This window comes from Guptibacillus hwajinpoensis, assembly GCF_020171785.1.
In the GTDB taxonomy this organism is placed as follows: domain Bacteria; phylum Bacillota; class Bacilli; order Bacillales; family Guptibacillaceae; genus Guptibacillus; species Guptibacillus sedimenti.
In genome coordinates, this window is sequence record NZ_JAIVAE010000002.1 from 230,686 (window position 1) to 286,205 (window position 55,520).

Genomic DNA, 55,520 nt, shown 5'->3' on the forward strand with positions numbered 1-55,520 from the left:
GTATCAAGAGATTCACACATATAAGGATAAACAGCTTTATGGTGAATCGTATCAGCCGGTAGAAGAAGTGTTGAGTCTTAAAGAAGAGAAGGAACTTATCGAAGAATAAGAGTACTGTTTTCGATCAGGAGGGAAACTTCTTATGAAGAATCGGGAGAAGAAAAAGCAAAAGAAGCGCGAATGGTTGAAGGATTTATTGAAAAGACGTTGGAAAACCTGGAAACCGCAGTCTTCGAAAGAGCCCGCCTCAAATACGAGAACATCTGCTTAATGCTAGCGATTATAAAAACCGAAAGCCTATGATGGCTTTCGGTTTTTTTTATTGATTCATTTCAATTTTCTTCTCTTGTCGTTTTTGGCGACGAAGGTCAATTAGGTAATACACTACTGGAATAAAGACTAGCGTAATAAAAGTGGCAACACTTAGCCCAAATACAATGACAATCGCCATAGGCTGTTGAATTTCAGTTCCTTCTCCAAACCCAAGCGATAGTGGTACAAGACCAAGGATCGTTGTTAAGGCCGTCATGAGGATTGGTCTTAAACGAGTAGGTCCAGCTTCTAAAATCGCTTCTCGAGTGTTCATTCCTGTCTCACGTAGCTTATTAATATAATCTACAAGGACAATTGCGTTATTTACAACGATCCCAGTTAAGATAAGCATTCCGACGAGCGATCCTACGCCAAGAGGCTGGAAGGAGATAAGCAGCCCAAAAATAATACCGATGGCGGTTAATGGGACAGAGAACATGATGATAAAGGGATAGAGAAAGGATTCAAATTGTCCAGCCATCACCATATACACTAGAACAATAGCAAGAGCGAGTGCTCCAGATAATTTAAAGAAAGCATCATTCATTTGTTCATCTTGACCACCAAACGTGATTTTATAAGAATTACCTGGTAGCGGAACGTCTTTAACAAGCTTCTCGCGAATTTCGTCGGTTACTGTTCCGAGGTCTCTACCTAACAAACTGGCTGTAATTTCAACTTGTCTTAGTCGATCAGTACGTGTAATTTCTGAAGGACCTAAACCTCGCTCGATTTCAGCGACAGCGGAAAGAGGAACTTTTTCACCGGTTTGTGTTTCGATAAGTAGACTCGAAAGTGATTCTAATGAATCTGTATATTTATCTTCGACTGCAAGGCGAATGTCCAGTTGGTTTCCGTCTCGAGCAAGATTACTCGCAACAAGTCCGTTCGTTGCATTTGAAATAGCGGTAGAAATTTGAGAACTTCCGATTCCATAACTAGCTGCCTTCTCGCGATCAATGAGGATTTGAACTTCAGGATTGTTGGATTCAATACTAGAAGTTGGTTCTCTTACGCCATCAACCTCTGAAATGCTTTCCATCACATCATCTGATAGCTCTTTAAGAACATCGAGATCTGACCCAATAATATTAATCGAAATCGGATCGGCACTAAATCCAGAGTCACTTGCAGAAACAGATATATCAGCATTTGGAATATCTTTCAGTTTCTTCCTTATATCCTCTGCTACTTCTAAATCAGATTGCTCACGCTCATTAATAGGCACGAGCAGTACGCTATAAGTAGCTCGATTCGTCTGGCTCCCTGCACCAATGCTAAAGTTGTCAGAACCTCCCGCCGTTAAATAAGAAAGGTCAACTTCAGGAATGGAATTTAATACGTCATCAATTTCCTCAGTAACGTTCTCGGTTGCATCTAACGAACTTCCTGCAGGCAAATTAGCTGATATATTTACGAAGCTTTGGTCCTGTGCCGGCAGAAACTCCGTACCAATAAAAGGGGTTCCTGCTGCAGAAATGGCTAATAGCAAGACGGTGAAACCGACCGTCTTTTTAGGATGAGATAAGGTTTTATCTAACGCCCGTCTGTACCAATTGTTTACACGATCGAATTTTAGTTGGAAAATGGATTTTGATTCATTTCGATTCATTAATAGTGATGAAAGCAAAGGTACAATAATCAGAGCTGTAAACAACGATGCCAATAAAGAGAATGTTACAGCAAGCGCCAGTGGTTTAAAGAGCTGAGCGGCAAGACCAGTAACGAACACGATTGGCAGGAACACAACGACGGTTGTGAGTGTAGATGCAATAATAGCGCTACCTACTTCTTTTGTTCCTTCTACAGCTGCTTCTTTCAGTGATTTTCCTTCTTGTCTTAACCGGTAGATATTCTCGAGAATAACGATCGAGTTATCGACCATCATTCCAACGCCGAGCGCCAGGCCTCCCAATGTAAGAAGGTTAATGGTTTGGCCGGAAAAGTACATTAAAATAAATGCCCCTACGATCGAGATTGGAATGGATAGACCAATAATCAACGTGCTGCGAATGTTTCGTAAAAACAAATAAAGCACTGCAGCTGCTAAGAGGCTTCCAATGATAATGTTCCATACAACTGCACGAATGGATTGATTAATAAATTTAGCTTGATCAAACACCGTTTTAATTTCCATATTTTCTGGAAGAGAAGGCTGGATTTCCTCAAGCTTTTCATTAACTTGTTTTACGACTTGAACCGTATTTGCACCTGATTGCTTTTGAATTGAAAAGCCAATCGCTGGTTCACCGTTTAGGAAACTTTCTTGAACAGCAGGTTTCATCATCTCTTCAATTTCAACGAGCTGGTTAAGCTTTACCGTACCATTTTCTGTTGGAACGGATAGATTTTTTAAGTCATCTACAGATTTAAATTCACCAGTCACTCGGAGCGGTAAGTTCTTATTTTCGGTTTCGATGGACCCGCTCGGTAGGTTAAGATTTTCTGAGCCAATGAGCTGCTGCAAATTTGTTAGTGTAACCCCATATTGGCTAAGTTTATCAGGATCAGCCGTTAGTCGTATTTCTTTTTCAAGCTGTCCTTCAATGGTAACGGCAGCAACTCCAGGGACGGAGTCAAGTGATGGTTTAATTTGATCTTCAATCACCTTTTTAACAGCGGTAAGGTCCTCTTCTGAGCCGGCAACACCAAGCTGCATAATCGGGATGTCACTTGGATTAAATCGCAATACTTTTGGGATTGGAACTTCAGATGGAAGAGAATCTCTCACGGCATCAATTTGTTCTCGCATATTAAGGGTTGCAAAATCCATGTCCGTACCCCATTCAAAAGAAACGAGGATTAACGCTCCGCCATTTTGTGAGACGGAAGAAATGCTTTCGACATTTGGAAGAGTCCCCATAACATTTTCAAGAGGGGATGCGAGTAAATTCTCAACCTCTTCAGGTCCAGCTCCTTCATAAGTAACGGTAACCGCAGCAACAGGAAACGTTAAATCTGGAAAAAGGTCGACCGGCATGTTTCGAAGTGAAACGGTTCCGATGATGAGAATGAAAATAATGACCATCCCCATGGCAATGGGGCGAAACACGGAAAGCTTAGCAATATTCATATGGACTCAACTCACTTCTGTACCTGGATTTCGGATGCTTCATTTAAGCGGTCTTTTCCTTTTGTAATCACTTGATCGCCTTTTGAAAGGCCGCTTGTAATCTGGATGGTTTTATCAGTTTCTGCACCAAGTTCAACATTGACTTGTTTTACTTTCTTCCCTTGTGGTACGTACACAAATGTTTCTTCTTCACCATAGATGATCGATTCTTTTGGCACAACGACGGCATTCTCAATGAGGTCAGTCTGAATGGTAGCAGTAGCTTTCATGCCGCCTCTGATTTTTAAATCTTTATTCTCAAGAGGAATTTCGATTAGAAACGAGCCTGTTTGTTCATTTGCGGTTGGAGGAATGGTATTTAATTTTCCATCAAATGTGCCGTCTACTCCATCGAATGTAATCGCTACATTTTGATCCTTTTTTAATTGCGATATTTGAAAGCTATTCACCTGAAATGTTGCTTTAATTGGATTTAAATTAACGACAACGGCAAGAGGCGTACTTGGAACGGCCGCTGCATTTTCTTCGGCATTAATTTGAGAAACAATGCCATTAATAGGTGATTCAATTGTTGTCGCGTTTAAGACATCCTGTGCTTGATTCAAACTTGCTTTTGTTTCGGATAGCTGTGTTTCTAATTGTGTGACATTACCCGCAGACATTGAAGGTACCTGTGCAGCTGCTTGTGATAGCTGTGCTTGCTTGATTGTCACTTCAAGACTTTCTTTTAAAACATCTGCTGCTGTTACTTCTTCAGAATCCAACTCACTTAGAAGTTCTTTAGAGCGCTCGAGAGAATGATTTAATTCTGATTGAAGATCTTTCAGTTCCTGAGCACTTTTCTCAGCTTGTCCAGAAAGCTCCTTGGCTTGATTAACAGCCTTCTCGAGTTCGTTCACCGCATTAGTAAGTTGAGTAACATTTTCTCTTGCAGTTGAATCATCTAGTGCAGCAATTAAATCTCCCTTTTCAACTGTGCTTCCAACCGTCACGTTTATCTCCGTCACTTTAAGTGGAGAAGGTGCAGCGAGAGGGATGGTTACTCCGGGGGTAGCTTGACCGGATAATTCAAGATCATTTGAAATATCTTTTTGATCAACGGATGCTACTTCTACCGGTATTGGTTCATTTGCAGTTTCTTGATTTGTAATCTCTTCCGTTGTACAAGCGCTTGCAAAGACAAGCATACTAGCAAGGAAAACGGCCTTTTTCATATTATTCACCTCTGAATTAGTGTATCTCTTACGAATCGTATCATGTGAAGCAAACTTTTTTTATCTGAAATTCAAACATTTTTATAACAATACAGGTTTGGATAGTTGGCGATGGGGAATATAGGAGTTAGACTTAACATTAAACAATTGTATAGCTATTGTATAGCTTTTATGTAATTTTTGTCATCCCCTATTTATTTGATAGGAATTGTAGTATAATACAAATTGTGAAAAGATAATTTTTCTAATGTGGATTTGACGTTTACTTATAGAAAGGAGCAATTCCTTATGGTAACACTCTATACATCTCCAAGCTGCACATCTTGCCGAAAAGCAAAAGCGTGGTTGCAAGAGCATGATATTCCGTTTACAGAACGAAATATTTTTTCCGAGCCTCTAACAATCGAAGAAGTGAAAGAAATTCTACGGATGACGGAAGACGGAACAGATGAAATTATATCAACTCGCTCTAAAACATTCCAGGAATTGAACTTAAATCTTGATACGGTTTCATTACAGGAATTGTTTGAACTGATTAGCGAGCATCCCGGATTGCTTCGCCGTCCAATTATTTTGGACGAAAAACGACTTCAGGTTGGATATAACGAAGATGAAATTCGTCGTTTCCTACCTAGAAAAGTTCGTACGTTTCAACTTCAAGAGGCACAGCGTCTCGTTAATTAATAAAAAACTTCTACAGCATTGCCTGTAGAAGTTTTTTTGTTGGAAAAGTTATTTATTGGATGTAAATGATATTCCCTTTTAGTTTCTTTACGAACCACCCTCCAACAATAACGAAAAGAAGGAAGGCAACTTGAGTCGCAATTTCTAAGGAAGGGTAAGTATAGAAAAACGTTTTTAATTCAGCTGCGCTTGTTAACATTTTGGCAGATGTAAAAGCTAAAATGCCAGCACCGATGTAAATTAAAATCGGAAAATGATCAAGGGCATGCATGATCATGCGACTCCCCCATACGATAATAGGGATAGAGATCACTAATCCGAAAACCACAAGCGGTAATTTTCCTTCAGAAGCGCCTGCTATTGCAAGTACATTATCGAGCCCCATGATTAAATCAGCCACGACAATTGTTCGGATCGCTCCCCAGAAAGAGAAAGTTGAATGAATGTTTTCACTGCTGTCACTATCAATCACAAGTTTAAAGGAAATGTAGAGAAGAAAGAGGCTACCGACAATTAATAAGAAAGGGAGCATTAATAAATAGACAGCCACTATTGTTAGTGCTATTCTAAGTCCAACAGCAATAGCTGTACCCATCATAATGGCTTTACTTCGATGAGAGGGAGGGAGATTACGACAGGCGAGTGCAATGACAACTGCGTTATCTCCACCAAGTACGATATCAATTCCGATAATGAAAAAAACCTGAGTAATGGTTTCTAAGTTAAACAAGGAATCCACTCCCGAGTAGCGAATTTTTTAATCTCATGACAGGAGCACTTTTGGGCAAGCTATACACATAAATAAATATATCGTGTATATGGTGTAATATGAGTGAAAAAATCAAACGATTTTTTATTTCCATTCTTTGATGGTTTATCATAGAATGGTATTACAAGAGAAAAAGTGGTTAAACTCAAGCCACTTAAGGGAAAGAGGAAATTAGGAGTATCCCAGAGGGAATAGCCTTCCGGTTAACTAAACAGGAGGGAGAGAGTGCACATGGAAATCGAACGCGTCAACGCGAATACATTGAAATTCTTTATTACGTATAGAGACATTGAAAATAGAGGATTCGATCGAGAAGAAATTTGGTACGACAGAGAAAGAGGAGAAGAATTGTTCTGGGAGATGATGGATGAAGCTCATCAAAGAGAACAGTTTTCACTCGAGGGCCCTCTCTGGATTCAGGTTCAAGCTCTTGAAAAAGGACTTGAGATCATTGTCACTCGTGCTCAAATGTCAAACGACGGATCAAAACTTGAATTACCGATTTCTGAGGAAAAGCAGCTTGATCTTCCACTTGATGAAAACATGGATAAAATTCTTGATGATAAATTTGCCCTTCAGAATAATTATGAGCCAGAAGACGAGCCTGAACCTCTTGAAGGAGAAGAGCTTTCCTTTATGATCGCGTTTAGAGATTTTGAAGATGTCATTTCATTATCGCACGGATTTGATCCTGTTGGAGTTGAAAATGGTCTATACCATTATGAGGATCGTTACTATCTCCACGTTGTCTTTGATGATACATTGATAGAAGAAGATCAAGACAACCGCTTAAGTCAGCTGTTGGAATATGGATATGAGACAGAATTGACGATACACCGCATACAGGAATACGGTAAGGAGATTCTCTCTGAGGAAGCTCTAGAACAACTCCGCGGACACTTCCCACTCTTATAAAATGATGCCGATTTCCAATGGGAATCGGCCTTTTTATATGTAATATCCAAAATCCAGTTGCAAAACGAAGAAGGACTATGGATCTTAGAAGCGAATAGAGGTTAAGGAACAATTGAAAGAGAGGTGTTGTGATGTTAACAGCTCAAACAATGAATGGAAATTTGCTCAATCTTGCAGATCGGCAATATCGTCTAGATGAACTTATCCAATTAAGACGTTCCACTTCCTATTTTTGTCCAGGATGTCGACAACCTGTCGTCATGAAACTAGGCGAGAAGAGGACCTGGCATTTTGCTCATTATGGAGCTCACACATGTGAAACCCAGTGGGAACGGGAGTCAAACGAGCATCTCACCGGAAAGCTTCAGCTCTATGAATGGTTGAAAAAAGATTATTCTAATGTGGAAGTGGAGTATTTTCTAACCAAAACAAATCAGCGCCCCGATTTATTTCTTCCTCATTCGCAAACCGCAATAGAATATCAATGCTCTTCTATTGATGACAAACTTCTTACAAAACGAACGCTTTCTTATGAATCAGCAAATATCCATGTTCAATGGATATTAAGTGCAAAGCGGCTAAAAAGGTCATACCAATCCATTTATACGATGTCTTCAATGGATTGGGCAGCAGCTTCCCACCATCACCGTTTCCCAACCATTTATTATTATTGTCCCGTCGAACGAAAATTCGCGACTGTCCTTCTTCATCATAGCTTAACTCCCACCAAATTTATTTGTTCCACATTGTATACCTCTGCATTACAAACATCATACACCCCCCTTTTTACAAAACTTCCTGATTGTAAAGAACAGCTACATTCCTATTCCATTTGGCTTAAGCAAAAGAAGATTTGGCGCCAAAATCCCCATGGTGAAAGGTCATATGCCTTTTTTTATCTGCGTAAACGTTTATATGCTGGTGGTCATTCAATTCGGTTTTTCCCTTCAGAAGCCGGCATTCCCTCTGAGGATAATTACTGGATTGAAACACCTGCCTATTTGTGGCAGACGTGGATTCTCCTTTGCTATCTTCCTACTGTTCATTTCCACAGTGGTTTTACATTTCAGTCATTGTTTCATGCATTTGCACAAGTAATTTCTTCTGGCTTGATTCTACCGAGATATTGTCCAGCTCATATTGACGGTATCCGTGCGGCTTTAAAAGGGTATGTAAAGCAATTAGTTCGGTTAAAAGTGTTAAAAGAATGGGATAATGAACGATATGAAAAGCTTTATCAACCGACGATTCATAAACAGGTAGAACAGTGCTTTCATTTTGACAACTTGATGCATAAGAAGCTTATTTAGCTTGCAAGGTTTGTCGAGCGAAATTGTAAGCATCATTAAGAGAATATGGTACGATAATGAATGTGAGGAAATTATTTGATGGAGGTGTCGATTCATGGAAGAGAAAAAAGTAAATACACTACCTAAAAGAGATGAAATTCCAGTTGAAGATACGTGGGAATTAGAAGCGATCTATGAAAACGATCAGAAGTGGGAAGAGGAATTTAATGAAATAAAGGCACTTCTTCCAGAAATGAAGGAATATAAGGGAAAGCTTGCGGACTCGGCTGATAAGCTATATAACGCACTGCAAAAACAAGATGAAATTACGATTAAACTTGGTAAGCTTTATACATACGCTCATATGCGCTATGACCAGGATACAACGAATTCGCATTATCAAGGGCTTAATGACCGAGCGGCTAATCTTGCCACACAAGTTAGCAGTGAATTAGCGTTTGTTGTACCAGAAATTTTAAGCGTACCTGAAGAGACGATTAAGCAATATTTGAGTGACAAGAAAGAATTAACGCTCTATGAGCACGCCCTTGATGAAATTAACAGAGAGCGGCCACACGTTCTTTCAAAGGAAGAAGAAGCGATCCTAGCAGGTGTGAGCGACGTTACAAGCAGTTCTAGCAATACGTTTGGTATGCTAAACAATGCAGATATGAAGTTTCCAACCATTGAAGATGAAAATGGCGAAGAAGTCGAAGTTACACACGGGCGATACATCCGTTTTCTTGAAAGTAGCGATCGACGTGTAAGAAAAGATGCGTTTAAAGCTGTATATGATACGTATGGTAAATTTAAAAATACGTTTGCATCTACATTAAGTGGCGCAGTAAAAAAAGATAATTATTATGCAAAAGTGAGAAATTATGATTCAGCAAGACAGGCAGCGCTTGATAGTAATAACATTCCGGAAGATGTTTACGACAACCTGATCGAAACCGTGCATAACCGCTTGGATTTGCTTCATCGATATGTAAAGTTACGTAAGAAAGCGCTTGGACTTGAGGAGCTTCATATGTATGATATGTATACACCTCTCGTCTCTGAAGTGAAAATGGAAGTTTCTTATAACGAAGCAAAAGAGTATATCGTAAAAGGGTTAGAACCACTTGGTGAAGAGTACAAGAACATCCTTGAAGAAGGATTTTCTAATCGTTGGGTAGATGTTCAAGAGAACGTTGGGAAGAGAAGTGGAGCATACTCGTCTGGAACTTACGGGACGCGTCCTTATATTTTGATGAACTGGCAAGATAATGTGAATAATCTCTTTACGCTTGCTCATGAGTTTGGTCACTCAGTTCATAGTTATTATACAAGAGAAAACCAGCCATACCCGTATGCAAACTATTCAATTTTTGTGGCGGAAGTAGCTTCCACGACGAATGAATCATTGTTAAATCATTATTTACTTGAAAACACTTCAGATAAAAAAGAAAAGCTTTACTTATTGAATCACTATTTAGAAGGATTTAGAGGAACAGTATTTAGACAAACGATGTTTGCGGAGTTTGAGCATATGATTCATAAGAAAGCACAGGACGGTGAGCCACTAACGCCTGATTTACTTTCATCTCTTTACTATGACTTAAACAAGACGTATTTTGGGGAAGATCTTGTGATTGATGATGAGATTGCTCTTGAATGGGCGAGAATTCCTCATTTTTATTACAACTATTATGTATTTCAATACGCGACAGGATTTAGTGCAGCAGCGTCACTCTCAAATCAAATTCTTGAAGAAGGGGACGAGGCTGTCTCAAGATATATTGATTTCTTGAAAGCAGGTAGCTCGGACTACCCAATTGAGGTGCTTAAGAAAGCTGGTGTGGATATGACTTCATCTAAGCCTATCAGTGACGCGTTGGACGTATTTGAATCCATACTAAACGAGATGGAAAACTTGTTGTTCGAAGCCTAATTGAAAGACCTTCTCCACGTTGGAGAAGGTCTTTTTTAGCGATTAAATCCTCTGAATTGGTTGCGAGAATTGAACATGCTAACAGTAAAGAGAATGGAAGCAAATAAAAGTATTGCTCCAATTGGTACCGGAATGAATTTTAGTAGACCCATAAGAAACATAACAAAGCTAATCACAATGAAGGCAATGCCGATTATTAGATAGAAGCGCATTATTTTCCCTCCTCGACCTATACGTATGTCATATTTGCATCCTTATAACCGTCAGTAATAAGCAAAAAAAATAGCCCCACTTGTGGGACCATTCTTTTTCTTTATCCATTTTTAACAGTGCGCCAGAAAGAGCCGTGTTTGGCAGGCACTTTCTCAACTTTTTGTTTTAGTGCTAGCTTCTTCATCGCTGCGTCAGCTTCTTCGCAGCTCATGTCATACACGACTGCAACTTCTTTTGTCGCAACAAAGTGATACCGATCCATAAAAGCATCTAGAGACGGGAGGGGTTCTGGCGTTGGCTTTGTCTTCAACATTTCGGTTAGAATCCGAACATATACCTCATAATCATAAAGGCCAGTAATCTTTAGTCCCTCTTCTTCAATGTTTTCATTGAAAAAAACAAGCGTAGGTAGTTCATTAACTTCCATTTCAGATGAGATTTTCAAATCACATTGAAAGGCTTTTACAGCCGCTTGAGAATGAAGGTCTTTTTTGAATTCGTGAACGTCAAGGCCCGTTTCTTTAGCAGCTTGAATGAGATTTTCTTCCTTCGTCATATTTTGCTTCTGAATAAAGAGTAGTTCTCTCATTTTGCGAAGGAAGTTAAATCCTGGTAGCTTTCCCTGCAGTTCTGCAGCCTTGATGGCGATCGATGCAATATAAGGAGTGTCCATAGGGTCCTCATACCATAAATCACCGTCACAGGACATGCCAGAGCGGCTTGCCGTCCGTTCCCAGCGTTCGGCTACATCAGCGTGTGTTGTGATGCCTTCATTTTTTCGTTTAAACGAGTTAAATGTTTTAATGTTTCCTCCGACTAAATGTCGGATCCGGAACGTATGTCCATATTCAAGTTGTAGTTTCTTAATCATTGGTTCAAGACCCCAGCAGTCAGGACAGAGAGGATCTATAAATGAATATATTTCGATCGGTTTGCCCTTTTGCGTCTGGGCTGAACATGCTACATCGGATTGTCCATTTGGATTGTAAGAATCGCAATAGGAACCAGTTACATTCGGTGTCAATTCGATTCTCCTTTCTCTTCCTGATCACCCGAGTTAACCATGTGATGGGCAGTGAACGTTAATCGTGTTAATAGGTGCTCTTTTAGATCTTCATCGAGTTGTACCTCATCCATCGCATCTTGCATGCATGAAAGCCATGCCGTTGCTCGTCTCGGTGTAATTTCAAAGGGGAGATGTCTCGCTCTTAACATAGGATGTCCATGTTCTTCTGAATATAGCGGAGGACCCCCAAGAAATTGAGTTAGGAATTGAGTTTGTTTTCGAGCTGTTTCAGTTAAATCTTCTGGAAAGATTGGTTTTAATTCAGGATGCTCGGCAACCCGGTTATAAAAAGCAGTCACAAGCTTTTCTAGCTTTGCACCGCCGATATGATCATACATGTTTTGCTTCATAATGATTTTCCCCTTTGGCAGGTAGAACCTTATTTCAACTTCATTTTAGCAACCTCCCTACGTAACAGCAAATAATCCGATTTGAAATCATTGCCAAACAAAAAAGAACAGGCCGTTTAGACCTGTTCTTGGGAAGCAAGAAAGAAGCGTAAGATCTTGTTCTTTGCCTCTCGCTTTGGTATCTCATGCTTCTGAAGGAGGTGAATAAAAGCACGTTCCCCAGCTTCAAAAGCACTAACTTCAAATTCGAGTTCAAAATCTTCTCGGTTAAGGTATTCGCTATGATCAAGAACGAGAAGTCCTTCATCCAGCATGTATTCTGCACGATGTGTTGTTAACCGCCCTAAATGGATAAGCTGATCCTGAATACCGAACGCTTGTAGTTGAGTTAAGACTTCTCCTTCGGGTAAAGTAGCACTTTTCTTAATCGCTTCAAATGTTTCAAATGAAATTGGCTGATGTGTTTCAAGCAATCCTTCTTCTGCTGGTTGCTTTAATGTTAAGACATACTGATCTTTTTTGTTACGAACGCGCAATGCAGCTCCATTTTCTCGAATTTGAAAATCAGCTGTATCAAAATAATCGTTCGTTTGTGACTTGATATCATTTTCCAACTTATAAGCAGCAAGTAAAGAAGTATATTCTTCTTTCGTTAGCATATTTTTAAATTCAATTTCTAGCTCCTGTGCCAAATACGAGTCCTCCTATTTTGTTAGATATAAAAGAATTATGGCATATGTCTTGAAACAGAACAACAACGATGAAATACCCCAATGCAATATGATAAACTATTAGGTGATACATAATGGAAAGATTGAGAGGAGAGGTATTTGTGCCAGAACAATACTACATTATAACAGGGGAACTAACCGATCACACACTTACCTTTGGTTTGAATGAAAACGTTGATCTAAGCCTCTATAAAGCGACAGGTAACATGCTAGTGGATTCAGATTCCTTATCGTTTGTTTATTTACTTGACGGGGGAGAAGGCTATACATACATTCGATTCCAGGAAGAAGTTTGGCCCATGTTAGCAAATGTTCTTGAACAGGACGTGAACGTTACTGTTACTTCTGAACACGGTTCATCGTTAGAACTTGTTGATCTAAAAGAGGAACTTGGCTACCTCATTGAGAATATTAAAGGTAATTCGAACTATGGAGAAGACATGAATCAAGCTGTTGAGAAAATATTTCTAACAGCCTCGTAATAGATATCGTCGTTGGTGGTGGTTGGATGAAAAATTGGGAAGAATTTTTAGCCCCTTATAAGCAAGCAGTAAACGAGCTAAAGATCAAGTTAAAAGGTCTCCGTGAGCAGTTTGAAAAAGCCGATGATCATTCTCCTGTTGAATTTGTAACGGGGCGAGTGAAGCCCATTTCGAGCATTCTTGATAAGGCAAAAAACAAAAAGATTTCGCTCGACCGGTTGCAAGAGGAGATGCATGACATTGCTGGGGTACGGGTTATGTGTCAGTTTGTGGAGGATATTAATAAGGTGATCCATCACCTTCGTGGAAGAAAAGACTTCGATATCATTGAAGAACGTGACTATGTGACGAATCAAAAAGTAAGTGGCTACCGTTCTTATCATGTGGTTGTACAGTATCCCGTTCAAACAATTCAAGGTGAACAAATGCTTCTTGTTGAAATTCAGATACGCACATTAGCGATGAATTTCTGGGCAACAATTGAGCATTCGCTTAATTATAAATACAACAAGAAAATTCCAGAAGACGTTAAGAAACGACTTCAGCGTGCAGCTGAAGCGGCTTCTAAATTAGATGATGAAATGTCTGAAATACGCGGTGAAATCAAGGAAGCTCAAAAAGTATTTATGCAAAAAAAAGAAAATGAACAAAAGAAAGCTGAAAATTAAAGTAGACGAGGTGCCTATAGTGAAATTTGCGGTAAAGTCCAAAGGGGATCAAACCTCCAACCAACTTCAGCAGCGAATTAAAAATTATTTGCGTGATTTTGATCTAGACTATGATGAAGCAGAACCGGATATTGTGATTTCAGTTGGCGGTGATGGAACGCTACTCCATGCGTTTCACCATTATCAAGACCGATTGGCAGATACAGCGTTTGTTGGTGTACATACCGGGCATCTCGGATTTTACGCTGACTGGACGCCTGAAGAAGTCGAAAAGCTAGTGATTCATATTGCAAGAACCCCTTTTCAAATTGTGGAATACCCACTGCTTGAAGTAACGGTTCGTTATTTGAATAGCTCGAAAGAAAATCGTTACCTCGCTCTAAATGAGTGCACCGTGAAGAGCGTAGAAGGTTCGCTCGTCATGAATGTGGAAATCAAAGGCGACTTATTTGAAACGTTTCGTGGCGATGGGCTATGCATTTCTACTCCTTCTGGAAGCACAGCTTATAATAAAGCATTAGGAGGCGCGATTATTCATCCGGCGCTTCCTTCGATTCAGCTTTCTGAGATGGCGTCCATTAATAATCGCGTCTTTCGTACAGTAGGGTCACCACTAGTCCTACCGCAACATCATACGTGTCTTTTAAGACCTGTTAACGACGCTGATTTTCAAATTACAATCGATCATCTTTTTCTCCTTCAAAAAGATGTAAAGTCGATTCAATATCGAGTGGCTGAAGAGAAAGTTCGATTTGCGCGTTTCAGACCATTTCCATTTTGGAAAAGGGTAAAAGAATCTTTTGTAGATGAAGTATATTAAGAAAAGACAGTACTGTTCAATTTTGGACAGTGCTTTCTTTTTGCTAACTTAGTGATGAGGTGATCTTTATTGGAAGTGAAAATGAACTGGACGGTTTTAAATCAAGAAGCAGGCATGATGCTAAGAGAATTTCTTTTAAGAGAAAAGAACATATCACGAAGTATGTTAACGGATATCAAGTTTAAAGGCGGGTCCTTGTTAGTAAATGGGTTCCACCAAAATGTAAGGACCATTTTAAATAAGGGTGATGTCGTCGAAGTAGTTTTCCCTGAAGAACAAATAAGCGACACGATGTACCCCAAACAATTGCCATTAAGGATTTGCTATGAAGATGATCACTTTTTGCTAATTAATAAGCAAGCATATCTTCCAACAATCCCTTCTCGTCATTCGACAGCATCACTTGCGGAGGGGGTTTTGCATTATTATAAAACAAGCAACTTAAACAGAACCATTCACGCAGTCAATCGCCTTGATCGTGATACGTCAGGTCTCGTTCTCTTTGCAAAACATCGTTACGCTCATGATCTTCTTTCAAAACAGCAGAAAAATAAAGAAATGAAACGATCTTATCTTGCGTTAGTACACGGTGAGCTCGAAGAAGATGGTGAAGTAGAAGCCCCAATAGGAAGGAAGGATGATAGTATTATTGAAAGAACAGTGCGATCAGATGGACAGTATGCTTTAACCAGGTATCATACAGTGAAGCGATACAACCATTTCTCTCTTCTCCAATTATCCTTACAAACAGGGCGTACACACCAAATTAGAGTGCATATGGCTCATTTAGGTCATCCACTGTTAGGGGATGATCTTTATGGAGGATGGAAGGACCTTATCTCAAGACAGGCGTTACATAGTTCAAAGCTTGAGTTTTATCATCCTTTCTTACAGAAAAAGCTCCGATTTGAAGCGGAGCTTGATGATGATATGAGAACTCTTACTGAAATGAAGTGAATTTCTCTGCGATATAAGGCATGGAGGACGGGACCGATGTGGTTTTCAACTCAGGATAGCTAAGCGCTGTTAATTTCCCACCGAAGACGCAGCCGGTATCAATGTTCACAGTATGATTGACCCACCTTGGTTCTAAAACAGGGGTGTGACCATAGACAATAAGCGCACCACCTTCATATTGACTTGCCCAGTCTTTGCGAATAGGCATCCCGTTTGGATGGGATTCGCCTGTTATGTCGCCGTAAAGTACGAAGGTTTTTACTTTTTTCCCAACTTGTCCAATGTATTTCTCTGGTATCCCAGCATGAGCAGCAATCAATTCTCCATCATCAAGAGACAAATAAAGCGGGGCATTCTCATATAGCGCAATGAACAATTCTTTCATCATCGTACGGTCTCGAGGTGGTAACGCATTAAGTTCTGCCACCGTTGTCTCAAGACCGTGAGTTTGCTGAACGTTCCTGCCAATTAAGTAGCGATAGAATTTATTACAATGATTTCCAGGGCAATAGAACGCCTGTCCACTTGTCACGAGTTGAGAAACAACTTTGACAACCGCTAGAGAGTCGTTCCCTCGATCTGTAATATCGCCAGGGAAAACAAGTTTTCTCCCATCAGGATGAACGGGAACGCCACTACCCCAGTCATATCCAAGGCGTATCGTGAGCGTCTTCAATTCATCATAGCATCCGTGTATATCACTGATTATGTCGAACACTTCTTATTCCCTCCTTTTATCTTCTATCTTTTCCCTATAGGTAGAACAAGTATCATCATGAATCTAAGTTCCATAAAAAAATAACCTGCCGGATTGGCAGGTTATTCAAACATATACGTTTTTGTGCGTGAGCGAACGTTTAAGACAAGACCAACTGCAATCATGTAGGTCAAAAGGGCACTTCCCCCGTAGCTGACAAAAGGTAAAGGAATTCCGGTGATCGGTAAGATTCGAATCGTCATTCCAATGTTTTGAAATACTTGGAACGTAAGCATGCCGATAACACCAGCACAAAGATAGCTTCCGAATGATTCATTGCTTTCAAGAGCGGTATGAATCATGCGATAAATGAGCATGAAGAAAATCGAAATCGTAATGCTTGCACCAATGAAACCAAATTCTTCTCCGATAACGGCAAATATAAAGTCAGTGTGTGCTTCAGGAAAGTAAACAGTCCCATCTGCATAGCCCTTTCCTTCAAGTTTACCTGACCCAATTGCTAGAATCGCTTTCGTAGCTTGATAGCCAGCGTCCGCATATTCTTCTGGAGCAAGCCAGCCGTAGAACCGGGCTAGTTGATACTCATCAAGTAAGTATGCCTTAAAGAAAGCAGGGAACTTGAAGAAGATAAACACTAATGCGGAAATACCAGCAACACCTATTAAACTTAAAAGAGAAAGAAGTCTCCAACGTACGCCGGATACTAGCGTGATACTAACAACAATTGCTGTAAATACCATTGCTGTACCAAGGTCAGGCTGAGCCATAACAATAAGCAGAGGAGCAGCGGCAATACCGAAGATCTTCGCTAAAAGGATCAGATCTGTCTGAATGGTTTTTGATGGATGTTTTTCATGATGCGAGACAGAAGCTGAAGCAATGGCAATAATTAAAAAAATCTTCATAAACTCAGATGGCTGCACACTTCCGAGACCAGGAAGAACGAACCAGCTTTTGGCACCATTTCGAATTGGCGCGATTTGATAACTTCCAATATATTCTGGACTTACTGCTAATAAAATTAGAAGAAGAATTCCAAATCCGTAGAGATACCAGGAAAGCTGCCTAAAGCGATCGAAATCAATGACCAGTGTGAGCGAAAGCACGAACGCACCTACGAAATACCATGTAAGCTGTCTTCCTGCAAAGTTAAAGTTTTTTAATTCTCCGGGTAGTGAAGCTTGCGCGCTGTAAATAGCAACAGTACTGATACACATAAGAAGAAATACAAAGAACAAAAGTGTAAAATCTATTTGTTGCCATGGTGTTTGATTGTCATTGTTCATGATATAATCCTTTCTAAAGAAAAGCGTTCCTTCTTTTAATCACATTTCCTATCTTATCTGAAATCCTTCCGTTTGCAAATCGGTTCCTGTATTTATTTTTGACAAAATAACTACACACCGACTAAGATAGGAAGGTAATTTTACTTTCTTTGCGTAATCGATTAAGGGAGCAGTACCTAAGCAAAGCTTATCGAAGTTTTACGATAAATGATATAGCCATATTTGAGCATTTGTAACTTTGTTATAAAAAACAACAGGGAGGTGTGCAGAGTGGCTTACCAGGAGCAAGAAACGCAGGCTTTATACGACGCACTCATACATCACTTAGATCAAGAAGAAATAGACGCATTTCGTGAGCTATTTCTCGACATTCACCCATATGAACAATCTCAGTTCTTTTTAACAGTATCAGAACATATTAGGCTACTCGTGTACACCTATTTATCACCACGAGAGATGGCAGAGATCTTCCAGAACTTCGATATTGAAGAACAAGAAGAATACATTTCAGAGATGGAGCCGGCTTATGCGGCGAAGATGCTTGCTGAGATGTACGCCGATGATGCCGTTGACGTATTAAATGAGTTAAATCCAGAACAGATTGCAAGTTACTTAACCATCATGGATGATGATGCAGCGGATGAAATTAAAGAGCTGCTTCACTATGAAGAAAAGACTGCCGGTAGTATTATGACGACCGAATTTGTATCAATTCGCGCACACCAAACAGTAAAGCGAGCGATGCAAATCTTAAGGCAAGAAGCACCAGAAGCAGAGACGATCTATTATATCTTCGTATTAGATGAACAAAAAAGACTCGTTGGCGTTATTTCTTTGCGAGATTTAATTATTGCAGAAGAAGATACGTTAATTGAAGAAATCATGAATGAACGAGTTGTTTCTATTTCGGTTGGCGAAGATCAGGAAGAAGCCGCGAGAATTATGCGAGATTATGACTTTCTAGCCCTTCCGGTTCTTGATTTTCAAAACCATTTACTCGGGATTATCACACACGATGATATTGTTGATGTCATTGAAGAAGAAGCATCAGAGGATTATTCAAAACTCGCTGCGATTTCAGATGACGGTTCATTTGATCGCAATCCGTTTTCTTCAGCAAAAAAGAGACTTCCCTGGCTGATTATCCTTCTGTTTCTAGGAATGATGACAGCGAGTTTAATTGGTCAATTTGAAGTAACGCTCGATAAGGTGCCACTTCTCGCGGTTTTTATCCCTCTAATAGCCGGAATGGCAGGGAATACGGGGACGCAGGCCCTTGCGGTTGTTGTTAGGGGACTTGCGACGGGAGATTTTGAAGAGAATAGTAAGTGGACCTTAATTGTGCGAGAAGCAGGAACTGGTCTCATTACAGGCGCAACTTCTGGTGTTCTTGTAACGATTATTATTTTTTTGTGGAAAGGAACCTTTTTACTTGGCTTATTGGTTGGCTTTTCGTTATTATTTACGTTGATTGTCGCAACACTCGCTGGTGCACTTGTCCCATTATTAATGCATAAGCTTAACATAGACCCTGCTGTTGCTTCAGGGCCATTCATCACGACGATTAACGACATTATCAGTATACTTATTTATTTTGGAATGGCGACTGCATTTATGAGCCAGCTTGCTTAGCGCTTAAATGCAGACGTTTGGAGGAGGAAAGAAATGGAACACGGTGCATCCGTATCATCACTTGTTATCGTAGTTGTTATCGCATTTGTTATACCGTTTATCTTACACCGCTTCAGACTGAATTTCTTGCCGGTTGTAGTTGCTGAGATTATTGCTGGGATCTTCATTGGCCAAAGTGGGTTTAATTTAGTTCAGGGAGATACGTGGCTTGATACGTTATCAACGCTAGGCTTCATTTTTCTCATGTTTTTAAGTGGTCTTGAAATTGATTTTTCGGTTTTTGCGAATAAAAAGAAAAAAGTAAAGCTCCCGAGCGGTAAGTTTGAACCAAATCGTGTTCTTGTGTCGTTCATTGTATTTGTTCTTATTTTCGTTGTATCCTATCTCCTTTCATTACTGTTTGTTGTGCTTGGATACACCGACAATGCGTTCTTTATGACGCTGATTATCTCAACCATCTCGCTTGGTGTTGTTGTGCCGACACTGAAGGATGCCAATATAATGAAAAGCAGTATCGGGCAAACGATTCTTCTCATCGCCGTTATTGCCGATCTTGCTACCATGATTTTATTGGCGATTTTCGTTTCTCTGAATTCAGGTGGAGAAGGGAATATGTGGCTGCTTCTCATTCTTTTTGGAGCTGGGATTCTACTTTATTTCCTTGGCGCTTATTTCAGACATCTTTCCTTTATTGAAACGATGTCAAAAGGGACGATCCAAATTGGTACGAGAGCCGTATTTACGTTAATTATTGTACTTGTGGGAATTTCTGAAACAGTTGGTGCTGAAAACATCTTAGGTGCCTTCCTAGCAGGGGCACTCGTTTCGTTACTTTCTCCAAATACAGAGCTTGTCCAAAAGCTTGATTCATTTGGATATGGTTTTCTAATCCCGATCTTTTTCGTTATGGTTGGGGTGGAGTTGGATATTTGGTCTCTATTCCAGGACCCGAAAGTCCTAATCTTAATTCCACTTCTATTAATTGCGCTTTTTGCTTCAAAACTTGTGCCAGTAGTTGTTTTAAGGAAATGGTATGATACAAAAACGGTGCTTGGGTCAGGAATGCTACTCACATCAACACTTTCTCTCGTTATTGCGGCCGCAGAAATTGGGGAGCGTATTAACATCATTGATGATCAACTGTCATCTGCATTAATTTTGGTTGCGATTATTAGCTGTATACTAGCACCAATTCTCTTCAAGAAATTAATGCCGAAACCAGAAGAAAGTTCTCATGCAAAGAAGCTTGCGATTATTGGAGCGAACCAAATTACGTTACCGATCTCGCTTGAACTTGATCCTGCGAATTATGAAACATCCATTTATCATACGAAACAGGAAAAAGTGGATTCTGAGAAGCAAAGTAGTCACTTTAAAGTGATCGAACTTTCCGATTACAGTATTGATACATTAAAGAACAGTTCAGTATTTGACGCAGATATTCTTCTTATTTCTTCAGGAGATGATGAAACGAATTCAGACATTGCGGTATTTGCGAAAGAATATGGAACAGAGCGTGTCATTGCACGAATTGAGCTTACTGAAATAGCAGATCAGCTACGAGAGCTTAATATTGATGTATTCTCTGTCTTCTTCTCCACGAAAGCCCTGTTAAAAGCGCTCATTGAATCGCCAGGCGTTGTTAACATCTTTACGAGAGAAGAAAACGCGCTTTATCAAATTAACATGAACAATGTGGAATACAATGGCGTTCCACTGCGAAGCTTCCCGTATCTCGGGGATACGATCATCGTTCGTATTTTCCGCGGAAAAGATTCCATCGTCCCGCACGGTGATACGGAACTTCGAATCGGTGATCGCTTGATCGTAACAGGAAGTAGTGAGAGTGTCGACGAAGTGCGCACGCTGCTAAGCTACTAGTGCTAACCTCTTTCTCATCATAAAGGGTTCCGTTTTGAGGTGCAAAAATTATTATGACACTAAAAATGACGTGTGAACTGACAGTAGTTTAAACACGTCATTTTTTCTTTGTTTTTTCAAATGATAACCTTAAAATTCTTTTGAGAAAAAAACAGGAGCTTGGAAATTTTATGGTAAAATCAGAATATAAGGAACTAGCTATTCAACTAAAGGGCAGGATTCTTAAAGACTTGAATTCGAGATAATCTATAAGATTTTAACTTATATAGCTTTCTGATTAGTTCTATACGAGAGACTATTTGAAATCGAGGCTCCTATTAATTTTTATACTTGAAGTCAAGTTGAAGAACATATCGAAAATGACTCAGAATAATTTTAAAATCAATTAGTGAGGAGTAGAATTATGGAAGGAAATCCTGATGATAACAAGAAAAGAAAAAACAAGAATGATAGTCGAACTAGTTATCTATATTCTTTTAGCACTGTTGGATATTAAGATTTTTGGTTAAGTTATATCTATTATATTTAAGATACACTATGGTGTTTTATTCCTTATAAGGGGGATTTAGTTGAACAAGCATGGGTTATTTTTGAGCACATTCTGACCACTAAACATATTTACCGATTTTTTTCTGATTTTCATTAAATCGAAAAAAGCCTGATAAATCAGGCTTTCAGTAAATAATATTATTTCCGGTTTCTTCAAATATTTTCCTTTTTTGAAGCCAGGAATAGTTTCGGATAATCTTGATTTGAACGGCGAAGATTATACCTTTAAGTGCTTCTTCAGCAGTTGATTAATCGGCTCTCTCAGTTTTTCTTTTCGTTGTATAAGGTAAGCTGCCAGTGCTTCCAATTCCTCAGGGTCACTTTCCCATTCTGGGGGAGTGGAGTTGACTATTGCCTTGATTTCATTATCGGGAAATTGCTCTATGGCGCTTATATAATAGTAAAATAATTCTTTTTCCTTCAAGTATGACTTGAACTCTTTGTACAGGTCTCCCCAAAAAACATCCATATAACCGGCAGTTTTCTTTAAACGCTTGCTACTCCGAATAGAACTGAAGAAACATCCTGCATGGTCAATCATATAAATCTTATTGTGTTCTTCTCCTTCATCTATAATTAAATTAAAGTAATTTGAGTGGCGGTCCCTGTTGCGTACCCAGTGATCGAAGACGATAATACCTGCCATTTGGTCCAGGTTCGTGCATTTTTTGATTCGTCTCTCAGTGGTAGGGCGTACTGCATTCTTGTAATAAAGGCAGCCAAAGTGGGGACCGGGTGGAGTACTCGATATTTGGTTTTCCGATATTTGCTTAATTACATCTTCGGAGAGGAAGATCGATTCCCCTTCAGCAACGGGAAGGCCCAGGTATTTGGCCAGCCCATTCGCAATATGTTCGTGAGCGAGAATCTTCTTTCCTACAGGGTTGGATACAAGTTTAACGACATATATATATCCATCATCGCACTTAAATAGATGGGGCTTTGTTTCCCCGCGCTTTAATGCTCCAATATATTCAACAGCTTTTTTCATTGGTTCACCTCCATTATGGGGAGCAGATGCTTAAGAATAAGTTACCGGTATTAAAACTCTTCGTTCAATAGGTTATCTATGATCTCATTTACAAGCGATTTCCGGCTTGTCAAATATTTATAGATTGCCTCAAGTTCATCATGGTCAGGCTCCCATTCTCCGGGAGTTGAAAAGACAATATCCCTGATGTCCGAATCCGGAAACAGTTCAATTTTCTCAACATAGTGCTTGAACGAATTTTTATGGGTTAAAAAGGGCCTGAAATTTTTGTATGTTTTCCCCCAGTGCATGTTAATAGAATGAGCGCGGTCCCTCAGCTTCTCTTTGTTCCTCCTTGAACTGTAAAAGCAGCCCGCCTGATCAATCATATAGAGTTTATTTTCGTACTCTCCTTCGTCAATAATCAAATTCCAAAGATTATTTGCACGGTCCCGGTTGTGTACCCAGTGATCAAAAACCATCACCCCGGCCATCTCCTGTAGATTGCTGCATTTTTTAATGCGTTCCTTATTGGTTGGTCTTGCTTTATTTTTATAATAAACAGTACCGAAATGGGGGCCGGGCTTTACTTCGAATTCACTTATTTGAGGTGTGTTTTCAATAATTTCTTGTGAAAAATAAATCACTTCTGCCTTGGCGATGGGAAGAGAGAGGTGTTGGGCTAGGCGGTTGGCGATGATTTCGTGGACGATATGTTTGTTGGAATTCGGACTAATCGGGTTGGACATGAATTTCACAACATATTGTTTGCCATCGTCACATTCAAAAAGCTGTGGCCTAGATTTACCTTTACTCATGGGCCCAATGTAGTTAACGGCTTTTAGCATTTCTTCGCCTCCTTATTTTGAAAGCTTCTTTCACTACATCCGCATAATTTTGTCGATTCCAATAATATCTGTCAGCCATTCGTCGGTAATTATTTCTCCTGTATACAGGCTGTTCATTCCTGAGCCAAGGTCTATTGCCACTTTTCCGTATTTTTCGGCAATATGTGTAGCTAAAATTAAGGCATTTGTTCCTGCTGCAATCAAGCAGAGGTCAAAATCGTAATTCGCAATTTCTTCCTTCACCCTTGGGATTTCCTCATTTTCGTAAATGCTGATCGTACCCACGATATTAAAATTCAACTTATCCTTATAAGTGGCTTCGAGTCCTTCTTTAGCTTTATCAGCGATTGAGCTGATGAGTAGAATTTTCTTGTTCTTCAGCATCTTTTCAAACTTTTCCCGTTGGGAGAACATGAGTACTCTTCGGAGATTTGCTTCAAAGATATACTTTGGCTCAATGTTATATGCTTCCAAAACCTTTTCCGTTAATAGTCCTCCGTCCATCGTTTTAACAAGTGTATTATAGCCAACGATATCCGCCTTGCGGACAGCTTCAACTACCTCATCACGGGTTTGGATATTGGGAAAGCGGATTCCCCTGTGTTTAAACCCGCTTTTTTCACCTTGATTGGCGACATGTGCTTCTGGATGCTTCATGAATTCCTCTTCTGAAAAGACAGTATACTGTGCCATCACAAAGGATTCTGTGGCACCAACAGAGATAACAGAAAGTGGACTTTTTTGTTTTAAAGCCTTCAGGATTTTATTCATTAACTTACCGCTACCGATCATTTTGCTTTTATCCATTTTCATCCCCTTTCATTTCCATTTGGTAATATGTGAATGTTTCTTCTAAACCTTCCTTCATGCTCCAGGCTGGTCTCCAGTTTAAATCCTTTATTGTATCCTCGATATTAAGACAGCTGAAACGGATATCTCCACCAACTGCTGGGGTGTATTCCGGTGTGAGTTTCTCTGGAACATGCACTTTTAACATTTCAGTTAGTTTATTGATTGAGGTTTTATGCCCCGTACCAATATTAAAAATCTTGTTATTTCCTTTTTGTAGTGCTGCCAAATTTGCCATGGCAACATCCTTAACAAAAATAAAATCCCGAGTCTGTTCACCATCACCGTAAATGATGGGTCTCTTTTCGGAAAGATAGCAATTGGTGAAGATGTTAACAACTCCTCCTTCTCCCTGGGTGCTCTGCCTCGGGCCATAAACATTTGAATATCTGAGAATGGTGTATGGAAGCTGATAAAACTTGCAGTAGAGCTGGATATACAGTTCAGAGGAGAGCTTGCTTGCTCCATAGAATGATAGAGGGTCTAACTTGTGATTTATTGGGATATTGATATCACCAGTTTCACCGTATACAGCGCACGAAGAAGAAAAGATGAATTTCTTTATGCCATATTTCTTTGCATAATCTAGTATCTTCATTGTTCCTATAATATTGATGTTGGCATCGTCTGTTGGAGATTCAATTGATTTGGCTATACTTATTTGCGCTGCGGTATGAATTAAATAATCTGGTTTTTCTGCTTTTATGATTTTCTCAGCTTCTTGAGAAAGGATGTCAGTTTGGTAAAGAACAACATCCCTGTGGAGGTTCTTCAAGCTGCCTGAGCTTAAATTATCAATAACTATTACCTCATACCCCTGTTCAAGAAGGAGGTCTGTAATATGGGAACCGATAAATCCAGCTCCGCCCGTAACTAAAACTTTCAACTATTCTTTCGCTCCTTTGTTTTATTTCTTATATTTTATGTCTGTACAAAGAATAGGGTAGGGCGAATACTATAGATAACTAAAGAATGATAAAAAAAACCAATTAAACTAGCGGGCAGCATTCCTGTTATGAAAAAGAGTTAGGAAAGGTAAAGGAGAGAAGAGATGAAGCATCCGAAGAAATCAGCTGAAAGGAAAACAGAGAAAATAAGACAAGAAGAGTTGAAAAGAAATTCTACTGGGAATATCAATGATTCTTTCAATAGAGGTAATAATGTGGGATTGGTTGATTTAGTAGGAAGTTTAGGATGGAAGGGAACATTTATTTTTATAGTTGCGAGCATTATTGGTTTTATAATACTTCATTTCTCTTCTAATGATTCAATTACAGTTTTATTCAATTAAAAAACATCTTCATATCGAGTCTTCTGTTATATCGGAGCAAATCTGGAATACATCATGTCATTCTCAAATTAAATAATCTAAATATTCAATTATTTGAAGCAATGAAATTTGGTAGTGACAAACAGAAAAAAGCTTATATAGCAATTGAAGAACTGGGTATTATGAGTGAATTAAGAACCTACCATCCAGTCTTGTGCGGAACCATCCCAATTGGAATCGATGTAGAGGACTCATATGATAATTGAATATAAGTTGATACAAAGATTTCCTGAACTTAAATCCAAAGTGTTAGGACTCAGGAAACAAGGTCACAAAACTGAACCAGCATTTTGTGAGATCCCCGGAATTACTGAAGATCCATATTATGGTCTCATACGCTATGGAATTAAAGAGGGGATAATATCCAAAATGAATTGAATTACTTTATTCAATAATCTCGGAGCTTTAATTGAAGACGAAATAAAGAAAAGCAGTGAAAGCGTGCTCTTAAGATAAAGTACGCTTTTTTTGATACCTAGAATTTTTTTAATATTATTTTTAACGAAAATAAATAATATCTTTCCAGTCATAAACCTTATCGCTAATTCCAATTCTCTGAGCAGGGGTGAGTAATGATCCGAAAGCTTTATATGGCATAAAAAAATGTAGTAGGTTCTTAAGATGGTAATTGCGTATTGTGCGTATTTTTGGATTGAAATTTGAGTAGATATAACTTTTTCCGTCGCCTCTAGCGGTAACTAGAGGTCTTCCCAGAATTGATATCCTTCTATGAATCTGGTTGATAAATGTATCTGTTGATTTGTTGTTCGTTTTCTGGATTAATCTTGCTAGTTCAAAGGGTTCCAAAGAACTTATGTCGGTGGTGCAGTCAACGGTTGCATATCCAGTATCCTTAAAAGGCTGTAGGTTTTGCTTTTTTTTATTTTATAAACGAAATGATGGGCGTCACCTAATTAAACTTCTTTCGAAAAAAACCTCATCAACGCAGAGGTCAGTGAAGCATCGTTATCTGTCACAAACGCCATTCTTTCACATTTAGAAGCCGTTTCAAATGCCATAGGCGGGCTATGGATGTATAAGGAGAGTTAACGTGCAAACCATCTATATAATCAGCTCTCCTCATAAATTCGTTGTTTTCTCTTTTATACTCTTCTTCTGTCTGAAGATCATACTTGCTCGGGGGTGGCGAAGCATAAGAATATCGTAAATGTCCATACCTACGTGCAAACAAATGTAAGTGGTCATCTTTAAACAATATTGTATGGTTGTTAATATCATCCAACGTGAGGTTCCAATCGTAAGCTACATCCGCTCTAAACACATACCTGGATAAAATGTCACTGCTTACTACAACGTAGATTGGGAATTGTTTTTCATCCTGCTCTATTAAATACTTTGATCCGGTGTTTTTTCTTCGAACATTATTTAAGTGATAAACCATTTTGTCAGTGTTCAAAAACAATTCGTTTAATTTTATTTCTTTCAATTTGTCTTCGTGTCTTTCAAGGAACTGCAAACAACATTTATATAGTCATTCAAGGTTATGGTAGTAAGTCAGTGAACCGATATTTAGAATTTCAATTACTCTATTAACTGGAGTACGATTTGTGATTAAGTTAGCGAACAGGGGCAGAATATCATTTCTCTTTTGATGGTAGGTTGTGCTTTCCTTGGTTGATGGGAGAACGTTGGTTATTTTTCGACAATGCTTACATTGGTACTTTTGAGAGTTGCTGCTGCTCTTACCACGTTTCCAAAAAGAACATTTATTTTCAAACGGAGTGTGATTTTGGAGTTCGCATTCCTCTTTATGAAAAACGTACTCTGACTCAATGGTGGCAGTAGAATTTACATCTGTAAGTCTTTTTATTTCTTCAGCGACCGACCAGTTTGATAATGATCGGTTTGAACACCCTAATACTACTCCGATATTTGATTTTATAGGATCTGGATTACAGAGCACCTTGGAAGAAGCATTTGACGTTGAACCGTCCATTCTATAACGTCTTGGTTTCCCTTTTACATCGTAATTCACTTGTGACAGTCCGAAATTTTTACAATAGGGACTAATACAGCAGTTCATTTGAATGTTATACTCTTCATCATTGAAGTGGATAAGTACCTTTTGAAATAGCGAATTTCTATGCTTTGTAGCAAAGCGGTTGGAAGGAAATAACTGATAATCTTTATTTCTTTCTGATAACTCATTTTCTGAAACCGGTGTTTTTATCTCCCACTGACTGTCAATTTTACTGGCTAATCTCTTTAACTTAGCCACCTAAATTTTCTCCTCGAACCTTAATTGGTGGGACATTCTTTTGTTTCTGCGTTTACTTTTCGCCCATCCAACAAAATCTTTATCATCCAATAGATTTTTCAAAAACCGATCAACGACTTCGTTTTCATCATAGCCAGTGTATTCCGAATAATATTTAATAATGGCTTTGGTATGCCCAGACACCCGCCAATCAACTTTATTTTCTAATTGTTTTTTAGGTTCGATGAATTCCATAAAGACCTCCCAAAATGGCACTAGTTTTGACAACCGAATTGACTATCGATTTGACAACTGTTTTTGATTGTACAACAAGTATTGTCTAGAGTGGAAAATAATATACTTCGGGGAGTCAAAAAGGCGGAAAATCGACTTTAACCTTGACAACATAATAAAATGACGTGTGTCAATTTACACGTCATTTTATATGTCATTTAATTGTTTTGCACCTGAAAACGGAACCCTTTATTCTCATCATGAGAGGGATTTTTTATGTTTTGGGGGTTAGGGAATAAATGTATGGGACAGGGCGATACTTCTATCATAGGCGAACGGAAGGAGGAGAAGAGAATGAATACTGAAATTCCAAAAGTCATTTGTCCCGTATGTGGAAGAACCAATGAGATGGAGAAGTCCATAACGGCTCAGTCAAATCAAAACATCATTTTTGAATGTCCCGCATGTGGTTATGAGAGACGAAATATTCAAACAAGTAAAGGGTGAAAAATCCTCATGGTGCATGTTTGATAAACCGTGTTATACTTAGGACGTGGTGCTAATAACTAATAATAAATTCGAGGAGGAGCATGGATATGAACCTGTCTCTTGAGAACCGTACATATGTTGTGATGGGCGTTGCAAACAAACGAAGCATTGCCTGGGGGATTGCACAAGCATTAAGTAGTGCTGGTGCACGATTGATCTTTACTTACGCAGGTGAGCGTTTAGAGAAAAACGTTCGCGACCTTGCAGGTACGCTAGATCGTGATGATTCCGTTATTTTACCTTGTGATATTACAAATGACGAAGAAATCGAAGCAACATTTGCTCAAATTAAAGAAGAAGTCGGTGTGATTCACGGACTTGCTCACTGTATCGCATTTGCGAAAACAGAAGAATTAAAAGGGGAGTACCTTGAAACAACGCGTGAAGGCTTCTTGCTAGCGCATAACATCAGCTCGTATTCTCTTACTGCTGTTTCAAAAGCAGCTCGTCCACTGATGACGGAAGGTGGAAGCATCCTTACGATGACGTACCTCGGTGGCGAGCGCGTTGTAAACAACTATAACGTAATGGGTGTCGCAAAAGCTTCTCTTGACGCAAGTGTGAAGTACCTTGCAAATGACCTTGGAAAAGATAATATCCGTGTTAACGCGATTTCAGCTGGTCCAATTCGTACGCTTGCTGCAAAAGGAATTGGCGACTTTAATTCGGTGATTAAAGAAATTGAAGAGAAGTCTCCAATGCGCCGCACGGTAACGAAGGAAGACGTAGGAAACACAGCACTATTCTTGATGAGTGATCTTTCTGGTGGAATTACTGGTGAGATGATTCATGTGGATAGTGGCTATAATATCATTGCGACTTGATCATAAAAAACCACGACGATGGCGTCGTGGTTTTTATTTTGGAAAGACATGTAGCTTCGGAAAGGGGATTTCCTTCGTTATCGACGATTCGTTAAAGGGCGGGGACGGTGGGACGGTGCAACCTTTTACAATAGGAAGTGTTTTTTCGTTCCGTATCTCGTTTTCTTCTGCGTGGAGAAATTGCTTGATTGTTCATCAAATAATGGAATCGGTCTATCATTTCGTCTAATTCATTCTCATTAAGTCCACCAACTGATCCTGATCCAAGAAGGATTGCAAAAGCAACGGGCATCGTATCAACAATCACATCAACATCTACGTCAGAGTTTCCACTATTTTTAATGAGAGCCAATAGTTCTTGAGCTTTTTCTGATTTCCTACTCATCATGTAACCTCCTTATAAGAAGATGAATAGGATACTAGCATTACCATTTCTTACGGCCGTGGCCATTATCTTCACTATCTTCTTCTAGCTCTTCTGCACCAGCAGCGGCAGCAGCTGCTGAAGCATTAACGTTAACGTTTACTTCAGAGTTTCCGCTGTTAATAATTCTTGCAGAGGCAATATCTTTGCTGTTATCTTCTTTCTCGATGTCAAACTCAATTGGTCGAAGTTCTCTTCCACCATTCTCACTAGCACCTGCAACATTACGACGAACGTGACGACGAGCACCTTGAGTATCATTTTTATATCCTATTCTTTTTCCTCCTTTCAAGGTATACCTTTTAATATACGGATTTTACTTTTTAGAGACGGCGAATGGTACAGGCCATTCGCATAATTTTAATGAATTAGATAAATTATTTAGTGTAACCAAAATGCTCGAAAAGAAAGCCCTAGATGGGTTAACTAAATTTTCGTAATCAGCATTTTTATCTTAGATATCGATATGGATGAAAGTTATCGTACTGATATGGTTAAAATTAAATTTAATAGTTAAATACATTATTCTTAACATAAACTGGATAGGAATTAATAATTCAAATACGTTAGTTGAAAAAATGAAAAACTTTATTTTATGAGGAGGTAGAAATAGAAACAAAGCGCATTATCTTGGTTTAAATACTGTACACATTCATATTTAGATTCAAAAAAGCCACCAATCATACGGTGGCTTAATCAGGTGGTTAGTTATGCACAGAAATGAGCGCGCGTAGATCACGACAATCGACGATTAATGTGAATGTACTTCCCATTCCACTAGGGAATACGTTCATTGGTGATACCATATCGTTTACAACAAAAGTTGCGCAGCATTTTTGGCTGTCAGAATACACAAGAGTTGCTTCAATAAATTCAGGAAATCCATCTACTAAGATGAAAAACTTACTCCCTTCATTTCTTTTATGCAACTGATGGCATAAGCACTTATCACATTTAGATCTGTTCTTTTCTTTGTTGCAATCATCAAATAAACTTGACATCCTTTAACCTCCTATCCTATGAATTCTTTACATTATATTGACAGATGTTTTTTATGTTATGGATAAGCACCTAAACGAGTGAAAAGAGGCGCTTGTTCAATTAAGTAAGGAGCGAGTATTTTGGATAAGAAACCGAGAGTATTGTTTATTACAAAGGACTTTTCAAGTCATATTGAAAAAAGCAGTTTTTATTTAGTTAAAGAACTTCAGCGCCAGGCAGACTTGATGCTTTGGCATTCAAGAGGGCATATTTCTAGTATTCTGGCAAATCTCCCTAACAAACCTGATTTTATATTATTAAATGATTTTAAACCTGATTATTGTCCGCAAATTAAAGGATTGAAAAACTGTAGTATACCTGTAGGAATTATTATGCATGATTTGCATTACAAAGTTTACCAGAGAAAAAGGTTTATCGAGAGGGAAAACATCCAACATATTTTTTCTATTTACAGAGATCCCTTCCTAAGCTGGTTCCCTGAATATAAGGAGCGAATGATTTGGTTTCCTTTTCATATTCCTAAAGAGATATTTATAGATTATAAATTAAAGAAAACTCATAAGTGGCTAATGATGGGAGCAATGGATGAAAGGTATTACCCTTTAAGGAGGAAAATGTTTGAAACAATGAAAGGTGAGAAAGGCTTTTATTACTATCAACACCCAGGATACGGTACCGTAGATGATGGGAAGAAAAACGTTTTGGCCGGAGAAGCATACGCCATGGAAATTAACCGAGCCAAAATGTTTTTAACATGTGATAGTATACTTCACTTCCCCTTATTAAAGTACTTCGAAGTTCTTGCTTGTAATACTTTACTTTTGGCGCCAGGTAACAATGAGTTGGAAGACCTAGGGTTTGTCGATGAGGAAACTTTTGTATCTGTAGATGAGAAAAATTTTAGAGAGAAAGCGAATTATTATCTTAAACACGAGCAAGAGAGAATCGATATCGCTATTAGGGGTTATAAGATGGTACATGAATTGCACACTACTGAAGTAAGGGTAAAAGAACTAATCAAAAATATTGTCCATATCGTTAACAATAGGTGATAATTGCCTATTGTTTTTTTAGGACCTATTTTAACAAACTCATTACACTAAACCATACCAATCAAATTTCTCGTCCATAAGATATATAAGTGCTAAGTTTTGCCGAAGGGAGGACTAAGATTGAAAGTTAAAAGTAATTCGGAACAAAAAAGAATAGGCGTAATAGGACTTGGCTACGTTGGATTGCCACTAGCCTTACTTTTTGTGAAGAAAGGCTTTCATGTAATAGGTATAGATATAGATACGAAAAAAATCGAGCAACTTAATAATGGGGGAAGCTATCTTCCTGATATCTCGGGTGATGAAATAAGAAATGCTATGTCCAATAAAGAATTAATGGTAGTAGATAACTACGATGTTATACAACACCTTGATGTAATCATCATATGTGTGCCGACCCCTTTAGGGAAAAACAGTAATCCTGACTTAAGTTTTCTAACCCACGTTGCAAATGAGCTAAAGAATAGGTTGGAAAAAGAACAAGTTGTCATACTTGAAAGCTCGACATATCCTGGAACAACAACAGATGTTCTAAAGCCTATTCTAGAACAAAGAGGTTTTTTGACAGGAAAAGATTATTTCTTAGGATATTCACCTGAACGAATTGATCCGGGAAATAAGAATTATGAACTTGAACAAATTCCAAAGGTTGTAAGTGGTGTAACTGTCAATTGTGGAGAAAAAGTTTGTGAGATTTACAGTAAGGTATTTCATAGCGTACAGATGGTTTCGTCCACTCGAGTAGCTGAGATGACAAAGTTACTTGAAAACAGTTATCGACTTATCAATATTTCTTTTGTTAATGAAATAGCAATGCTTTGTGATCACCTGAGCATTAATATATGGGAAGTTATTGAAGCAGCAAGTTCTAAACCCTTTGGATATACTCCTTTTTATCCTGGACCTGGAATTGGTGGTCACTGTATTCCAGTAGATCCTATATACTTTGATTGGAAAGCTAAACAAAAAGGAATGAATAGTCAGTTTATTAATCTTTCAACAAAAACAAACCGAAATGTAACGAATTATATTGTGAAAAAATTAGAAGGATTAACAAATCAATATAAAGAGAATAGCGTAGGTAAAATTTTACTTTGTGGAGTTGGCTATAAAAGAGACAATAACGATATCAGAGAGTCACCTTCTATCGTTATCATGAAAAAATTAATTGAAAATGGCTTTGAAGTTAATTACCACGATCCTCTGATTCCGGAATTAAAGATAGAAGACATGACCTACTATAGTGTTGATATTTCAAAGGAATTTTTGGTAGAAACAGACTGTGTTGTTATTTTGACTCAGCACTCATGCTTAGATGTTCAATACTTAATAGACAATGCATCTGTCATTTTCGATACAAGAAATGCGACTAATGGATTAAATGGCAATGCAGAAATATTCAAGTTCGGGTGTGGAGAATTTTGAAAATACTAGTTACCGGTGGAGCAGGTTTTATCGGAGGACATATTGTCAAAATGTTACTTGATAAAGGATATCAACCAGTAATAGTAGATAACTTGTCAAAAAACCATAATAAATTTATTCCTACAAAAGTTAAAGTATACAAACTGGACATTACTTTGGAAGAACTTAATAGTGTTTTTGAACTCGAGAAACCGGAATATGTTATTCACCATGCTGCACAAGTCCTTGTGTCAAGCTCAATGGAGAATACTTCTGAAGATGCTAGAGGGATATATATAAACTTTCAATAAACATTTTAATTTACTATATACAATATTAAGATATTCGAATGTATATGGACCAAATCAAGAAGATGGAGTGGTTTCGAAACTAATAAGAAATGCCTTATTGTCAAAACCATTCGTTATTTATGGAGACGGTAACCAAACAAGAGATTTTGTTTATGTGAAAGATATTGCAAGTGCCAATATAAAATCTATAAAAAATGGAAGAAACAAAGTTATTAATATTAATAGTTCAATAGATACTTCTATTAATTCTTTGGTGAAATTAGTCTCTGAGCAAATGGACTTAAAATTGACTCCTGTATATTTACCTCCTATTTCTGGAGAAATAAAGCATAGCATACTAGATAATTTTGTTGCTAAAAATTCACTTGATTGGACACCTAGCTAAGATTTATCTAGTGGTCTTAGTGAAACAATTAAGTTTTATAAGGAGAATTTGAAATATGAATGATCGAGTAACAGTTTTAATTCCTTTCTATAATAGTGGATGCTTTCTAAAGGAAGCGATAGAATCTGTTTTTAAACAAACATACAAAAAATGGAATGTTATTCTTATTGATGATTGCTCAACAGATAAATACTTCGATGAAATAAAAAGTTATCTATCAGATGAAAGAGTCACTCTAATAAAGAATATGAAAAACCTAGGACAATCAAAAAGTTTAAATGCAGGATTAGAATTGGTAAATACTCCATTCGTTGTTCAATTAGATGCAGATGACCTGTTCTACGAAGACACATTAGAAATTATGATAAAAGAGGCATTATTACAATCTGAAAAAGTAGGATTAATATGTGGAAATACTACGGTATTTCAAGATAAAAAAGGTAAGAAAAAAAATATAAGAATAAAAAAAGGGAGTGGATTTAAAGGTAGATACGAGTTTCTTATTGCTAATCTGTCAATGGCTCCCAGATTTTATCGTACTACTGCACTAAAAGAAATTGGAGGATGGCCAACTGATGACCCGTTTGGTGGAAGATATAGAGAAGATATGAGAGTGATGTATAAATTAATAGAAAATTATCATTTCCACTGGATTGATCGTGAGCTTTATAAACATCGAAGACATAATTCCAATTTAACGAACAATTTAGATAAATGTATCGAAATGGTAGAGTGGAGTATTAAAGATACATTGAAGCGCTGGGGAGACGAATACGAACCAATATTTAGAAATACAAGTGATGGTTGGAAGCAGCTTCATAGGTTAAAAAAGAAAAAATTTAGACAATAGGAGGATTTCAAATGTCTAAGGCTCTAGTAACATTTGTTGTTCCAACATTTAATAAAGAGAAATTCATTAGACAAACCATTCAATCTATTCATAACCAAACTATTTCAAGTTGGAAGCTAATAATTGTTGATGATGCTTCTTCAGATAATACTTTACAAATAGTAAAAGAAATTTCCGATCCAAGACAGACTAAAATTATCAAACATGAAAAAAATCAAGGCGTATGTCATGTCCTTAATACAGCATTAAAATATGTTGATACTAAATATTTTGTTCAGGTTGATGGGGATGATTGGATAGAACCCAATTTGTTAGAAATCATGGTCTCTGAAATGGAAAAGCAGTCGAAAACAATAGCTTTAGCATATTCTAATACCAATCTATGGCTGAATAGAAAAGAAAAAGATTTTTTTAGACATGTAATTAAAAGAGTGGAATTTAAATCTAAATACGATTTTGTGACTTATGGACCAATGGTACAACCTAGATTTTATAGAACAGAGTGTGTAAAAGAAGTAGGAGGATGGGAAATTGATGATCCAAGTAAAGGACGCCTAATGGAAGATCGAAGAATGCTATTAAGATTATTAGATAATTATAAGTTTAAATATATAGATGAAAACCTTTATAATTTGCGAATCCATGGTAATAATTTGAGCTCGGATAAAAATGCTGAAATGTACAATGTGATTAAAAAATATTATACGGATAAAGCATTAAGTCGCTGGGGAGATGGTGTTAAGGCTAGGTATATTGGTTCTCCGAATACTTGGAAAAAGATTTGTTTAGTTAATGAAATTCAAGCAACTAAGAAGAAAAAAGATTAATTGGAAGGTTGTTTTCAATAACGATTTATCATTCCCTAATTTATAACGGAAATAAATTTCCTAATATTAGCGCATCTTAGCTGGCATACAGCCAGCTTTAACTTTCTAACTTAATCTGTAAGATCCACCTTTGATATTGAATGTAGTAGAGTGGTGAACGGTTCAGTCTAACATGGCTGTAGCAAGCATAATTTCACCAAAACAAAAATCTTGGCCCATTCAACATAAGACTTGTGTGAAGTTAAGATCATAACTCCTTGTTCGTACCTTTTTGATATGATTTGAAACTGGGTATGAGCAATAACTTCATTGAAGGTAAAATAGCCTATTTCATCAATAATAAGAAGGTCTGGACGACAGTAACGCTTGATAATACGTAAGATAAATCCTTCTTTATGCGCCTTCCGGTATTCACTGATAAAATTATTCGTATTAATGAAAAGAACAGTATGGCCCTGAGTTAACTCTTCTAAAGCCATGGATATTGCTAAGTGACTCTTACCTATTTCAGGTGGTCCAAGTAGGATGTTGTTTTCTTCATTATGTATATACCTTCCTGTCAGAACTTCGTTCACTCGTGGTGGAATCTAAGCTCGGTTAAAAAGAAAGTCAAAGTCATGTATTGTTACCAAAGTATTCATATGACACTTCATTAACTTTTTTAGATTCATGCTGTCTGTAAACTCTACATACTTCATACGAGAATAGCTTAATACCATAGTGAAAGCATAAACTTCTTTCTGCTCTTCATTTACTTCATATTTGCCAATCTCTCCCTATTTCATTTGAGCCTGTTTACCAGGAGAGGTTTCATATAGAACAGTCGCTTGCTATTTAGACTTGTACGATATGGCCTTACAAAGTCTCTAAGAATAGTTTTCTTACCCTCATATCCTAATGCTTCTATCTGGTCAAATAACACTGAGCAATTCATAGTTCCTTTTTTTTATTCCCGTTTTAAGATACTTTTTATACTCTAACCATAAAAAATTCCTCAGTAGTTCGGACCATCACTCTACACTCCATGTCTAAAAGTTATATAGCATAATTATCCATTATTAGTGGGGAATTTGGTAACGTTGTTATAAGGGATTTTATCACCGATACTAATAGTTGTTTAGTATAGAATATCTTTCGCATTGATTTTATCATCTGTTTCGTAATTTTTTATGATGAGTGAACCATCTATAGTTTTTACAATCATATCTTTTTTGAATATTTCTATGACCTCGCCAACTTTATAGTTGATTGTATCTAAAAAGTAGTCAAAAGGATAAGCTTCCCAAATAATAATTTTTGAACCCTTCGAAGTAAATAAGTAAGCACCCGGGAAAGGGTGTGTAACTGCACGGATTAAATTGTATATTTCTACTGTTGAACTGTTTAATGAGATTCTTCCATCTTTTGCAGATCTTTTAGGGTACCAAGACGTTTTATTTGATACTTGAGGTCTTAAGGTAATGCTATTGTCTAAATAATCATGAATTAAATTGGATATTTGCTCTTTCCCAACTAAAAAAGACTTATATTGTAGCGTTTGAATAGTATCGAATTCATTGATTTCAAATACTTTAATGGAATGAATACTTCCCTCATCAGCCTTTGGATTATATTTAAAACAGTTATTGATAAAGCGCTTGTGGCCTTTAATTATTGACCAATTTAGTGGAGAACGCCCTCTCCCATATGGTAAGTGGCCAGCGCTACCATGAAAACCGAAAATGCCAAAATCGAACTTATTTAAGATTTGTTCTGGAATAATACGTTGCCACCCAATTGAAATACCAATCTCAAAGGAGTTTCGATAAAAAAATTCTAAACTTGTTTTATCCATTAACTTGTAATCAGAAACTTGGAAACATTGAATCCCTAGTTCATTAGATAAAGTAGTTAAATCTTTGTATCCTGAAATTTGATTTTGTAAAGTAATATTTTTAACTGTAATAATCAGATTAATAGGTATTATCTCATTGTGTATAAATCGAATCATTTTTTCTGTTGTTTCTTTATTTCCAAAAATCACAACTTTGTATAACATCCTTATCACTCCATTTATAAAGGAAAGTGATTACATTCTTCCTTGAATGTTTCATTTAATATTTGAACCTTCTCTCTTTTCAAGGAGGTGAAATTGTCAGAGTTTTTATAACCTACAGATGTCCATGAATAGGGGTGAGTTAACAACTGAATTTTAGAATATTTTTTTAATCCATCTAAATCAGGATATCCATATTCCCAACCATGCCTAGAATCTGAGTAATACTTTACTCTTACATTATCAAAACCTTGTTCACTTTCCTTCAGGTCAAAAAACAGGGAATCATATGTGTTGATTTTTCCATCTATATTCAATTTTTCTCGTAGTATCTTCTTAGAGGGTCGATGAAAGGAATAACGGTCAATCGGAATTTCAAGTAAACTTTCCATAATTTCAATATCATTACTTATATATTCTCTAATTTTAGAAATACACGATAGCATTCCCAAGTGTACATGAATACCTATTTTATGATCCATCTTATTAATTTCTCTTATTAAATTTATGTTTTTTGTTGAAAATAAATTATAGGCGTTATTCCTTGTTTGAAACAGATAACTCGTTTTGATTCCTAAAGACTTTTCTAGTTCAGCTAGCTTGAATGCTCTCTCAACAGAAAACTCGACGTCATGACGAATGATTGCGAAATGATTACTCTTTTCTGTAACCTCACTAAAATCAATAATTTCATGTTGCTGATTAAGTCTAGAAATAATATCACAATACTCTTTGTATGAAAATGCATTCATGTATATTCACTCCGTATATTTGTAACTTACTTACCTCCTATTGTATGTATAGGAATAATAGAAAGTTAATAATTTCTTATTATTGTACATGATGTTATCTGTGAAGTGTTTTCAATTAAGTTCTGTCAAAAAACGTTAGTAAAAATTATTGTGCGTTATTATAATTATGTAATTTCAAACAATTTCTCCCATGATCCCCCTGTAGTTTATCAAATAAAGAAACGACCGTATCTATGAACTACAACCCGAATAATGGACACTTATAAAAAAGTGCCCATTATTCGGGTTCTTTCTGTTTGTAGAAATAAAACCCATTTATAATGAAACAAAGACCATGAACGGAGTGAGCGTATGAGTCATCGTATGTTTACTGAGAAGGAATTGAAGCAGCTTCAAAATAATTTGAATGTGTTGCGTTTATTAGGCCTTACCATCAGCTGTCAATCCTCATTTAAACAGGTTGCTATTAAAGAGTATCAAAAAGGAAAATTTCCTAGCCAAATTTTTGAGGAACATGGGTTTTATGTCAATTTTATCGGTCAAGACCACCCAAACTCTCGTTACAACGGTGGCGTGAAACCTGTAAGAAGTATGGAAAAGCAGGATTAGAAGGAGAACGAAGAGGCAAGGGAAGCCCAGGACGGCCTTCAAAACGAGAGCTTTCACTGAAGAAAAGCTAAAGAAGGCTGAAGCACGGATCAACTATTTAGAGGTTGAGAATGAATTCTTAAAAAAGCTAGACGAACTCGAAAGGCAGGCGTTGAAGAAGAAGAAATAGCTGGTCTCCTACTTATGCGCCTTAACCGGTGTGAGCCGAAGTGGTTATTATGCCTGGTTAAAGTCTCGAGGTAAGAGAGAATGGACAAATACTAGAGATGAAGAGGATGTCACGTTAATTCGGTCTATTTTTCAACAGGAAGATGAGAAAGTAGGCGCGCTTCAAAGTAAGATGTTTTTAGGGAATGATCACGAGGTCATTATGAACCATAAAAAAAATCAGATGGTTAAAGAAAGTTTCAATTTGTGACTAAAATTAGAAGAGTTAATCCTTATAAGTGAATGATGAAAACGACTCAAAAGCACAGCACATGTCCAAACCACCGAAAATTCAAGTAGGAAAAGCCTGGTCTCGTCTACTTAACAGACATTACCTTTATTTGTTATGGGAAGGGACAAAAAGCTTATCTCTCCTGTGTGAAGGACAGTAAAACAAAAGAAATTGTCGCTCATCATGTCTCCACTTCGCTTGGAATGGAATTAGTTGATTAAGCGTTAGAAAAGCTCAAAACAAGATCTCTGAAAAAATACATGTCTAGAAAGGGAAACTGTTGGGACAACGCTCCAATGGAATTATTCTTTGGTCATTTTAAAGATCGGGTCAATCACAAAGCATGCAGGAATTTGAATGAACTGAAAGAGAAAGTAGATGGCTATATCCACCGTTATAACCACCAAAGGTACCAATGGGGATTAAATAAAATGACCCCGGTACAATACCGAGGTCATTTACTATCAGCAGTTACAATTGACTATTTCAGGTCTTTTTTATTGATTAGGACGCCAATTCGTTTTTCCACAAGACTTACACCCTGTAGCTTTTTTTGGAGAACTGGAATTCTTATTTGCTCGCCTTCTTCTCTTAACTTCTCGATAAAGTGCTTGTATATCAGCCTTTTTCATTCATATCCTCCTCATTCGAGCTTTTCCTTTGAATAATACATACTATTCATGCTCAAACGGGAGGTGTTGAGATGATTAAGGTTTTCTATAAAATGGGTTAATCACTGATTTCTTAGCTGTTTCTCGATTGAATTTAAAAGGATTAAATGGTTGTGGGGTGAATAGGGATTGTTGAGACTGAAATGGCGATATAGTTTTACGTTCTCTTATTGATTCGTTTGGTGAACGCTTTGTCTGTTTAATTGATGAATATTCATCTGGTAGTGAAGGCCAATCAGATATAGATATTGCTGAAATTTGATAAGAAGAAAAGATAGGGTTGATTTTTTCGAGTACAGATGTAACTAGAAATTCGTATTGTGCTATAGATAGATGATCAATCGGTTTAAAGTATGGTTTCATATAATATTGAATCGTTAAATAAGCAAGCCATTCCATTGACGTATCGATGTATTCAGGGTGAACCGAACATTTTAGTGTGGAAAACGGGTCAGGTAACCAAATATTTTTATGAATTCTCTTTTGTAAATCCAAGCTTTTACTTTTCATTCCTTTGAGATGATACGTTTTTTCTTCAGTAATTAATGAAAGCGGGTAGTTATATTTATCGGAAACGTTGACTGTTATATTTAGAACTGCGGGGTTTGCATGATCACTCAACTCAATCCCAGTGTGAGTTAGTAAAGAAAAGAAAAATGATGCTCTGTCGCTTGATTCAATATTGAGATACATTTTTTTTGTAATTAGTGATCCAATGAGTCTATTATTTTGAAATGTAATTCCCCAATAAGGTAAAAGAATTTTAAGAGTCTCTAGGTCAATAATATCAAGATTACAAATCTCTTTATCCATCCAATACAATTTATTCAATAACTTTCACTCCCTGAATTTTATGTTGATAGCTTGCAAATAAATTTGGGCCACTCCTTCTGTTGCATTTCTGTGCTAATTCCATAGTATGTAGGGAATCAACCTATCATGTGAAAGAAAGGAAGGAACGATATGGGTCACAAACCACATAAGAAACACACCGTTCCAACAGCTACAAATAGCTTGCAGGATGAGTGTATTCGCGTTCAAAAAGTATACGACTGGGTGACCGATCAGCTTTCTGTAAAGAAGAAAATACACTTTACAGATCATGAGCTTAAAAAGATCGAGTGTGCTATGGAAGATCCTAGCCGCCGTCCTCTTCGTATCGTATGTAAAACACCGGAAGCCCCTCCATTGTTCCCGCTCTCAGGTAGCGAACATACAGATGATGATTTCTTCTGTGAACAAATTGGAGAAAAACGTGATGTTAGCGTAGCGATCCCTGGTGGGGGATTTGCGGATGCTCAACTCGTTGACCTTCTCTTTACAACTGATGTGAAGGTGAAGGTTGTTGATCGCCATGGTAAGTTAGTAACCGAGGTCGACTGCAACGCATCTGTTCTTGAATCATTCGTTTTGTGTTTCCCGAATGGGACAGATCTTTTCTGCCGAATTACTAAAATTGTTTGCCGCATTCCTTCAGGAACAGTCCTGCTAAATTGCCCGGCACCACGCTCTTTTGATCTTGAAGTCATTTTCTGTGTTGATATTCAAGTAGAAGCAGAAGTAAAACTAGAGGTACTTGCTAAATTCTGTTCACCTCGAGATAATGATCTTCTTGCACCTGACTCTGACTCAATTAATGAATGTCCTCCTGTAGAATTCCCTGAACAGTGTCCAAACATTTTCCCTCGACCAAATTGTGATTGTTCACTATCTGGAGAAGCGAGTGGCGAAACGGATTCTGAAGATGAAGGCAAAGCAACATTACTTGTGAATATATGCGATGATTGCAGCCTATCAGGTAGTTCGATGAAACTGAATTTCCATGACACCGATTCAAGTGATGGAAAGCACGACTTTACTTTCACAGCTACAAGCTTTGATCAGGATACACTCGAATGTAAAGAGTGTGGAGATGGATTAAAGTTCATCATTGAAGGTAGCGGAGAAACCGATCGTGGTCGTAAGCTTGACTTTAAATTAGCTGTCGTCGATTCTGACGATGATCAGTGGTTTGAAGTTCATTTATTGAATCGTAGAGGAAATGTCGTATTTAATACAGGAACAGTAGAAGTTGAAGAAGGCGAATTAACAATTGATGATTGCATCACATTTGAAGATCTAAAGTATAAGAAACAGCCATAAATCTGAAGTGCAGGAGATCATATCCTGCACTTTTTTGTTATGAAAGAAGACCTACTACTCATACATATAGAATAAGGGTAGCGCTGGCAAGAGAGGGGGAGGATCGATGCAAGGAGAGAAGTTAAGTTACTCTCGTCTCATTTCACGAACAAAATATTTTCAAGAAAAATCATTAGAGCTCGAGAAGGAACTTATTTTTGCCAATGATCAATTGGCTACATTAGAGAAGCAACTCGAGTCAACTAAAGATCATGAGAGTACGATTGCTCACTTGAAAGAAGAGTTGACTAAGTTAGAAGGAACGCTCGAAACTCAGACACAGGAATTGATTGAGATGAAAAATGAAGTGGATGTAACGAAGAAAGCAAATAGTAGAACGGAAGATACCACTAAAATAAAGGGATATGAAGATCTACTGGCAGAAATGCAAATAGAGATTAATGAAAAAGACAAGCGACTTCAACATTATCAGGGAAAAATCAAGAACTTAGAAAAAAAAGCACAGTTTCTTCCTACTGAAAAGGTAGCTGAAGTGGAGGCAAAGCCAACGGAAATTGCTGATCATTTTGCCGTTAGTTACTTTAATACCTCCATTATTATTCTTGATAAACAGTCGGTGATGATACGAGGTGATTTGCAAATTGAAAATTGTGGAGTAGCGAAATTAACGAATCCACTCGTATGTTTTCGTTTTTCACCGTCAGAAATGGCGACTTTAAAAGGGAGAATTTACCCGATTGAAGTTGCTGAAACAAAATCGCTGGATTCGAGTGATCGCGTTCACTGGGTTTTTCCAGATCATGATGGGTTGGATAAAGCGAAAGAAAAAGGAGAGATATGGGTGTCTCCATTACATCCAGTGACATTACATCCAGGTGACAAAATTGCTATTGAAAGTTTTCAAATTCCGATTAAATCTGAATTCAAAGAGCCTGTTATTATTGAAGGTTTTGTGTATTTTCAAAGCAATAATTATCGAATTAAAGTATCCAATCAAATAGCCTTGAGCTACTAATATAGATGTCGCCCATACCCACTATCCTCTTCTTGCATAGGATAACGTGAAGTAAGAGGATAAAAGGGGGAGGTTTTAAAATGTCTGAAAAGAAAAGAAAGCCACAAGTCATTCATGTTGACCGGGTGATTATTAAAGCGAATGAAGTCATTATTCAAGAAGAACGCGATGAGCATAGACACAACAAAGAGGACCGAAGAGACAATCGCCGTGATCCATGGGGGTTTTTTGGCTCTAACGATGTTGCTGATGAGGATAGGGAACGTGAAGATAGAGAAAATGAGGATGAGAGGAAAGAGCGTTACTGGTTCTAAGAGCAGAGGTTATCTGCTCTTTTTTTGTTTGTTTTTCTTATCCATCTTTTGCAAAAAGACACCTTCATCTTCTTTCCATTCAAGAATTAACACATCCTTAGGATCGTCGATTTTATGTTCTTTGAGTATCTTATCAATCCAAATTTCGTTAAATCCGGCATCTTTTAGATTCTCAAGATCAACTTTCCCATCAGAAATAATATCTACTGAAAGGTATCCCTGTTCTTTTTTTAGATTAAAATCTTGTTTTGTAGGCTGTAAGTACTCTGACTTTTTTAGAACGCTGATGCTGCCGTTTGTTTCCAGTATCGCAAATTCAACTTCCCGAAGTGAAAAGACATCTTTTTGTCTTAATAAATTTTTCAATTGGTTAATATCGAGCTTGCTTTTTTTTAATTGATCCCGATTAATTTTTCCTTTATGAATGACAATAGAAGGGTTTCCTTCTAAAATGTTTCGAGTTCCTCGAAATTTCTGCGTAATCCATTCAACAACGTAAATTAATACTCCCCATAATAGCACAGCATATAAAATGGACTGAATGTTCACATCTTTATCGTAAATTGCATTCCCAACTAATTCTCCTAGTACGAGAGAAGAGATAAAATCAAATGGGGTAATTTGTGTGATTTGGGTTTTGCCAAGTGCTTTCGTTAGGATAAGTAAAGCAATAAATCCAACAAGAAGTTCCACCGTAATTGATCCAATAGCCACAGGATCACCTTCTTCTCTTCAATTTACAGTCTTTCTTAGGATGTACGGAAATGGAGAATATATCATTCATTTTTATAATACAAAGGCACAAAAAAAGACACTGGAATACCCAGCGTCATAGAACCTTTGTCATCGTTACGTGTGGAATGCCCGCATCCATGAATTCCTCAGAAACAATCCTATATCCAAGTTTTTCATAAAAGCCTACAGCACTTATTTGGGCATTTAGCTTTGTTCCTTTTAGGTTAAGCTGTTTAGCATGGTTTTCGATTCCGTTCATTAGAAGGAAACCAAGGCCTGTCCCCCGATAGTCGCGGAGCACACAAATACGTTCAACTTTGGCCAGTTCACTTAATACCCGAAAACGACCGGCTGCAACGGGTATATTTTTATCATAAGCGACAAAATGGATTGCCTTGTCCTCATGTTCATCAATTTCTAATTCAGCCGGTACTTTTTGTTCTTCAACAAAAACCATATGCCTAACGTGAAAGGCATCGTTTCGTTCTTTCTCAGTTTCAACAACACGTACTTCCATTAGCGGACTTTACCAAGATGGAACGTTTCAAATACCGTCCACATACCATTTTCAAGTTGATAAAGAAGTTGGAAACGATCGATCATTTCTTCGTGGTTAACGTCCTTCATTTGTAAGCTACCATAGACATCAGAATGCTCATCGTCTGATAGGTTCTGAGCGATTGTAATGTGTGGAACAAAGTTATAATCACGTTCAGAAAGCGCCTCTTCAGGATTTAACTTTCTGTGCAAATCATCCAGTACTTCATTGTCTTTCACTTTAAAGTAGATCACGTTATTAACGGGGTTAAAAGACCCTACTTTATAAACATGCATTGAAAAAGGTTTAGATTCATCAGAGATTTTGTGTAGCACAGGTGTCAACTTCTGAATCTCTTCTTCTGTTGCCTCAAAGCCCTCACGAAGCGTCAAATGTGGTGGAATGAGCGCATAGTGCGGATCATAACGTTTTCGAAAGGAGTTAGCAACGTCTGCTAGTTTTTTCGATGGGAAAATTGCAATGCCGTATTTCATATTCCATTCCCTCCTGGTTAATATACTCGATTGCCATTAATCGACAAGTCATATAATGTTCCATTTATAATTATACCAAAAATTCGAAAATAAGAAACGATAGACTCATTTAGAGTTTAAACATGTGTAGAAGTGAGCGTTTCATATCCGGTTGCCAGTTCTTCCAAAGATGTCCGCCTTCGAATTCATCATAGAAGTAATCAAATTCTTTCTCATTAATAATCTTGTTTAACGCTCGATTTGGTTCGATAAAATTCTTTGTTTTGCCATCAGTGGTAGGAACCTCTGTTTCTTCCTTTCCAATAATGTGATAAAGCGAAAGTAGTTCAGGTTCAGCAAATCCTTTTACTTGATTCATGATGGCTTCATCTACGTATGGAGAGTGAAGAATCGCTCGACCGAATGTACGTGGATAATCAAGAGCGGCTCGCAGCGCAACGGTAGCAGCTAAAGAGTCGCCGATAAGTCCCCGACCATATCCGAGGTGATAGGTTGCATATTCTTCGTCCAAATAAGGAACGAGTTCATTCGCAAGAAAACGCAGGTAGTCATCACTTTGCTCTCCATCAGGATGATATTTGCGCCAGCGATCTTCTACACTTTTGTATGGAATGCCAACTATGATCACTTCTTCAATTTCATCATTTTCGATCAGTTCATCCGCTGTTCGCCCTAGACGTCCTAACTTAAAGTAATCGCTACCATCATTGGCGATTAAAAAGGAATATTTGTATAAGGGGGAATAATTATATGGTAAATAAACTTGAAATGGTATTTCTTCTTTTAAGTACTCACTATAAATCGTTTCGTCTTTGTATGACCCTCTGTTCATTGTGAAGCCTCCTATAAATTGTTGCAATTGTTAGATTGTTTGACAATGTAAAAAACATTAGTGATATAATGATTCTAACACATAATTATTTATCGTTGACAGAGAGGGGTCTTATTATGAAGAAGCGCATCCATAGTAGAGAAACAGAAGCAGCAGCAAAAGCCCTGATAAAAGAACGAGGCGTGACAATAGAGGATATTGCGGAGATTGTTTATGAAATGCAATACCCTTATGTAGAGGAGCTTTCCATGGATGACTGTGTGGAGAGTGTTGAGGCCGTTTTAACGAAGCGAGAAATTCAACACGCTGTTCTAGTTGGTGTTGAATTGGACAAGCTAGCTGAACAGGGGAAACTTTCAGAACCACTTCAATCAATCGTGGAAACGGATGAAGGGTTATTTGGCGTTGATGAGACAATTGCGCTCGGTGCTGTATTTGGCTACGGAAGTATTGCGGTAACAACGTTTGGTCACCTTGATAAACAAAAGTTTGGTATTATACAGAAGTTGGATACAAAAGTAGGTGAAAGCGTTCATACTTTCCTTGATGACCTTATTGCAAGTATCGCGGCTAATGCGTCAAGTCGATTAGCACACCGTCTCCGTGATCGAGAAGAAGCTCTAGATAAGGAAGAGCGTGAAAAGCGTGATAAAGAAGAACGAATAGGTTAAACAAAAAGGGCATCAATCGGATGCCCTTTTTCTAATATTTTCCCAAGAAAGGATTGACAGTTGTTTAAAAAGTCGTGTATATTAATAAATGTCCTTACATTACTGATCCGTTAGCTCAGTTGGGAGAGCGCTACCTTGACAGGGTAGAGGTCGTTGGTTCGAGCCCAATACGGATCACCATACATAACTATGTCAAAACCTCTTTCTAATAAAGAGGTTTTTTTTGTGTATTTAGATAAGTAACTAGTAAAATCAATCATTCGTACAAGCAATCATGAATTATCTCACATATAGATGAGTATAAAAGAGGTGATTGATAAAGTGGACTGTAATTTTTATCCGGGATTTTCCTGTTGTAGCAAAAAAGAGAAAGAACCAACACCCACTCCAACTTCAGCATGTAATATTTCCTGTCCAATCTCTGGAATCATTGATCGAGCATGTGGCTTGGGAGGGACACCGTATGTGCTTTCTGCTCAAGCAGTACCAATGATCGTTAATATAGAGAATACCGGCCCTTCCAATGCTTTTTGTACTATCACGGCAACTTTATCTGGTCCATCAAACACAGCAGGTCCTATAACCATACCTCCAGGTGAGAAAAAGACAATTGCCAATCAGAGTGCTACTACATTAACAATCATCTGTTCTGGAGGGAATAATAATATGTGCAGAGGAGTTTATGATGGGTGTATTGTAATTTGTTAGAGAGAGTGAATGTACCACTCTAGTAGATAAAGAATCTTCTAAAATATATTATTTAAAAGGGACAGACCGTCAAATAATGGTCCATCCCTTTTTTAGAGTGATGTAAAGTTTTAGAACAATCATTGATAGTATATCAAACAAACGTTTCAGTTCTGTCATTGCTACCTTAAAGACTACAGAAATACACAGCTTATCATTTATAACTCCACTAAGTTTATCCCCACTACATTGAAGTCACTTTGTACATGCAGGAGACTTGTTTGTGGACTAAACAGTTGAATTGTTTATGATGCCTTTTGTAGCTTTATTTTGAATAGAGAATACGATCTCTGGTGAGTGAGTCCCCTTTGGTTTAATATGTAAAAGAAAGACCTTTAATTAATGAAGGTCTTTCTTTTTTGGTTATTAGTGTGGTAACGGATACCTTGGAGTAAGACAGATTTCACCCTCAAGAGCTGAAGCCGGCGCCTCTTCAGACCCAGTTACTGTAATCGTATCAAATCGACTAACAGTAAAGTTCACGCAGCTGCCTTCATTTACAGTGAATGAGCTTACGACTGTTCCGTCCTCACTTCCACCACGATAGAAATTAACTACTACTGTACTATTAGCTGGTCCACAAAATTTAATAAATCCTGAAGCGACAAGACTACATACAGAAACATTCGTTTGGTATACCGTAGTTTCTGTATTATCTGTTAGTGTGAAATTACAACAAAGTTTATCCTGTACAAATTCCTTTTTGTTACAACAGCTAAATCCCCCACCTTTAGAAGCACAACCACAACTTCCCATTTATAACCCTCCATTATGTTTATGTTCACTACTTTGTAGCTACTATTAGTACATGCAAGAGGATTGATTACGGAATAGACGGATGGTGTGGGGAGAATGCCCCTTTTATCATTCAAACATACTTTTGCGCTTGTTCTTTCTTTTTTTAGTGGAAGAACAATTTTCATCACAGTTGTTATAATGGTCATCATATTTTTTCATCACATATTTTAACATCGAAATGTTTTCATCTTCTTGATCCCAATCATTAAGGTAATGGTCATTATATGATAGGCTACAACAGTCATCCTGGTTTTTACACTTACTATCGTGACAAGCCCCACAGTCACAAGTAAAGCAATTTTCATGACAGTTATTTTTACAGGCGTTTTTGCAACATGCAGTAAATGAAACAACATATTTTCCAATGCATGGTTTTTTCCCATTCCCGTTGCACTCAATTTCAATCGAAGCAAGATCATCTAAAACAATCACACGAGTATTATGCTTTGGAACGAAGAACGTTTTCTTTTGTCTATCACTATTCTTGACAGATACAAGTATGATTGGACTACATCCATTATCGTAAGTAATCGTTATAGTACCAAACGCACATAGGTTTTTGTTTGTTTTCCATATGACAAGGCTGTTGCAATCGCAAGGTAAACAAAAATCACCTTTTACTTTATCTTGAATAAAGGGTGTGCACTGCTGATTCAATTTTATCCCCCCTTAAGTACATATACCTTCCCGTATCATCAGTATATTTTCACATTTTTGCTTGGTATAGGTTTTTGTCCATCAAGAAAAGTATACTTACCCTGGGGGGGAATGATTTAATAAAACGTTATCAGAAAAAGGGGCGGATTAGATCTCTGATAAACAGCAATAAAAATTTGTATCAAAACTCCGGCAAATGATCTAAATTATTTTCTTTAATCCCATCCGGCTCACTCCGTATGATGTCTCTCCCATACTTCTCGAAAACATCTACACCCGTAAGTTGTCCATTTCTAGCTTTTTCTAACGTTTGTAAATAATCAAGTTCTTCTCCAGTATTGGTTTTAAATGCAATGAGATCTCCGTCATCATTTCTTCTGACAGCCGTAATATAAGTTGCGTCTTCTCCAGGTGTATTTATAGTAATCTTATTTGTGCCAGTTCTTAGATATTGTTCATATGCTTCAGTGAATCGATCCATTTTCACTCACTCCTTTTAGTGATTGGCGATTTTTAATAAACTTGGTATTTCAAGCTCCCATCGATTCGAAATGGGATTTTTTTTAGCTGTTATCTCTACAGTTGTTGTGATGACACCAGCATTTTTAATATAAACTTCAACCTTTGTTTGGAGAAGTTGTTCGAAAGGCTTGTCTGTGCTTTTTGTGACGTTCCACTTTGTAAAAGACAGGCGTGACAGAGATTTAAGGTCGGTTTTTGTGACGTTTTTAGTGAGAATTTTTTTTAGTATAGAAGCGTCAGTGTTATTAATGGCAAGCATCAGGCTATCAACCAATTCATCAGGTGTTTGGTGCAATAAAAAATGGTCTAATTGACCGCTCGCTTTCATGATCATTAAGTGGTGAGCGGGGTCAGGGGTTGGTGTTTTATGTGTCGTACTGTTAAGAAAGTGAAGACAGAAGTGTCCATTGAATCCATTATCCAGCGCCCCTGCTCCGTGAGGCATTCCGTTCATGGAAGCTGCTATTGTTCTACCTTCGTACAAGACAATGACAGCTCTACGCTTCCAACTCCATTCTCCATAGATCTCCTTTAGCACTCGTGTATCTTCTTTCGTTAAGGGTTGGATATCAGCGTGCTTGCTTCCCGCTCTTCTCTGAACCTGAAATGAAGCACCACTTTCAACATCAATCATCGTAAAAATCGCTTTACGCGGTAGAACCTCATCTACTTTCTCCCATGGTAGGAGTGTAATTTCGCTGTTGATTGGGAGGAGGTCATAGAAAGGTTCTACGCCATAAGCGCTTTCTGAAACAAAAATGGAACAAAACAACAGTATTAAAACGAGTAACCGCTTCATGAACTCCCCCCTGTTTTTGTTTATCATTCTTATTTTGCTCAAGCCATTTTGAACTATTCGATTTTATTAAATGGACGAATGACGCATACTACGATCGAGTTCAGAAAGGGGAAATGTCATGTTTACGATGATTTTAGCATTATCATTTGCTTATTCCGGGATTGGAGAAGGACAAATGATTATTCATCAAAATGGGGTTACACAGGTTATCGAAAAACAAACGCTTTTTTCAGAGTGGCTCGGCTACCCATTTTATGAAGAGGAAGAATTAAATAAAGTGGTGGAAAATGTAGATACGTCCATTTCAAAATCACTCATAAATGCCACGATTGATTCACATGGACTTATAAAAGAAGGTGTAAATGGATATGCGTTAGATCGTAATGATTTTCAAGAAGTGCTTCTGCGAACATTGTATCAAGATGGAACAACTTGGATTGAACCTGAAGTTATTATTCGTTACCCAAAAGTTAATGCTGAGCTACTTGCTTCGATTCGAAGAAAAGAAGTAGGTGCATTTGTTACTCATTTTAGAAAAAATAATAAAGAGCGAACGTCAAATATTGTGTTAGCTGCTGAAGCGTTAAACAATACAGTGGTGTTTCCTGGTGAAACATTCTCGTTTAATCAAACAGTCGGAAAACGTACAAAGGAAAGGGGATATTTACCGGCCCCGATTATCGTGAAAGGGGAATTGTCAGAAGGGATAGGGGGAGGGATATGTCAGGTGTCATCCACTCTATTTAATGCGGTCGATCAAGCAGGCGTTCAAATCCTCGAACGTTATTCACATAGTCGAAGTGTTCCATATGTGAAACCTGGACGAGATGCCACAGTAAGCTGGTATGGTCCTGACTTTTCTTTTCGTAATCATAACCAACAGCAATTGCTTATTAGAGCAAAAGTAGTAGAAGGGTCTGTTGTGATTCGTATTTATTCTTCTGAAGAGTAGTGGGAGAGGTTGTCAATGTGATACAATTATGAATTTTATCCTTTCCATAAGCAGTAACTCGTTAAGTTCTATACGCGTCAATGCTATAATGAAATCATACTATCTTAAAGGAGACCGCGTATGGAATCTAATAAAACAAATCATCCGAAAATTTCCATGCTTAAACCCGGCTCTGAATTTGAAAAGAACGATCTTAACCTCGAACTAATGGAGAAAAACAGAAAGCTGGATCACATTCTTAATCATTCCCGTGATGGGATGACGCTTTCGGATCAAGATGGAAACTTGGTGGAAGTGAATCAGGCTTGTTCCGAGCTTTTTGAATTAGATATGGAATCGATTCAGTCTAAAAAAATTGGCCACCATGTCGCACCTGAAGGAATTCGCACGTTTCAAAAAATGAGATGCCGTTTAGTTGAGGAAGGGTATGTCATTGAAAAGCTTCCTGTTATTCTTGAGAACGGTAAGCGTAAATTCGTTGAGTTATCAATAACCTATAAGGCATACCGGGGTTTAAATTTATCGATCATTCGAGATATAACAGAAGAACAGCTTCTCTTGAACCAGTTAACAGAAAGCGAAAATAAATTTACGAATATTTTTGAAAATGCTCTTGATAGTATTTTAATCTGGAATCCAGAGCGAATGATTGTAGATGCAAACCCTGCTGCTTGTAAATTATTTAACATGAGTCTTAGCGAAATGAAAACGTATCATTTATTTGATTTTCTTGAAGGTGAAAATCGATCGATAGGAAAAACCTTTCAGGAAAGAGTAGAAAAACACGGAGAGGTCCGTGGAGATATTGAGTTTACAATGCGTGATGGAAAAAAGAAACAGTTGGAGTTCACAACCAAAAAAAGTGTATATGGTAATTTATACTTAACGATTTATCGTGATATTACTCCGACAAAACAAATGATTGAAGAGCTTCAACAAAGTGAAGAACGCTTCCGACAGCTGTTTGAACGAGCGCTAGATGGGATGGCAATTCTCGATCAGAATGGCTATATCGTTAATGTGAATGAATCATTTTGTCAAATGTTCGAAATAGATAAAGATCTTATTATTTCAACTCATTATTCTTATCTTGAAAATGGTTGTGATATTATCTGGGATAATGCCGCAATGTTAGGAAGAAGTGGTGAAGGTAAAAGATATCATCAAAGTACAGGTGAAGATCAATACTTTAGTTTTACGCTAAGTTACGAGATTTACCCGAATCACCACCTTGTTATTATTAGAGAAGTAACCGAGATAAAGATGGCTGAAGAAGATTTACGTAAGACTGAGACAACCCATGTACTCGGTGATCTTGCTGCAAGTGTTGCGCATGAAATTCGAAACCCGTTATCGACTGTAAAAGGTTTTCTCCAATTACTTGATGGCAATGAAGCAGTAAATCAAGAGTTACTAAAAGTAGTAGGAGTTGAAATGCAACAATTAGAGGAGATTGTTAACGAGTTTCTTTTACTTTCAAAGCGAGAATTTGTATCATACGAAGTAGTGAATTTAAATGAAATGTTGGCTGAGTTGGTTGAACAATTATCGCAAAAAGCAGCCCACCATAATATTAGTATTGTCGAGGTCTATGGAAGCATAGATGTTGAGTATAGCTGTATCCGCTCTCATATTAAACAAGTGATAACGAATCTAATCAATAATGGAATTGAATCTATGCCGAATGGCGGGCAATTAAAGACAAAACTATTTCAAAAAGAGACTGGCGAGATACTTATTGAAGTGGAGGACCATGGTGAAGGGATACCGGATCATTTAATCAACCGGCTGGGTGAGCCTTATTACCAAACCTCTGAAAAAGGTACAGGGCTCGGATTAATGGTAAGTTATAAAGTAGTTAAAGAACATGGTGGTCGAATCGACGTAACGAGTAACAAGAATGAAGGTACGGTTTTTCGTGTCATGCTACCTGCAAATCCACCAATCGTTCACATGGAAAAGGAGGAATAGAAGTGATTGAAGTTCAACAAATACACCACGTGAGTTTAGCGGTTACTGACATTGAAAGAGCCAAGAGGTTTTATCGCGAAATATTATGTTTAGAGGAAATCGATCGACCAAATTTTGACTTTCCGGGGGCCTGGTACCGCATCGGAAGTCAGCAACTTCATCTTATTGTTTATCCGGAAGCAAAAACGCTTCGCGGGACAAATGAATTATCTTCAAGGGAAGGGCATTTTGCCTTTCGTGTGAAGAGTTATGACTTAACGCTTCGCTGGCTCAAAGAAAAAGGCGTCACAATATATGAAAACCCAACGAGTAAAAGTGGTTTTGCGCAAATTTTTGTTGCCGATCCTGATGGAAATTTAATTGAGCTAAATACAGAACAATAAAAAGACGCCTGATGGCGCCTTTTTATTATGGATGAGCAGGAAATTCGTTCTTTTCACGCTGGGGATTAACGCTTTTTTTCGCTTCCTTTACAACTTCCTTCGCTTTTTGTGCGCGTAGTTGATCTTGCTTCGCCTTTTCTTCAATCTTTCTAATCTCTTCTCTTGAATGTTCCACTTTCATTAACCTCCTATTTTTTATCCAAAAGTTGATGAGTGAATTGGATAACTGTTTATTTAACGTACCTTACCGTAAATTAATAAAAGAATCAAGTTTTTTCTGTTTATTCCGACATCTTATCTTTTGTCTACACATATGATGGAAAGAAATGAACAGAGGGGGACTTCGATGGTAGGGGTATTGTTAACAATGGTTGTGCTGTTTCTTGGACTGGCTCTTTTTATGGCAGTCGTATGGAATGCAATCAAAGCGGATTCTGCAAAGTCTGATCTTGAAATGATGTGGGAAAAGTATGAAGAAGTGATTAGGAAAGAAGACGTCCTCTAGCCCGATTAGGGGCTTTTTTGTTTGGGAAAACGAGGGAGAGTTTGTTAGAAGGTGATGAGATGCGTTTTCAAATTTTAAAATTAGGGTAATTTAACATAGAATTGAGGTGAAGCAACAATGGGGATACGAACCAAATTAAGGAGAAATCGAACTCAAAAAAAAGGAATGCCCCCGGGGTCTCTTGTTTATATTGGGGATGAACAAACAGAAGAAGTAACCATTTCAGCGATTGCTTTTGACAGTGATCAAATTGACGAATACGAGAATGCATCACTTGATGAAGTGAAAACAATGATTGATTCCGAAAAAGTTACCTGGGTTAATGTAAATGGTGTACATAATGTTCAACTAATTGATCAAATAAGCAAGCATGTGGGGTTACACCCATTAACAACAGAAGATATTTTAAATACCGAGCATCGACCAAAAATTGATTTTTTTGAAGATCATTTATTGGCTATTGTAAAAATGCTTGATTTACCAGAAGAAAGTACAGATCTTGATGATGAGCAAGTGAGTTTTATATTAATGGAAAATACCGTTATTACTTTCCAGGAAAAGCGGGGTGATTTATTTGATCCTGTTCGCCTGCAGCTACAAGAAAGTAAGGGACGTATAAGAAAAAGCGGTGCTGATTTTCTTTTCTATTCGTTACTCGATGTCATATTTGATCAATATCTTATCATAATGGATGAGATGGATGATCGAATTGCTCAGCTTGAAGGAATGATCATGGAAGATCCTGATAATCATTCACTACAAGACATCAATCAGTATAAGAATACCATCCTTCAATTAAAGAAAACCGTTTGGCCAGTTAGAGAAGTTGTGAACAAATTAATTAATCGCAAAGTGTCTTACATTAAAGAAGATATCTCTTTTTACCTACAAGATATTCATGACCACATCGTGCAGGCGAACGATATGGTCGAAACATCAAGAGGTCAATTATATGGCTTATTGGATGTGTATTATTCCAGTTTAAGTATGAAAATGAATGAAATTATGAAAGTGTTAACAATCGTTTCCACTATTTTTATTCCATTAACGTTTATTGCAGGCATTTATGGAATGAACTTTAATAATATGCCTGAATTAAGTTGGGAGTGGAGTTATCCAGCTGTATGGATTGTCATGATTATCATTACTGGATTAATGCTCATGTATTTCAAACGGAAAAAGTGGTTCTAGGAGGAGAAATTGATGGAAAAAGTCGCTGTTGTGACAGGTGCTGGTCATGGAATAGGGAGAGGCGTTGCGGTTGCTTATAGCGAGCAGGGATATCGTGTCATTCTTGCTGATGTAAATGAAGAAGGTTGC

General features: G+C 37.7%; 67 protein-coding genes, 1 tRNA gene and 1 pseudogene (2 of these 69 only partly in view). 37 read left to right on the forward strand and 32 right to left on the reverse strand.

From position 1 onward, the window contains the following. Together LCL91_RS01610 and LCL91_RS21955 are read left to right on the forward strand one after the other, a co-directional pair. Positions 1 to 109, forward strand: partial view of a GNAT family N-acetyltransferase gene (locus tag LCL91_RS01610; protein WP_098443131.1) — the 3' end only. 455 nt of this gene lie to the left of the window's left edge; only the last 109 of its 564 coding nucleotides appear in the window; its start codon lies beyond the left edge, outside the window; its stop codon occupies positions 107 to 109. Between the two features lie 33 nt (positions 110 to 142). Continuing rightward, positions 143 to 271: a hypothetical protein gene (locus tag LCL91_RS21955; protein ID WP_255462008.1), complete on the forward strand. Its 129-nt coding sequence runs from the start codon at positions 143 to 145 to the stop codon at positions 269 to 271. A 48-nt stretch (positions 272 to 319) separates the two neighbouring features. Here LCL91_RS21955 and LCL91_RS01615 read toward each other — a convergent pair whose 3' ends face one another. After that, on the reverse strand, positions 320 to 3,385 hold the full coding sequence (locus tag LCL91_RS01615; RefSeq protein WP_224879399.1) for an efflux RND transporter permease subunit: 3,066 nt from the start codon (positions 3,383 to 3,385) through the stop codon (positions 320 to 322). An 11-nt stretch (positions 3,386 to 3,396) separates the two neighbouring features. After that, positions 3,397 to 4,599 carry an efflux RND transporter periplasmic adaptor subunit gene (locus LCL91_RS01620; protein ID WP_224879401.1) on the reverse strand — a complete coding sequence of 401 codons (1,203 nt, stop codon included), beginning with the start codon at positions 4,597 to 4,599 and terminating at the stop codon, positions 3,397 to 3,399. A 288-nt stretch (positions 4,600 to 4,887) separates the two neighbouring features. Between LCL91_RS01620 and spxA the strand changes: the two genes are divergently transcribed. Then, a complete protein-coding gene (gene spxA / locus LCL91_RS01625; RefSeq protein ID WP_098443134.1) occupies positions 4,888 to 5,283 on the forward strand; it encodes a transcriptional regulator SpxA in 396 nt (131 codons plus the stop codon). Between the two features lie 52 nt (positions 5,284 to 5,335). Here spxA and LCL91_RS01630 read toward each other — a convergent pair whose 3' ends face one another. Further along, positions 5,336 to 6,013 carry a TerC family protein gene (locus tag LCL91_RS01630; protein ID WP_224879403.1) on the reverse strand — a complete coding sequence of 226 codons (678 nt, stop codon included), beginning with the start codon at positions 6,011 to 6,013 and terminating at the stop codon, positions 5,336 to 5,338. Positions 6,014 to 6,283: 270 nt separating this feature from the next. Between LCL91_RS01630 and mecA the strand changes: the two genes are divergently transcribed. The 3 genes from mecA (at position 6,284) to pepF (ending at position 10,189) form a co-directional block, all read left to right on the forward strand. Beyond that, positions 6,284 to 6,967 (forward strand): adaptor protein MecA, encoded by a 684-nt coding sequence (gene mecA / locus LCL91_RS01635; RefSeq protein ID WP_159787342.1) that lies wholly within the window; start codon positions 6,284 to 6,286, stop codon positions 6,965 to 6,967. A 131-nt stretch (positions 6,968 to 7,098) separates the two neighbouring features. Beyond that, positions 7,099 to 8,277 carry a competence protein CoiA gene (locus tag LCL91_RS01640; protein WP_224879405.1) on the forward strand — a complete coding sequence of 393 codons (1,179 nt, stop codon included), beginning with the start codon at positions 7,099 to 7,101 and terminating at the stop codon, positions 8,275 to 8,277. 94 nt (positions 8,278 to 8,371) lie between these two features. Continuing rightward, positions 8,372 to 10,189: an oligoendopeptidase F gene (gene pepF / locus LCL91_RS01645; protein WP_224879407.1), complete on the forward strand. Its 1,818-nt coding sequence runs from the start codon at positions 8,372 to 8,374 to the stop codon at positions 10,187 to 10,189. Between the two features lie 35 nt (positions 10,190 to 10,224). Here pepF and LCL91_RS01650 read toward each other — a convergent pair whose 3' ends face one another. From LCL91_RS01650 to LCL91_RS01665, 4 genes are all read right to left on the reverse strand, one after another. Further along, a complete protein-coding gene (locus LCL91_RS01650) occupies positions 10,225 to 10,401 on the reverse strand; it encodes a hypothetical protein (RefSeq protein WP_224879408.1) in 177 nt (58 codons plus the stop codon). 101 nt (positions 10,402 to 10,502) lie between these two features. Beyond that, entirely contained in the window at positions 10,503 to 11,330 is an 828-nt protein-coding gene (locus LCL91_RS01655; protein WP_224880152.1) for a ClpXP adapter SpxH family protein, read from the reverse strand. A gap of 92 nt (positions 11,331 to 11,422) precedes the next feature. Further along, entirely contained in the window at positions 11,423 to 11,818 is a 396-nt protein-coding gene (locus LCL91_RS01660; RefSeq protein ID WP_224879410.1) for a globin, read from the reverse strand. Between the two features lie 116 nt (positions 11,819 to 11,934). Further along, positions 11,935 to 12,510, reverse strand: a complete 576-nt coding sequence (locus tag LCL91_RS01665; RefSeq protein WP_224879414.1) for a CYTH domain-containing protein — start codon at positions 12,508 to 12,510, stop codon at positions 11,935 to 11,937. Positions 12,511 to 12,623: 113 nt separating this feature from the next. Here LCL91_RS01665 and LCL91_RS01670 point away from each other — a divergent pair, with 113 nt between their 5' ends. From LCL91_RS01670 to LCL91_RS01685, 4 genes are all read left to right on the forward strand, one after another. Continuing rightward, entirely contained in the window at positions 12,624 to 13,031 is a 408-nt protein-coding gene (locus LCL91_RS01670) for a hypothetical protein (RefSeq protein WP_224879416.1), read from the forward strand. A 26-nt stretch (positions 13,032 to 13,057) separates the two neighbouring features. Further along, positions 13,058 to 13,699 (forward strand): GTP pyrophosphokinase, encoded by a 642-nt coding sequence (locus LCL91_RS01675; RefSeq protein ID WP_098443143.1) that lies wholly within the window; start codon positions 13,058 to 13,060, stop codon positions 13,697 to 13,699. A 19-nt stretch (positions 13,700 to 13,718) separates the two neighbouring features. Further along, positions 13,719 to 14,519, forward strand: a complete 801-nt coding sequence (locus LCL91_RS01680; protein ID WP_224594831.1) for an NAD kinase — start codon at positions 13,719 to 13,721, stop codon at positions 14,517 to 14,519. Positions 14,520 to 14,600: 81 nt separating this feature from the next. Continuing rightward, a complete protein-coding gene (locus tag LCL91_RS01685; protein ID WP_224880153.1) occupies positions 14,601 to 15,476 on the forward strand; it encodes an RluA family pseudouridine synthase in 876 nt (291 codons plus the stop codon). Here LCL91_RS01685 and prpE read toward each other — a convergent pair. Both prpE and LCL91_RS01695 read right to left on the reverse strand, forming a co-directional pair. Beyond that, positions 15,460 to 16,194 (reverse strand): bis(5'-nucleosyl)-tetraphosphatase PrpE, encoded by a 735-nt coding sequence (gene prpE / locus LCL91_RS01690; RefSeq protein WP_224879418.1) that lies wholly within the window; start codon positions 16,192 to 16,194, stop codon positions 15,460 to 15,462. The genes LCL91_RS01685 and prpE overlap by 17 nt on opposite strands. Positions 16,195 to 16,295: 101 nt before the next feature. Further along, positions 16,296 to 17,480 carry an FtsW/RodA/SpoVE family cell cycle protein gene (locus LCL91_RS01695; protein ID WP_224879420.1) on the reverse strand — a complete coding sequence of 395 codons (1,185 nt, stop codon included), beginning with the start codon at positions 17,478 to 17,480 and terminating at the stop codon, positions 16,296 to 16,298. A 270-nt stretch (positions 17,481 to 17,750) separates the two neighbouring features. Here LCL91_RS01695 and mgtE point away from each other — a divergent pair, with 270 nt between their 5' ends. Both mgtE and LCL91_RS01705 read left to right on the forward strand, forming a co-directional pair. After that, the gene (mgtE, locus tag LCL91_RS01700) at positions 17,751 to 19,112 is read left to right on the forward strand and encodes a magnesium transporter (RefSeq protein ID WP_425589647.1); all 1,362 of its coding nucleotides are present in this window, start codon (positions 17,751 to 17,753) and stop codon (positions 19,110 to 19,112) included. Positions 19,113 to 19,145: 33 nt separating this feature from the next. Then, positions 19,146 to 20,993, forward strand: a complete 1,848-nt coding sequence (locus LCL91_RS01705; protein WP_224879422.1) for a monovalent cation:proton antiporter family protein — start codon at positions 19,146 to 19,148, stop codon at positions 20,991 to 20,993. Positions 20,994 to 21,759: 766 nt separating this feature from the next. Here the strand turns inward: LCL91_RS01705 and LCL91_RS01710 are convergent. The 4 genes from LCL91_RS01710 to LCL91_RS01725 are packed head-to-tail and all read right to left on the reverse strand — an operon-like array spanning position 21,760 to position 25,095. After that, positions 21,760 to 22,533, reverse strand: coding sequence for a HipA family kinase (locus LCL91_RS01710; RefSeq protein WP_224879424.1), 774 nt, complete (start codon positions 22,531 to 22,533; stop codon positions 21,760 to 21,762). Between the two features lie 50 nt (positions 22,534 to 22,583). Beyond that, complete coding sequence (locus LCL91_RS01715) at positions 22,584 to 23,360, reverse strand: HipA family kinase (protein ID WP_224879427.1); 777 nt, start codon at positions 23,358 to 23,360, stop codon at positions 22,584 to 22,586. Between the two features lie 33 nt (positions 23,361 to 23,393). Next, complete coding sequence (locus LCL91_RS01720) at positions 23,394 to 24,167, reverse strand: GT-D fold domain-containing glycosyltransferase (protein WP_224879429.1); 774 nt, start codon at positions 24,165 to 24,167, stop codon at positions 23,394 to 23,396. Then, the gene (locus LCL91_RS01725) at positions 24,160 to 25,095 is read right to left on the reverse strand and encodes an NAD-dependent epimerase/dehydratase family protein (RefSeq protein ID WP_224879431.1); all 936 of its coding nucleotides are present in this window, start codon (positions 25,093 to 25,095) and stop codon (positions 24,160 to 24,162) included. The genes LCL91_RS01720 and LCL91_RS01725 overlap by 8 nt, the downstream gene beginning before the upstream one ends. A 165-nt stretch (positions 25,096 to 25,260) precedes the next feature. Between LCL91_RS01725 and LCL91_RS01730 the strand changes: the two genes are divergently transcribed. The 3 genes from LCL91_RS01730 (at position 25,261) to LCL91_RS01740 (ending at position 25,917) form a co-directional block, all read left to right on the forward strand. After that, positions 25,261 to 25,500 carry a DUF6366 family protein gene (locus tag LCL91_RS01730; RefSeq protein WP_224879433.1) on the forward strand — a complete coding sequence of 80 codons (240 nt, stop codon included), beginning with the start codon at positions 25,261 to 25,263 and terminating at the stop codon, positions 25,498 to 25,500. 101 nt (positions 25,501 to 25,601) lie between these two features. Further along, a complete protein-coding gene (locus LCL91_RS01735; RefSeq protein ID WP_224879435.1) occupies positions 25,602 to 25,745 on the forward strand; it encodes a DUF4269 domain-containing protein in 144 nt (47 codons plus the stop codon). Continuing rightward, positions 25,735 to 25,917, forward strand: coding sequence for a DUF4269 domain-containing protein (locus tag LCL91_RS01740; protein ID WP_224879437.1), 183 nt, complete (start codon positions 25,735 to 25,737; stop codon positions 25,915 to 25,917). Before LCL91_RS01735 ends, LCL91_RS01740 begins: the two co-directional genes overlap by 11 nt. A gap of 1,114 nt (positions 25,918 to 27,031) precedes the next feature. Here the strand turns inward: LCL91_RS01740 and LCL91_RS01745 are convergent. Together LCL91_RS01745 and LCL91_RS01750 are read right to left on the reverse strand one after the other, a co-directional pair. Beyond that, the gene (locus LCL91_RS01745) at positions 27,032 to 27,778 is read right to left on the reverse strand and encodes a hypothetical protein (protein WP_224879439.1); all 747 of its coding nucleotides are present in this window, start codon (positions 27,776 to 27,778) and stop codon (positions 27,032 to 27,034) included. Next, complete coding sequence (locus LCL91_RS01750) at positions 27,779 to 28,012, reverse strand: hypothetical protein (RefSeq protein WP_224879441.1); 234 nt, start codon at positions 28,010 to 28,012, stop codon at positions 27,779 to 27,781. A 333-nt stretch (positions 28,013 to 28,345) separates the two neighbouring features. Here LCL91_RS01750 and LCL91_RS01755 point away from each other — a divergent pair, with 333 nt between their 5' ends. Further along, entirely contained in the window at positions 28,346 to 28,498 is a 153-nt protein-coding gene (locus LCL91_RS01755) for a hypothetical protein (protein ID WP_098443149.1), read from the forward strand. Positions 28,499 to 28,587: 89 nt separating this feature from the next. After that, the gene (gene fabI / locus LCL91_RS01760) at positions 28,588 to 29,364 is read left to right on the forward strand and encodes an enoyl-ACP reductase FabI (RefSeq protein ID WP_098443150.1); all 777 of its coding nucleotides are present in this window, start codon (positions 28,588 to 28,590) and stop codon (positions 29,362 to 29,364) included. Between the two features lie 91 nt (positions 29,365 to 29,455). Here the strand turns inward: fabI and LCL91_RS01765 are convergent, their stop codons facing one another. The 3 genes from LCL91_RS01765 to LCL91_RS01775 all read right to left on the reverse strand — a co-directional run bounded on the left by LCL91_RS01765 (position 29,456) and on the right by LCL91_RS01775 (position 30,789). After that, positions 29,456 to 29,749: a hypothetical protein gene (locus tag LCL91_RS01765; RefSeq protein ID WP_224879443.1), complete on the reverse strand. Its 294-nt coding sequence runs from the start codon at positions 29,747 to 29,749 to the stop codon at positions 29,456 to 29,458. Between the two features lie 40 nt (positions 29,750 to 29,789). After that, the gene (locus LCL91_RS01770) at positions 29,790 to 30,080 is read right to left on the reverse strand and encodes a hypothetical protein (RefSeq protein WP_224879445.1); all 291 of its coding nucleotides are present in this window, start codon (positions 30,078 to 30,080) and stop codon (positions 29,790 to 29,792) included. A 412-nt stretch (positions 30,081 to 30,492) separates the two neighbouring features. After that, complete coding sequence (locus tag LCL91_RS01775) at positions 30,493 to 30,789, reverse strand: hypothetical protein (RefSeq protein ID WP_224879448.1); 297 nt, start codon at positions 30,787 to 30,789, stop codon at positions 30,493 to 30,495. Between the two features lie 120 nt (positions 30,790 to 30,909). Here LCL91_RS01775 and LCL91_RS01780 point away from each other — a divergent pair, with 120 nt between their 5' ends. The 6 genes from LCL91_RS01780 (at position 30,910) to LCL91_RS01805 (ending at position 35,619) form a co-directional block, all read left to right on the forward strand. Further along, positions 30,910 to 31,842 (forward strand): glycosyltransferase, encoded by a 933-nt coding sequence (locus LCL91_RS01780; RefSeq protein ID WP_224879450.1) that lies wholly within the window; start codon positions 30,910 to 30,912, stop codon positions 31,840 to 31,842. A gap of 120 nt (positions 31,843 to 31,962) precedes the next feature. Continuing rightward, positions 31,963 to 33,267: a nucleotide sugar dehydrogenase gene (locus LCL91_RS01785; protein WP_224879452.1), complete on the forward strand. Its 1,305-nt coding sequence runs from the start codon at positions 31,963 to 31,965 to the stop codon at positions 33,265 to 33,267. After that, complete coding sequence (locus LCL91_RS01790; RefSeq protein ID WP_224879454.1) at positions 33,264 to 33,557, forward strand: NAD-dependent epimerase/dehydratase family protein; 294 nt, start codon at positions 33,264 to 33,266, stop codon at positions 33,555 to 33,557. The genes LCL91_RS01785 and LCL91_RS01790 overlap by 4 nt, the downstream gene beginning before the upstream one ends. Positions 33,558 to 33,579: 22 nt before the next feature. Then, a complete protein-coding gene (locus LCL91_RS01795) occupies positions 33,580 to 33,942 on the forward strand; it encodes an NAD-dependent epimerase/dehydratase family protein (protein ID WP_224880155.1) in 363 nt (120 codons plus the stop codon). 55 nt (positions 33,943 to 33,997) lie between these two features. Then, positions 33,998 to 34,792 (forward strand): glycosyltransferase family 2 protein, encoded by a 795-nt coding sequence (locus LCL91_RS01800; protein WP_224879456.1) that lies wholly within the window; start codon positions 33,998 to 34,000, stop codon positions 34,790 to 34,792. A gap of 11 nt (positions 34,793 to 34,803) precedes the next feature. After that, the gene (locus tag LCL91_RS01805) at positions 34,804 to 35,619 is read left to right on the forward strand and encodes a glycosyltransferase family 2 protein (protein WP_224879458.1); all 816 of its coding nucleotides are present in this window, start codon (positions 34,804 to 34,806) and stop codon (positions 35,617 to 35,619) included. A 167-nt stretch (positions 35,620 to 35,786) separates the two neighbouring features. Here LCL91_RS01805 and LCL91_RS01810 read toward each other — a convergent pair whose 3' ends face one another. The 3 genes from LCL91_RS01810 to LCL91_RS01820 form a co-directional block, all read right to left on the reverse strand. Continuing rightward, entirely contained in the window at positions 35,787 to 36,194 is a 408-nt protein-coding gene (locus LCL91_RS01810) for an ATP-binding protein (RefSeq protein WP_224879460.1), read from the reverse strand. Positions 36,195 to 36,736: 542 nt separating this feature from the next. Then, complete coding sequence (locus tag LCL91_RS01815; RefSeq protein WP_224879462.1) at positions 36,737 to 37,657, reverse strand: methionyl-tRNA formyltransferase; 921 nt, start codon at positions 37,655 to 37,657, stop codon at positions 36,737 to 36,739. Between the two features lie 14 nt (positions 37,658 to 37,671). Further along, entirely contained in the window at positions 37,672 to 38,406 is a 735-nt protein-coding gene (locus tag LCL91_RS01820; protein ID WP_224879464.1) for a hypothetical protein, read from the reverse strand. Between the two features lie 351 nt (positions 38,407 to 38,757). On the opposite strand from LCL91_RS01820, the gene LCL91_RS01825 reads away from it, so the two are divergent. Both LCL91_RS01825 and LCL91_RS01830 read left to right on the forward strand, forming a co-directional pair. Then, positions 38,758 to 39,015 carry a hypothetical protein gene (locus LCL91_RS01825; RefSeq protein ID WP_224879466.1) on the forward strand — a complete coding sequence of 86 codons (258 nt, stop codon included), beginning with the start codon at positions 38,758 to 38,760 and terminating at the stop codon, positions 39,013 to 39,015. A gap of 699 nt (positions 39,016 to 39,714) precedes the next feature. Then, positions 39,715 to 39,906, forward strand: a pseudogene (locus LCL91_RS01830) (IS3 family transposase); the annotation flags it as partial. Between the two features lie 45 nt (positions 39,907 to 39,951). Here the strand turns inward: LCL91_RS01830 and LCL91_RS21960 are convergent. Together LCL91_RS21960 and LCL91_RS01835 are read right to left on the reverse strand one after the other, a co-directional pair. Next, positions 39,952 to 40,086, reverse strand: coding sequence for a hypothetical protein (locus tag LCL91_RS21960; protein ID WP_255639892.1), 135 nt, complete (start codon positions 40,084 to 40,086; stop codon positions 39,952 to 39,954). A 75-nt stretch (positions 40,087 to 40,161) separates the two neighbouring features. Then, positions 40,162 to 40,956: a hypothetical protein gene (locus LCL91_RS01835; RefSeq protein WP_224879468.1), complete on the reverse strand. Its 795-nt coding sequence runs from the start codon at positions 40,954 to 40,956 to the stop codon at positions 40,162 to 40,164. 132 nt (positions 40,957 to 41,088) lie between these two features. Here LCL91_RS01835 and LCL91_RS01840 point away from each other — a divergent pair, with 132 nt between their 5' ends. From LCL91_RS01840 to LCL91_RS01850, 3 genes are all read left to right on the forward strand, one after another. After that, complete coding sequence (locus tag LCL91_RS01840) at positions 41,089 to 42,267, forward strand: hypothetical protein (protein WP_224879470.1); 1,179 nt, start codon at positions 41,089 to 41,091, stop codon at positions 42,265 to 42,267. A 106-nt stretch (positions 42,268 to 42,373) separates the two neighbouring features. After that, complete coding sequence (locus tag LCL91_RS01845; RefSeq protein WP_224879472.1) at positions 42,374 to 43,282, forward strand: hypothetical protein; 909 nt, start codon at positions 42,374 to 42,376, stop codon at positions 43,280 to 43,282. Between the two features lie 80 nt (positions 43,283 to 43,362). Further along, on the forward strand, positions 43,363 to 43,596 hold the full coding sequence (locus LCL91_RS01850; RefSeq protein ID WP_224879474.1) for a hypothetical protein: 234 nt from the start codon (positions 43,363 to 43,365) through the stop codon (positions 43,594 to 43,596). A gap of 9 nt (positions 43,597 to 43,605) precedes the next feature. Here the strand turns inward: LCL91_RS01850 and LCL91_RS01855 are convergent, their stop codons facing one another. From LCL91_RS01855 to LCL91_RS01870, 4 genes are all read right to left on the reverse strand, one after another. Next, complete coding sequence (locus LCL91_RS01855) at positions 43,606 to 44,310, reverse strand: DUF421 domain-containing protein (protein WP_224879476.1); 705 nt, start codon at positions 44,308 to 44,310, stop codon at positions 43,606 to 43,608. 115 nt (positions 44,311 to 44,425) lie between these two features. After that, on the reverse strand, positions 44,426 to 44,848 hold the full coding sequence (locus tag LCL91_RS01860) for a GNAT family N-acetyltransferase (protein ID WP_224879478.1): 423 nt from the start codon (positions 44,846 to 44,848) through the stop codon (positions 44,426 to 44,428). After that, positions 44,848 to 45,363: a YjcG family protein gene (locus tag LCL91_RS01865; protein ID WP_098443198.1), complete on the reverse strand. Its 516-nt coding sequence runs from the start codon at positions 45,361 to 45,363 to the stop codon at positions 44,848 to 44,850. The genes LCL91_RS01860 and LCL91_RS01865 overlap by 1 nt, the downstream gene beginning before the upstream one ends. Before the next feature lie 109 nt (positions 45,364 to 45,472). Beyond that, positions 45,473 to 46,195, reverse strand: a complete 723-nt coding sequence (locus LCL91_RS01870; protein ID WP_224879480.1) for an alpha/beta hydrolase — start codon at positions 46,193 to 46,195, stop codon at positions 45,473 to 45,475. Between the two features lie 116 nt (positions 46,196 to 46,311). Between LCL91_RS01870 and LCL91_RS01875 the strand changes: the two genes are divergently transcribed. The 3 genes from LCL91_RS01875 to LCL91_RS01885 all read left to right on the forward strand — a co-directional run bounded on the left by LCL91_RS01875 (position 46,312) and on the right by LCL91_RS01885 (position 47,574). Next, the gene (locus LCL91_RS01875) at positions 46,312 to 46,866 is read left to right on the forward strand and encodes a phosphatidylglycerophosphatase A family protein (protein WP_224879482.1); all 555 of its coding nucleotides are present in this window, start codon (positions 46,312 to 46,314) and stop codon (positions 46,864 to 46,866) included. Between the two features lie 104 nt (positions 46,867 to 46,970). Beyond that, positions 46,971 to 47,046: transfer RNA gene (locus LCL91_RS01880), tRNA-Val, on the forward strand. 129 nt (positions 47,047 to 47,175) lie between these two features. Next, entirely contained in the window at positions 47,176 to 47,574 is a 399-nt protein-coding gene (locus LCL91_RS01885; RefSeq protein ID WP_224879484.1) for a hypothetical protein, read from the forward strand. A gap of 405 nt (positions 47,575 to 47,979) precedes the next feature. Here the strand turns inward: LCL91_RS01885 and LCL91_RS01890 are convergent, their stop codons facing one another. From LCL91_RS01890 to LCL91_RS01905, 4 genes are all read right to left on the reverse strand, one after another. Continuing rightward, a complete protein-coding gene (locus tag LCL91_RS01890; protein ID WP_224879486.1) occupies positions 47,980 to 48,369 on the reverse strand; it encodes a DUF3992 domain-containing protein in 390 nt (129 codons plus the stop codon). 108 nt (positions 48,370 to 48,477) lie between these two features. Then, entirely contained in the window at positions 48,478 to 49,068 is a 591-nt protein-coding gene (locus LCL91_RS01895; RefSeq protein WP_224879488.1) for an S-Ena type endospore appendage, read from the reverse strand. Between the two features lie 181 nt (positions 49,069 to 49,249). Further along, the gene (locus LCL91_RS01900) at positions 49,250 to 49,549 is read right to left on the reverse strand and encodes a DUF3892 domain-containing protein (RefSeq protein WP_425589648.1); all 300 of its coding nucleotides are present in this window, start codon (positions 49,547 to 49,549) and stop codon (positions 49,250 to 49,252) included. 15 nt (positions 49,550 to 49,564) lie between these two features. Then, positions 49,565 to 50,389, reverse strand: a complete 825-nt coding sequence (locus LCL91_RS01905; protein WP_224879490.1) for a hypothetical protein — start codon at positions 50,387 to 50,389, stop codon at positions 49,565 to 49,567. Between the two features lie 118 nt (positions 50,390 to 50,507). On the opposite strand from LCL91_RS01905, the gene LCL91_RS01910 reads away from it, so the two are divergent. The 3 genes from LCL91_RS01910 (at position 50,508) to LCL91_RS01920 (ending at position 53,695) form a co-directional block, all read left to right on the forward strand. Next, a complete protein-coding gene (locus LCL91_RS01910; RefSeq protein WP_224879492.1) occupies positions 50,508 to 51,341 on the forward strand; it encodes a VanW family protein in 834 nt (277 codons plus the stop codon). A gap of 120 nt (positions 51,342 to 51,461) precedes the next feature. After that, positions 51,462 to 53,312, forward strand: a complete 1,851-nt coding sequence (locus LCL91_RS01915; RefSeq protein ID WP_224879494.1) for a PAS domain-containing sensor histidine kinase — start codon at positions 51,462 to 51,464, stop codon at positions 53,310 to 53,312. 2 nt (positions 53,313 to 53,314) lie between these two features. Further along, positions 53,315 to 53,695, forward strand: coding sequence for a VOC family protein (locus LCL91_RS01920; RefSeq protein WP_224879496.1), 381 nt, complete (start codon positions 53,315 to 53,317; stop codon positions 53,693 to 53,695). A gap of 25 nt (positions 53,696 to 53,720) precedes the next feature. On the opposite strand, the gene LCL91_RS01925 is transcribed toward LCL91_RS01920, so the two are convergent. Further along, positions 53,721 to 53,870 carry a hypothetical protein gene (locus LCL91_RS01925; RefSeq protein ID WP_224879498.1) on the reverse strand — a complete coding sequence of 50 codons (150 nt, stop codon included), beginning with the start codon at positions 53,868 to 53,870 and terminating at the stop codon, positions 53,721 to 53,723. Positions 53,871 to 54,041: 171 nt separating this feature from the next. Between LCL91_RS01925 and LCL91_RS01930 the strand changes: the two genes are divergently transcribed. The 3 genes from LCL91_RS01930 to LCL91_RS01940 all read left to right on the forward strand — a co-directional run. Beyond that, complete coding sequence (locus LCL91_RS01930) at positions 54,042 to 54,200, forward strand: hypothetical protein (RefSeq protein WP_159782223.1); 159 nt, start codon at positions 54,042 to 54,044, stop codon at positions 54,198 to 54,200. A gap of 117 nt (positions 54,201 to 54,317) precedes the next feature. Next, the gene (gene corA, locus LCL91_RS01935; protein ID WP_224879500.1) at positions 54,318 to 55,391 is read left to right on the forward strand and encodes a magnesium/cobalt transporter CorA; all 1,074 of its coding nucleotides are present in this window, start codon (positions 54,318 to 54,320) and stop codon (positions 55,389 to 55,391) included. Between the two features lie 12 nt (positions 55,392 to 55,403). After that, positions 55,404 to 55,520 carry the 5' end (the start) of an SDR family NAD(P)-dependent oxidoreductase gene (locus LCL91_RS01940; RefSeq protein ID WP_224879503.1) on the forward strand. Its footprint extends 615 nt past the window's final position, so 117 of the gene's 732 nt are visible here — the first part of the coding sequence; the start codon lies at positions 55,404 to 55,406; the stop codon falls past the right edge of the window.

Excerpts from the sequence above, each read along its gene's own strand:
- LCL91_RS21955 (WP_255462008.1), top strand. The coding sequence starts at position 143 with ATGAAGAATCGGGAGAAGAAAAAGCAAAAGAAGCGCGAATGGTTGAAG.
- LCL91_RS01615 (WP_224879399.1), bottom strand. The coding sequence starts at position 3,385 with ATGAATATTGCTAAGCTTTCCGTGTTTCGCCCCATTGCCATGGGGATG.
- LCL91_RS01620 (WP_224879401.1), bottom strand. The coding sequence starts at position 4,599 with ATGAAAAAGGCCGTTTTCCTTGCTAGTATGCTTGTCTTTGCAAGCGCT.
- spxA (WP_098443134.1), top strand. The coding sequence starts at position 4,888 with ATGGTAACACTCTATACATCTCCAAGCTGCACATCTTGCCGAAAAGCA.
- mecA (WP_159787342.1), top strand. The coding sequence starts at position 6,284 with ATGGAAATCGAACGCGTCAACGCGAATACATTGAAATTCTTTATTACG.
- LCL91_RS01640 (WP_224879405.1), top strand. The coding sequence starts at position 7,099 with ATGTTAACAGCTCAAACAATGAATGGAAATTTGCTCAATCTTGCAGAT.
- pepF (WP_224879407.1), top strand. The coding sequence starts at position 8,372 with ATGGAAGAGAAAAAAGTAAATACACTACCTAAAAGAGATGAAATTCCA.
- LCL91_RS01650 (WP_224879408.1), bottom strand. The coding sequence starts at position 10,401 with ATGCGCTTCTATCTAATAATCGGCATTGCCTTCATTGTGATTAGCTTT.
- LCL91_RS01660 (WP_224879410.1), bottom strand. The coding sequence starts at position 11,818 with ATGAAGCAAAACATGTATGATCATATCGGCGGTGCAAAGCTAGAAAAG.
- LCL91_RS01670 (WP_224879416.1), top strand. The coding sequence starts at position 12,624 with ATGGAAAGATTGAGAGGAGAGGTATTTGTGCCAGAACAATACTACATT.
- LCL91_RS01675 (WP_098443143.1), top strand. The coding sequence starts at position 13,058 with ATGAAAAATTGGGAAGAATTTTTAGCCCCTTATAAGCAAGCAGTAAAC.
- LCL91_RS01685 (WP_224880153.1), top strand. The coding sequence starts at position 14,601 with ATGAACTGGACGGTTTTAAATCAAGAAGCAGGCATGATGCTAAGAGAA.
- LCL91_RS01695 (WP_224879420.1), bottom strand. The coding sequence starts at position 17,480 with ATGAACAATGACAATCAAACACCATGGCAACAAATAGATTTTACACTT.
- LCL91_RS01705 (WP_224879422.1), top strand. The coding sequence starts at position 19,146 with ATGGAACACGGTGCATCCGTATCATCACTTGTTATCGTAGTTGTTATC.
- LCL91_RS01710 (WP_224879424.1), bottom strand. The coding sequence starts at position 22,533 with ATGAAAAAAGCTGTTGAATATATTGGAGCATTAAAGCGCGGGGAAACA.
- LCL91_RS01715 (WP_224879427.1), bottom strand. The coding sequence starts at position 23,360 with ATGCTAAAAGCCGTTAACTACATTGGGCCCATGAGTAAAGGTAAATCT.
- LCL91_RS01720 (WP_224879429.1), bottom strand. The coding sequence starts at position 24,167 with ATGGATAAAAGCAAAATGATCGGTAGCGGTAAGTTAATGAATAAAATC.
- LCL91_RS01730 (WP_224879433.1), top strand. The coding sequence starts at position 25,261 with ATGAAGCATCCGAAGAAATCAGCTGAAAGGAAAACAGAGAAAATAAGA.
- LCL91_RS01735 (WP_224879435.1), top strand. The coding sequence starts at position 25,602 with ATGAAATTTGGTAGTGACAAACAGAAAAAAGCTTATATAGCAATTGAA.
- LCL91_RS01740 (WP_224879437.1), top strand. The coding sequence starts at position 25,735 with ATGATAATTGAATATAAGTTGATACAAAGATTTCCTGAACTTAAATCC.
- LCL91_RS01750 (WP_224879441.1), bottom strand. The coding sequence starts at position 28,012 with ATGGAATTCATCGAACCTAAAAAACAATTAGAAAATAAAGTTGATTGG.
- LCL91_RS01755 (WP_098443149.1), top strand. The coding sequence starts at position 28,346 with ATGAATACTGAAATTCCAAAAGTCATTTGTCCCGTATGTGGAAGAACC.
- fabI (WP_098443150.1), top strand. The coding sequence starts at position 28,588 with ATGAACCTGTCTCTTGAGAACCGTACATATGTTGTGATGGGCGTTGCA.
- LCL91_RS01765 (WP_224879443.1), bottom strand. The coding sequence starts at position 29,749 with ATGAGTAGGAAATCAGAAAAAGCTCAAGAACTATTGGCTCTCATTAAA.
- LCL91_RS01775 (WP_224879448.1), bottom strand. The coding sequence starts at position 30,789 with ATGTCAAGTTTATTTGATGATTGCAACAAAGAAAAGAACAGATCTAAA.
- LCL91_RS01800 (WP_224879456.1), top strand. The coding sequence starts at position 33,998 with ATGAATGATCGAGTAACAGTTTTAATTCCTTTCTATAATAGTGGATGC.
- LCL91_RS01805 (WP_224879458.1), top strand. The coding sequence starts at position 34,804 with ATGTCTAAGGCTCTAGTAACATTTGTTGTTCCAACATTTAATAAAGAG.
- LCL91_RS01815 (WP_224879462.1), bottom strand. The coding sequence starts at position 37,657 with ATGTTATACAAAGTTGTGATTTTTGGAAATAAAGAAACAACAGAAAAA.
- LCL91_RS01820 (WP_224879464.1), bottom strand. The coding sequence starts at position 38,406 with ATGAATGCATTTTCATACAAAGAGTATTGTGATATTATTTCTAGACTT.
- LCL91_RS01825 (WP_224879466.1), top strand. The coding sequence starts at position 38,758 with ATGAGTCATCGTATGTTTACTGAGAAGGAATTGAAGCAGCTTCAAAAT.
- LCL91_RS21960 (WP_255639892.1), bottom strand. The coding sequence starts at position 40,086 with ATGAAAAAGGCTGATATACAAGCACTTTATCGAGAAGTTAAGAGAAGA.
- LCL91_RS01840 (WP_224879470.1), top strand. The coding sequence starts at position 41,089 with ATGGGTCACAAACCACATAAGAAACACACCGTTCCAACAGCTACAAAT.
- LCL91_RS01845 (WP_224879472.1), top strand. The coding sequence starts at position 42,374 with ATGCAAGGAGAGAAGTTAAGTTACTCTCGTCTCATTTCACGAACAAAA.
- LCL91_RS01850 (WP_224879474.1), top strand. The coding sequence starts at position 43,363 with ATGTCTGAAAAGAAAAGAAAGCCACAAGTCATTCATGTTGACCGGGTG.
- LCL91_RS01860 (WP_224879478.1), bottom strand. The coding sequence starts at position 44,848 with ATGGAAGTACGTGTTGTTGAAACTGAGAAAGAACGAAACGATGCCTTT.
- LCL91_RS01865 (WP_098443198.1), bottom strand. The coding sequence starts at position 45,363 with ATGAAATACGGCATTGCAATTTTCCCATCGAAAAAACTAGCAGACGTT.
- LCL91_RS01870 (WP_224879480.1), bottom strand. The coding sequence starts at position 46,195 with ATGAACAGAGGGTCATACAAAGACGAAACGATTTATAGTGAGTACTTA.
- LCL91_RS01875 (WP_224879482.1), top strand. The coding sequence starts at position 46,312 with ATGAAGAAGCGCATCCATAGTAGAGAAACAGAAGCAGCAGCAAAAGCC.
- LCL91_RS01890 (WP_224879486.1), bottom strand. The coding sequence starts at position 48,369 with ATGGGAAGTTGTGGTTGTGCTTCTAAAGGTGGGGGATTTAGCTGTTGT.
- LCL91_RS01900 (WP_425589648.1), bottom strand. The coding sequence starts at position 49,549 with ATGGATCGATTCACTGAAGCATATGAACAATATCTAAGAACTGGCACA.
- LCL91_RS01905 (WP_224879490.1), bottom strand. The coding sequence starts at position 50,389 with ATGAAGCGGTTACTCGTTTTAATACTGTTGTTTTGTTCCATTTTTGTT.
- LCL91_RS01910 (WP_224879492.1), top strand. The coding sequence starts at position 50,508 with ATGTTTACGATGATTTTAGCATTATCATTTGCTTATTCCGGGATTGGA.
- LCL91_RS01915 (WP_224879494.1), top strand. The coding sequence starts at position 51,462 with ATGGAATCTAATAAAACAAATCATCCGAAAATTTCCATGCTTAAACCC.
- LCL91_RS01930 (WP_159782223.1), top strand. The coding sequence starts at position 54,042 with ATGGTAGGGGTATTGTTAACAATGGTTGTGCTGTTTCTTGGACTGGCT.
- corA (WP_224879500.1), top strand. The coding sequence starts at position 54,318 with ATGGGGATACGAACCAAATTAAGGAGAAATCGAACTCAAAAAAAAGGA.